Genomic DNA, 50,836 nt, shown 5'->3' with positions numbered 1-50,836 from the left:
AGGGGTCCTTCAGGGCGCTGAGCGCTGTGAAGGCCCCCTTCACGGCGTTCGGGCAGGCGCGGGAAGGCTCGGCGCGGCGGCGGCTGTCGCGTCCGGCAAGCTCCGGAAGCTACCGCGGCAGCAGAGAGACGCGCCACGCGTCGCGGGCAGCACGCGGCGGAGTGCCGGGCCGCCAAACAGGATGCGCCCAGACCCGTCGCCCCTCCCCAGCACCCCGAGCACCTCGAGCAACGCAGGCAGCACTCCTTGTGGAGAGACCGGCGAGCACGGAGACCAGCGCCGCCAGCTCCACCTCGTCCGGCACACCTCGTACCACGCGCAGCACGGGAGAATCCACTGTGGACTCCCTGGCGAGGTCACCCGTCATCAGCCGCACCCCACAGACTCCGAACAGACTCAGATCGGCAGATTGCCGTGCTTGCGCGACGGCGCCGCCTTGCGCTTGTCCCGCACCATCGCCAGCCCGCGGGCCAGCGCCGCGCGGGTGTCCGCCGGGTCGATGATGTCGTCCACCAGGCCGCGTTCGGCCGCGTACTGGGCGTTCATGAACTCCTCGGTGTACTCCGCGACGAGCTTGCCCCGCAACGCGTCCGGGTCCTTCGCGGCCGCGAGGTCGCGGCGGAACAGCACGTTCACCGCGCCCTCCGCGCCCATGACGGCGATCTGGTTCGTCGGCCACGCCAGGGAAAGGTCGCAGCCGATCGAGCGCGAGTCCATCACGATGTACGCCCCGCCGTAGGCCTTGCGCAGGATCACCTGGATCCGCGGCACCGTCGCCTCGCAGTAGGCGTGCAGCAGCTGCGCGCCCTGGCGGATGATGCCGGAGCGTTCCTGCTCGACACCGGGCAGGAAGCCGGGCACGTCGACCAGCGTCACCAGCGGGATGCCGAAGGCGTCACAGAACCGCACGAAGCGCGCGGCCTTCTGCGAGGCGGGACCGTCCAGGACACCGGCGAACACCATCGGCTGATTCCCGACGAGCCCGACCACCGCGCCGTCGACGCGGGCCAGGGCGCACAGCACGTTGCGGGCCCAGCCCTCGTGCAGTTCGAAGAACTCGCCGTCGTCGGCGAGCTCGGCGAACACCTCGCGCATGTCGTAGGGCCGGTTCGGTTCCACCGGGACGATCTCGGCGAGCCGGGGACGCCGGTCGCGATGCGCGCCACGCGCCCCGGCGTCCGGCGCCGGGTCGAGATAGTTCCCCGGCAGCAAGGAAATCAGATAGCGGACGTCCTCGAGGCAGCTCTCCTCGTCGTCGTGCACGACGGTCGCCACGCCGGAGTACGTGCCGTGCACGTCCGCACCGCCGAGCTCTTCGTGGCTGACGCGGTGCCCGCTGACGGCTTCGACCACGTCGGGGCCCGTCAGGTACATCCGCGCGGTGTCGCGGACCATGAACGTGAAGTCCGCCAGCGCCGGCGAATACGCGGCGCCACCCGCGCACGGACCGAGCACGACGCTGATCTGCGGCACGACGCCGGAAGCCTCGACCTGACGGCGGAAGATGCCACCGTAACCGTTGAGCGACAACACGCCTTCCTGGATCCGCGCGCCGCCGCTGTCGTTGAGCCCGATGACCGGCGATCCCGTGCTGATCGCCAGATCCATCACCTTCTGGATCTTCGCGGCGTGTGCCTCGCCGAGCGAACCGCCGAACACGGTGAAGTCCTGGGCGTACACGAACACGCGGCGGCCGTCGATCGTGCCGGAGCCCGCGATCACGCCGTCGGTGTAGGGCCGGTTCTCCGCCAGCCCCAGCCCGCTCGCCTGGTGCCGCCGGTACAGCTCGATCTCGGTGAACGAATCGGCGTCGAGCAGCAGCTCGATCCGTTCCCGCGCGGTGAGCTTGCCGAGCGAGTGCTGCCGCCGGACCCCCTCGAACCGGCCTTCGACGATGTGCGCGCGAAGTTCGTCCCGCCGCGCTCGCACCATCGGCATGTCCGGAGCGGGCGGGTGCACCGGTTCGGCACCCCGCGCCAGCGGGATGACGTGGGCGTCCCCGCCGCCGGGACGCGGCAGCCTGCGGTGACCGCGGCGGGAGCCGGAGCCGCCGGCCACCACGACGTCGTCGCCGGTGGCCCTGGCTCCCGCTTCACCGCCCGTGCTCACGCGATCGCCTCGCTTCGCTCATGCCGCGTCCCGGACTCGCTCGTCTCCGCCGGACCGGGCCCGGTTGTCGCGTTCGATTTCGGCCAGGATGTCGCTCCACCGGATACCGCGGCCGAGCCGGGGCATCGGGACGAGCACAGCCGTCTGCTCCGGCGCGGCCACCCCCGTGTCCCTGGCCTCGTTCGTCGTCATGACAACACCTCTTCCGTTCCTGTCGAACCGGCGGTCACCGGTCCGTCCGCTTTCCGTCCCGCCGCCGCGCCCGCCTGCCGGTCGGTCAGCAGCCCCCGCCGGTGCAACCAGGCGACCGTGTCCCGCACGGTCCGGGACAACGGGCGGGCCACGACGCCACCGGTGACGGCCGGATCGCCGTCCACCGGCACCGCGACGGCGCAGACGTGGATGGCGCCGTACTCGGCCGGGATGGTCCACGGCCACACCCGTTGCGCGAGGTCGGCGAATCTCCCCACCGGAACCATCGCACGCGGCGGCAGGAACAGCGCGGGTAGCGCCCGACCCGTGACCTCACGCAGCACGCTGAGATAACGCGGCGTCGGAACCCAGTGTCCCGGCCCGAAAACCCGTGCACCGGCGACCGGCCCGGTGAGCAGGTTCGCGTGCAGCACGGCGGTGTCGCGGACGTCCCCGATCGGCAGGCCGCCCAACGGCCAGAACGGCATGAGGCCGCGCAGAACGTTGCGCAGCCGGGCATTCTGGTCGCCGACGTACGGATCGTCCGGCCCGATCAGCGCGGACGGGTAGCTGATGACGACCGGTGCGCCGTCAGCCGCGTGCCTCCGCGCGACGCGGTCGGCCGCCGCCTTGGTCGCGAGGTACGTCTCACGTGGCGCGGCGACCGGTGACTCCGGACCGATCGTCGCGGCCACCGACGGGTACAACGCCCCGACCGTCGAGACGTGCACGATCCGTCCGGCACCGGCGGCACGAGCGGCTTCGAGCACGACCTCGGTGCCGCGTTCGTTGGTACGCCTCATTTCCGCGCGACGCCTGCTGTCGAAGGAATACACGGACGCGGCGTGCAACACCGCGTCGGCGCCGCGCACCAGCCGCGCCACCGCGCTCTCGTCGAGCACGTCACCCGCGACCACGTCGACGCGACCGGAGTCGACGCCGAACGGCTCCAGCGCGGGCCGCAGCCGGTCCGGGTCACGCGCGAGCACGCGGACCCGGTGTCCCCGCCGCAGCAGCTCGGCGACCGAGTGGGCACCCAGGAAACCGGTGCCGCCGGTGACGCTGATGTCCATCGTCCGCTCCCGGTTCAGGCCGTGGCCCGGACGCGGCCGTCGACGCGGTGGTAGCCGCCGTTGTAGAAGACCAGCGCTTCGGCACTCGTGCTGCGGCTCGAGGCGAGCACTCTGCCGACGAAGATCGAGTGATCGCCCCCTTCGTGGATCTCGGCCAGTTCGCATTCCACCCAGGCCAGCGCGCCGGTCAGCAGGGGCGCGCCGGTCCGCGGCCCCGGCGCCCAGTCGACCGGCTCGAACTGCGCCATGCCCGCGGGACGCCGCCAGTCGGCGAAGTACCTGGCCAGCTCGCGTTGTTCGCCGCCGAGCACCGAAACGCCGTACGAGCCGGCGGCCACGATCGCCTGATGCATCCGCGCGGCGCGCGCGACACAGCACAGCACCATCGGCGGTTCCAGGGAGACCGACGTGAACGCGTTGGCGGTCATCCCGTGGCCGCGCTCCCCGCCCGCGGTGAGCACCGTGATGCCGGTGGCGAACCGCCCCATCACCTCGCGCAGCCCGGCCTGCTCGGACAACCGCCGCCGCGGCTGGGCCGGCACCAGCCGGTTCAGCGCGGGACGGTCGAAGTCGTCGCCGGAGTCGATCACGTCACTCCCCCTTGCCGTCGTTAGGACCGCCCAGCCCCCGAACGGACCCGGTGGCGTACGGGGCGAGCGCCGCACGCAGCTGTTCGGGAACCCGCGAGGGCACGGTGTTCGTGTTGGGCCCGCGCATGCACGCGATCCGCTGCCGTCCCCGCGCCACCAGCCGCTCGCCCTCGTCGGTCAGGTGCACGTAGTCGAAGGTGAACTGGATCTGCGTCTGGGTCAGCTCCTCCAGGCGCAGCCGGATGGACAGCTCGTCGAACGCGGTGATCTCGGCGAAGAACTCGCATTCGACCTTGAGCGTGAACAGCTTCAGGTCGTGGCGGACCTCTTCGAGTACCGCCGGCGCCTTCTCCTTCAGGAACATCTCGCGGCAGCGGCCCTGCCAGCGGACGTAGTTGACGTAGTAGACGTTGCCCACCAGGTTGGTCTCCTCGAAACCGACCGTGTGGCGGATCTCGTAGTAGTCGGCCATTGCCCGTTCACTCCTCACCCTGGAGGACCGCGAAGACCACGGGGTCCGTCCGGTCGTTGATCGTGGTGGCCCAGGTGGCGATGCGGAACTGCCCGGACGCCAGCAGCGCCCAGCCGTCGGCCTCGACCCGGCGCACGGTCAGTGCCTGGGTCATGTCGCCGGTCTTGCGCACGCATTCCAGCGCGCTCCAGACCCGGGTGTTCGCCACTGTGGCCGGCTCGCCCGCGTCGGCCGCGAGCAGCTGCCCGACGGCGAGCAGTTCCTCGCCGAGCAGGCCGGCCCAGTCCTCTTCGGTCCGTTCGACAGCGGTCTCGATGTCGCAGGCGACCTGCCCGCTCCCGGCGACCACCAGGGTGAGCCGGGACGTGTGCGACGCGGTCACCTCGGCGCCGTCGGTTTCCGGCTTCCCGTCGGGGCGATAGCGCATCTCGACCGGCCGGTCGAACGCGCGGCCCGCGGCCAGCGCGGTCTGCGCCCGCCGCTGCGCGATCGTGGCGACCTCGGTGTCCACCGGGTCCGGTTCGAGCACCACCGACCGGCTGCCGCCGAGCATCCGCTCGGCCGCACGCTCCACATAGGACCCGAGCATCGAGGGGACCCACGGCCCCGCACCGTCCCGTTTGCGGACCGCCCGCAGCTTCAGCCCTTCCCAGCGTTCGACGAGCGTCCCGTCGGGATTGCGGACGTCGAGATCGTAGACGTAGCTGTCGCCGTCCTGCTCGCGTTCGCGGGCGTCGAGCAGGACGTATTCGAGGTCCTGTGCGCCCGGCTCGGCCAGGTAGAGCTTCTCGATTCCCTGCGGCAGCAACGTCGCGTCGGGGATGCAGCACTGGATCGCGTGCATCATCGCGTCCCTCGTGCCGGGATCGGCCAGGAGTCGTTGCTGCGGAAGGAAAGGCGCGAACCACGAGACGTCCGAACCGGTGGCGATCTCCGCCACCGCGTGCCGCGCGCTCGCCCGCCGGTAGCCCAGCACCCGCTGGAATCGCTTGCCCTGGAACAGGACCGAGCCGTACAGCTCGGTCACCGGGTCCACCGGGACCGGTGGCAGCGCGACGTCGCGCGGGGAGCGCTCGCCGAGCTCGGCCGGGCGGCAGAACCGCAGCCGGGCCCGGAAGTGGTCGGCGCTGAACCCGGTCTCGCCGCTGCGCAGCACGACGTCGACCGTCTCGGCGTCGACCGCGAGCGCGGCCAGCCGGATCGTGGTGGTCCCGGCCGGCGACACGATGATCGGGCGCAGGAACTCGACGTCCTCCAGCACCGGCGTGACCTGGCTGCCGCGCAGGGTCGCGGAGGCGACCTGGGTCATCGCCTCCATGCCCAGCACGGCCGGGAACAGCAGGTCCCCGTCGAGCAGGTGGTCGGCCAGATAAGGGTCGCTGCCCGCGGACAGGTCCGCCTCGGTGATCAGCTCGATGCCCGGGTAGTGCACGACGGCGCGGTCGACGAACCGGGTGAGCGGCAGTTCCTCGCTCTCCACCGGCAGCGTCGGCAGCCCCGCGGTGCGTCCGCAGACCACCAGCACCGACGGCGCGCCGGGATCACCGAGCACCTGGCGCAGGATCGCGATGCCCTCCTCGGTCGGGATCGGCGTGATGCCGTCGCGCATGAGGGCGCTGACCACGCCGAGCTTCTCGCCCATGCCGGTGCCGGACCAGACCGACCACTCCAGCGCGATCGCCCGCGCCTTCGGGTGCGTCTGTCCGAATCGGACGGTCAACTCGGTCATCCAGTCGTTCGCGGTGGCGTAGTGCGCCTCACCGCGGAGACCGGCGCGGCCAATGATGCTGCCGAAGGTGACGAGCAGCTTGACGCGGTCCTGATCCACCGCGTCGAGTACCGCCTGCAGGCCACCGATCTTCGGCGCGAGCGTCGTGCGGAAGCTCTCCTCGGTCAGGCTGAACAACGCGGCGGGCTCGTTGCGTCCCGCGCCGTGCAGGACCGCGGTGACCGGGCCCAGGTCCGCCTGCACGGCGGCGACCGCGGCGGCCACCTGCTCGGCCGAGGTGACGTCGGCGCGTTCGTACCGGTAGGTGATGCCCGCCGAGGCCATCCGCTGCAGGTTCTCCGCCAGTTCGGTGTCGTCGGCGGGGTCGCTGCGGCCCAGCAGAGCCAGCTTCGCGCCGGAGTCCTTGGCCAGTGCCAGCGCGCTTTCGGCGGTGATGCCCTTGCCACCGCCGGTGACGAGCAGGACGTCGGTCGCGTCGAGCGGCTCCGGGATCGGGCCGACCGGTGCGGGCGGCAGGGCGCCGAGCTTCGGCACCGTGCGCGTCCACCGCTCGTCGTACCGGGCCTCGGTGAAGTCGTCGGTCGCGGCGACCTCCAGCAGTACGGTCTGTACGGCCTCTTCGATACCGGCCGGGTCGGCCGGCGACGGCTCGGCGAGATCGACGATCGTGGTGCGGGCCGACGGGTCTTCGAGCCGCAGGGTCTTCGCCAGCCCGGACGCGCCGAGTCCGTGCTGCACCACGACGAACCTCGTGCCGTTCGGCGCGGCCATGACCGCGCGGCCCGCGTCGAGGAACAGGCCGACGTTCGACGCGTCGCAGTCCCCCGGCAGGCACAGCAGGACACCGTCGCCGAGACCGGCACCGGCCAGCGCCGCGCGCAGCGGCTCGGCCAGCGAGTGCCCCGGGGTCGAGAAGACCTGCCATTCGGCGGCCGCGAACCCGGGCGTGAGATCGGGATTCGGCCGCAGCGCGGGCACGTAGTCGACCGAGAAGGGCCGGACCCACGGGCCGACGCCGGGAACTTCGGCCGCGCTGTTGGCGTCTTCGAGCTTGGCGGTCTGCGCCAGCTCGTCGATCATCTCGGCGAGGTCGCCGAGGCACACCGTCGCGAAGTTCGGCATGCCCTCCAGCGCGGGACGGCCCAGTGCCCGGGTGACGTCGTTGACCAGCTGCCCCACGGTGATCGAGGACAGGTGCAGGTCGTCGAGCGGGTGGGTGTCCGCGGTGACGGTCTCCAGCGGCAGTTCGACGCGCTCGGCGGCCAGCTTCCGCAGCAGGTCGAGGGTCGTGCTCCCGCTGCTCTCGGCCCCGGCGCCCTCGGCCGCCGCGGCCTGCTGCTCGCGCTCGGCGGCCAGTTCGCGGGCCAGCTCGGCGTCGATCGCCGGAGCCGCCTCGCACGGGCTGGCCAGGAAGCTGAACTCGCCGTCGATCGGCAACGGCCGCACGACGCGGCCGGTGAACAACGCACCGGTGTCGATCGTGACGCCCAGCGCGTGGGCCGCCGCGGCGACCCGCAGGACCGCGCCCAGCGTCGGGCTGTCGGTGTCGACCGAAAGGACGGGCTTGCCGGGGGCGATCTCCTCGAGCAGTCCGGAAAGGACACGGCCGGGGCCTGCCTCGATCACCAGGTCGCTGCGTTCGGCCACCTTCGCGGCGGCTTCACGGAAACGCACCGGCAGCACGATCTGGTCACGCAGCAGTTCGCGCAGGTTCTCGGCGGCGTGGAGCACGTCACCGGTCACCGTGGAGACCACGGGCCGGTCGAGCCGCGCGAAGTCGAATCCGGCGAGCTGCTCGGTCATCGCCTCGGCGGCGGGGGCGACCGAAGGCGAATGGAACGCGTGCGAGACGTTGATCCGGGTGGCCGTCACGCCTTCGGCGCGGGCACGGTCGCACACCCGCTCCACCGCGGCGGCGGGGCCGGAAATCACCGTCTGGCCCGGCGCGTTGTACCCGGCGATGACGACATCCTCGCCCTGGCTGAGCTTTTCGGCGCGGCTCGGGCTCGCGGCGAGCCCGGCCATCGCGCCGTCGCCCGCGCTCGCCGTGGCCATCACCTTGCCGCGGATCTTGGCCAGCCGCAGCACCTCGTGCTCGTCGAGCGCGCCACCCCAGTGCAGGGCGGTCAGCTCGCCGAGGCTGTGCCCGGCCGCGGTGTCGGCCTCGATGCCGAGGTGCCGCAGGACGCGCAACGCCGCCAGCGACCCGGTGACGATCCGCGGCTGGGCGATCTCGGTGGCGGCCTGGTCGCCCGCGACGTTCAGGCCCGCGGCGCGGTAGATCTCCTCCACGCCCGCGAAGCGGCGGCGCAGGGCCCCGACCGTGCCCTTGCCCGATCCCTGCCCGGGGAAGAGGAAACCGATTCTCGGCACCCCGGTCCGCGAACCGGCGAAAATCCCTTCGGTGACGGCGAAAACCTCACCGTCCTCTTCGGACACCAGCTCCGCCAGCCGGAGCAGCTTGCGTTCCGCGTCCTCCGGGGTGGTCGCGACGATCGCGGCGCGGACGGGCTTGCCGGTCAGCTCGGCCGACAGGGTGCCCGCGAGGTCGGTCAGCTCGGCCAGCGACAGCTTCGGCACGAAGTCGAGCAGTTCGGTGATCCGCGCACGCAACGCGTCGAAGTCGGCGGCGTCGAGCAGCAGCAGCTCGGCGTCCTGCCGTCCGGAAACCAGCGCGCGGGTCCGCTCGTCGAGCACGCGCCGCCGCGCCGCGCCCGGCGCCTCGGTGACCGCGATGTGCGAGTTGATCCCGCCGAAGCCCATCGCCGAGACGCCGGCGCGCACGGGCTGCTCCGGGGGCCACAGCCCGGCCTCACCGGGGACGTACATCCGCGCGGAGTCGCCCAGCAGCGACTCGTGCGGTGCGAACTGCCCGGTGCCGGGCGGGATCACCTGGTGGTACACCGCGAGGGTCGCCTTGATCAGCCCGGCGACCCCGGCCGCGGCCTTGGTGTGCCCGATGTTGCCCTTGATCGTGCCCAGCGCGGCGGGCGCGGCGAGCGGGTCCGCGTCCCGGCGGGCGGTGGACAGCGCCTCGATCTCGGTGGCGTCGCCCAGCGCGGTGCCGGTGCCGTGGCCCTCGAAGTACGACACGGTCTCCACGCCGTACCCGGCGCGCTCGTAGGCACGGCTGATCGCCAGCCGGTGCCCGGCCGCCTCCGGCCGGGTGATGCCGCCCTTGCCGTCGGAGGAGACACCCCAGCCGCTGATCGAGGCGTAGATGCGCTTGCCCTGTGCGACGGCGTCGCTCTCGCGCATCAGGACGAGCATGCCGGATCCCTCGCCGGGCCAGAACCCGTTGGAATCGGCGTCGTAGACCTTCATCTCGGTCTTGGCCAGCGCGCCGGTCTTGGCGAAACCGATGACCTCGAACGGGTCGATCGAGAGGTCGACACCGCCGGCGATGGCGACGTCGAGATCGCCCTGCACGAGCCCGTTCGCGGCGTTCACGACCGCCAGCAGCGAGGACGAACACGCACCGTCCACTGTGTACCCGCCGCCCGCGAAGTCGAAGTGGTTGCAGACCCGGCCGGCGATCGTGTTCGCCAGCCCGCCGGCGAGGCTGTCCTCGTTGATCTCCGGGAACGGCGACTTGTACTGCACTTCGAGGTCACGCAGGAACGTCACGGTCTCGTCGTCGTCCCAGCCGCGTTCGGCGAGCGCGGCGGCGACGGTGCGGCGCACGTAGGGCCAGCGCAGCCGCATGATGTTCGCGCGGGAGAACTCGCCGGTGAGGCTGTTGCCGATGACAACGCCGGTGGTCTGCTTCGGCATGCCCTCGCCGTCGGCGAACCCGGCGTCGGCCAGTGCCCGCGCCGCGACGTCGAGGGCCAGCCAGTGCGTGGTGTCGGTGGCGCGGAAAGTGCTGCCCGCGACCTTGTACCGGACCCGGTCGAACTCGAAGTCGCGCAGCACGGCGGCCTTCTGCGCGTAGAACCGGTCCGGGGCCTTGGGGTCGGGTGAGTAGTAGTCCTCGCGGTTCATCCGCTCGTCGGGCAGGCGCCGGAACGCCCGGCGCCCGGCCAGCACGTTCTCCCAGAGCTCCGCCAGAGACCGCGCGTCCGGATACCGCAGTCCGATCCCGACAATCGCAATCCGCTCAACGCTCATGCCCACCGCACTCCCATTAGCTCTCAGGCCGTTCGTCGGGCCACCCGGCCCTGTCGCACCGGGAGGAACTGTCCCGCTGTCGTGCCTGCCGAGACGGCACCGGCCCCGGTCCCGGTCCGCTTCGCGCAGTCCGATCAAGCATGAATCCGAGCCCCCCTTCCCGTCTTCTCCCTGTGTGCCGGGCGAATTCGTCCGCACGGCCGCGTAATCGGCGCCACGTCAGGGCATCACCCGGCGGGCCGCGCCGTGCCGCAGACGGGACCCCAGCTCGGCGGCGGCGGTGAAACTCGCCCACGCCGTCAGTTCGATCAGGGCCCGATCCTCGAGGCCGGAATCGCGCACGTCGTCTGCGCCCACTTGGTAGGCGGCCTTCGCCACGAGCAGGGCGAGCCGGGCCGCCGGACGTTCGTCCCCGGGCAGCTCGGCGAGCACGGGTTCCAGCCAGGCGCGGCTCAGGCCGGGTGGCCGTCCGTCCCAGGCGGCCACCTCGCGCGTCACCAGCCGCCGGACATCCGGCGGGATCCAGTCCGCCGCCACGGTGATCGTTTCCCCCGCCCTGGCGAAGGCGTCGGCGGTGACACTGTTTTCGTCCATCCATAGTGGACTATTCGCTGTGGGCTCCGGCAGCAGTTCGAGCGCTGCGCCCGGCTTTGGGGGCGTCCCAGGTTTGAGGAACCGGCCGAGGACGTCCCGGACTTTCGGCCGCGCCGAGGCGGGCACCGCGGGCGGCAGCGGCGACGGGCCGAGGAAGACGTTCACCATCCGGTTGAGGTAGTGGAAGACGACGGCGACCGCGGTCAGCTCCGCCGCCGTCGCCGAGGAGACGCCGTCGGGGAGCGGCCCGTCGCCACGGACCCAGCGCGCAAGCTCCCGGGTGTCGGTGTCCTCGATCGCGGCGTACTCGCCACTCTCGATCAAAGCGGCCTCGACGGAAGACCCCAGGGAGCCCAGCGTCATCCCGTGCACCTCGACGCAGTACGGGCACGCGTTCCCCTCGGACACCGACGTCGCGACGACCTCCTTGTGCGCCCGGCTCGCCGCCCCACCCGCGATCAGCGACTCCCGCAGCATCGCCCACGCGGCGGCGAGCACCGGCGGCGCGGCCGCGTGCAGCGCGACCGGCGGCGCGAGCATCCCGAAGTCCTGCTCGATCTGCCGGTACACCCGCCCGACGAGCCCCTTCGCCCGCCGAGCCCGCACCACCTCGACGTACCGCACCTCCCGCACCGCCCGCCGCAACGCGACCCGCACCACTCCCGGCGTCATCCGGTCACCTCCCGCTACCGGCGAACTCACGTGATCAGAAAGCGCACTCACGTGATCAGACGGAGATCTCGTCCAATCACGCGAGATCTCCGTTCAATCACGCGAGATGCGTCTCTGATCACGCGAGATCGCGGTTTCGTACCTCAGTTGCCTGCGACGAGGCTGAGTTTGCTGACGGCGCGGCGGCCGGTGGTGGAGCCGTCGGGGGCCGGGGCGCCGTAGGTGACGTCGACGCCGCGTTCCCGGGCGGCGCGGACGATGCCGGGCACGGCGCGTTCGGCGAGCGCGGCGATGGTCATCGCCGGGTTGACCGTCAGCGCGCCGGGCACCGACGCGCTGTCGGTGACGAAGATGCCCGGGTGGTTGCGCAGCTCGTGGTTCGGGTGCAACGCGGAGGTGTCCGGGTCGTCGCCGATGCGGCACGAGGCCAGCGGGTGCACGGTGTAGGCGCCGACGACGTCGTTGGTCCACGGCGCGACCTTCGCCAGGCCGTCCTTTTCCATGATCTCCTTGCACTCCGCGTCCGCGAGCGCCCAGCCGCGGCGGGTGTTCTCGGTCGGGTCGTAGCGCAGCGCGCCCCGGCCGAGCATCTGCTGCGAGATGCGGTACGCGTTGCCGGTGGGCGGTGGAGTGCCGAACACGCCCTCGTTGTCGTCCTCGGTCATCAGGAAGATCGTCAGCCAGGACGCCCACTGCTTGAGCATTTCCTTCTTCTGCACCCCGAACCACCGAGGCCCGTCTTTATCGGACACAGTCCCGTCCGGTACCTGCGCGAGGATCGTGCCCAGCCCCGGCGGGAAGTACAACTGCTCCAGTGAGTACCGCTCGTACTCGGGGAGTGACCCGTCGAGCTTGTCCCAGTTCGCCACGGTCGGGCCCTTGCCGATGTGGTTGGCCGCGTACGCCAGACCGTCCTCACGGGACAGTCCGAGCACCTCGCGCACCTTGTCCTCATTGAGGATCGCGGTGTTGAGCCGCTCGCCGTTGCCGGAAAAGTACCGGCCCACCGCGTGCGGCATGGTGCCCAGCGTGGCCTCCGAGCGCTGGAGGATCACCGGGGTCGCGCCCGCGCCGGCGGCGATGATGACGATCTTCGCGTCGATCGCGCCCGAGCCGGTGTGCACCCGGTAGTCCTCGTCGTCGACGACGGTGAAGTGCACCCGGTAGTCGCCGTCCTCGGTACGCTCCAGCTTCTGCACCTCGTGCAGCGGCCGGATCTTCGCGCCGTGCGCGAGCGCCGCGGGCAGGTAGTTCGTCAGCAGCGAGCGTTTGGCGTCGAATTTGCAGCCCGCCATCATGAAGTTGCAGTTGACGCAGCGGTCGTTGTCGACGGCGACCGGCGCCGGGTTCGCGGTGCGCCCGGAATGGTGACACGCCGCCGCCCACAGCCCGCCGGCGTAGGACACGTCGTTCCAGTCCTGTGTGGACACCGGGAGCGACTCGGAAACCCGGTCGTACCACGGCTCCAGCGCGTCGCGGGAAAGCGCGTGCGGCCACATCCGGCGGCCGATGCTGCCGTGCCGTTCGAATACGAATCGCGGCGCGCGCGGCATCGCGGCGAAGTAGACCACGCTGCCGCCGCCGACGCAGTTGCCGCCGAGCACGCTCATCCCGTCGCCGACGACGAAGTCGAACGCGCGGGTGTAGGACGAGCCGAGCAGGTAGTCGTGCTCGAACTCGTCGGTGGCCAGCCACGGGCCCCGCTCCAGTACGGTGACCTTCGCCCCGCCCGCCGCGAGGTGGTAGGCGGGGATCGAGCCGCCGAAACCGCTGCCGACGATGACGACGTCAGTCTTCTCGATCGCGCTCACGCTGGGCTCCCTGAAGGCGTCGTGTCGGGGTGGACTTCGGCCAGCTTCCGGCCGTAGGAGAACTTCGGGAACCGCCAGAACCCGTCGGCGTCCGGCTCGCGGTAGCCCATCGCCAGCAGGCCGGGATGCCCGGCGCGGATCGCCTCGGCGGTGTGCAGGTGCGCGGCGCTGTCGTAGGCCATGTTGCAGAACAACGCGAGACTCACCCAGCCGTCCTTCTCCGGATGTCCCGGCGCGGTCAGCTGACGCACCAGCGCGGTCCGGTGTTCGAAGGGCAGGGCCACGAACGGCGGCACGTCGTCGTCGAGCACCAGGCCGTGCTCACCCGCGTACGTCTTGGCGTGGTCGTTGAGCGACTGGGCCAGGTAGGGCAGCCCGGCGGTCACGCCGGTCGCGTCGGTGTGCAGCAGTTCGAGCGCGCCCGCCTCGACCGCGCCGGGACCCGCCGAGGCCCCGGCGACGGCGCGGTCGTCCTCGGACCGCTTCTCCCCCGGCACGATCGTGTCGGCGTAGGCCTCCAGAGTCAGGATCTTGACGCGTTCCTCGTCGGTGGCTGGGGACACCGGCCTACCTCCTCGTCGAAACCGGGCAGCGCCGACGGCACTGTCCCTAGTGGATTCACGCGGCCAGCGACCGCGTCTGGGTGGTCCTGGGGTGCACGGTCATCGGCAGCCCGCCCCGCACCCGCAGCGAGAGCATCGCTTCCGGGACGACCTCGTAGCCGGGCAGCTTGCGCAGCCGCAGTGCGCGGGAAACCATGGCGAGCACGAACACCGCCTCCAGCACGCCGAGACTGTTGCCGATGCAGAACCGCGGCCCCGCGCCGAACGGGATGTAGGCGTACCGCGGCCTGCCCGCCGGGTTGTCCGGGTCGAACCGTTCGGGATCGAACCGTTCCGGATCGGCCCAGTAGCCCGGATGCCGGTGCAGGGTGTAGGGCACCACGACGACGTCGGAGCCGGCAGGGACGTGATAGCCGCCGATCTCGTCGTCGGCCTGCGCGACGCGCGGCAACAGCCAGACCGGCGGGTACAACCGCATGACCTCCTCGACGACCATCGCGGTGTAGCGCAGCTTCCGAAGGTCTTCGTGCGCCGGCAACCGGTCGCCGAGCACCTCGACGGCCTCGGCGTGCAACCGCTCGCCGACCTCGGGGTGCTCGTCGATCAGGTGGAACGCCCACCCCAGCGTGCTCGCCGTCGTCTCGTGCCCGGCCAGCAGCAGGGTGATCAGCTCGTCCCGCATCCGTTCACGGGCGCCCTCGACGTCGTCACCGGCCGAGGCGATGAGGCGGGACAGTACGTCCTCGCCGCCCTCGACCGGATTAGCCAGGCGCTGTTCGACCAGTTCGTCGGCGATCCGGCGCAGATCGTCGCGCGCGGCGCGGAACCGCAGCTGTTTGGGCAGCGGCGCCCATTCCGGCACCATGCTCAGCGTGACGGCCTCGAACATCGCCTGGTCCTGCACGGCCTCGAAGGAGTGCCCGAGCGTCTCGAAACCGCCGAGTTCCGCGTCGAGCAGCGTCTTGCCGAGCACGCCCAGCGTCAGGCCGGTCATCTCGTGCAGGACCTCGACCGGGCCGTCCTGGGCCGCGAGCCGTTCGACTAGACCGTCCACTTCGGACGCCACGAGGCCCGCCTGGCGCGCGATCCGCTTGGGCTGGAACACCGGCTGGATCGTCCGGCGCTGCGCGCGCCAGGTCTCGCCGTCACTGGTGAGCAGCCCGTCCCCGAGTGCGCGCCGGGCTTCCTGCAGGCCGATTCCCTTGTGGTAATTGGCACTGTTGTCCGCGAGGACGTGCTTGGCCAGCTCCGGATGGTTCACCAGGTACATCGCCTTCGGCCCGATCGCGATGCGGACGACGTCGCCGTAGCCCGCCGCCGAGTCGGACATGAGCGCGAGCCGGTCGGTGAACAACTGCTTGAGCAGCTTGACCGTCCGCCGCCGCGGCGGCCCGGGCGGCGCGGGCCGCGCCGTCCGGGCCGGGTGCTGGTGACTGCTCATGCCGCGATGGCCCCGGATCCGGCGCCGGGCTTCGTGTCGCTGTCCGAACTCGGCAGCTGAGCCAGCTTCGCCTGCTCGGCCTCGAACTTCAGCCGTGCCTTGTTCGAGAAGTGCAGGCCCCACAGGAACAACCCGCGGATCAGGCACACCGACGCGGTGGCGAGGAACAGGCCATAGGCGACGTGCACGGTCATGAAGAAGCCGTACGCCAGCGCCACCCCGGAGCCGAACAGGATCTGCGAAGACGGCTTCGACGGTGTCGTGCCCGGGTCGGTGACCATGTAGTTCGTGTAGAGCACGAACGCCACGCCGGTCATCATGCCCAGCGCGCCGGGGATCGCGGTGTCGAAGACGAGGCCACGCACGACGGCCTGCAGCGCGAAGGTGATCAACCACGCGCCGATCAGCCACATCCGCTCGGTCAGCATCGCGTTGAGCACCGTGCCCGACACGATGATGATGCCCACGATCAGCCAGCCGATCCAGGTGTCGACCTTCTCGGTGAAGTGGTACGGCGGGGCGATGCTCGCCCACGGGAACACCAGCAGGATCACCGTGATGCCGAAGTTCGACGGGTTCATGTAGTGCCGCAGCCTGCCCCGCACCGGCGCCTGCAGGACCCACTTCGCCCCGACGGCCACGACCACGCCGAACACCATGACCAGCCACTGGTCGTTGACGTAGGTCAGCATGTTCAGCGCGAGCCCGGTGATGTGCGCGGGCAGCAGGAACTCGGCGAGCCCCTTGAACCCGTTGCCCTTGAACCGGACCGGCCGCTTCTGCGCGTTGGCGCCGATGATCTCGAGGCCGATCTCCGTGGCGTACGCGGTCGCCAGCGCGATGAACGGGTACAGCCACGGCTGCTCGAAGCCGAGCAGCGTGTAGCCGACGATGTTGAACACGGTGATCGAGATGGCGAACCGCCGCAGCGCGGTCACGACCTTGTTGGTGTGCCTCGGCGCCGCCGGGGCCGTTGTCTGGGCCATGACCGTCACATTCCTTCCTGGATGGCCTGGGTACCGAGCTGGAACATGTGGCAGCCGGGCTCCAGCTTGAGATCCTGCTGCCGGAGCTGGCCGGTGCGGTCCCGCCACTGCAGGTGCACGTTCAGCGGGCCGGACACGTTCTCGCCGAGTCCGATGTGGACCTGGTGGCTGCGCCTGCCGGAGTGGCCGCTGCCGCCGTCCACGCGGTCGATGTACTTCTTGCCGTCGGCCGTGGTCACGGTGACCTCGGCGCCGATCGCCGGGCTGCCCGGCGCGGTCAGCGGGCCCGCCGACTTCGCTGCGTCGGTGGTCAGTTCCAGCTCCAGGAACTTCCCGGGCTTCGGGCTGACGTTGTGGTAGTACACCGGCGCTTCCCATTGCCGGGCGACGGCGAAGTCGAGCAAACCGGTCCCGTCCGGGTCACCGACCGCGATACCGCGCGTGGGCACCGGGACGGCGAGCCCCAGCTTCGGCGCGAGGTCGACATAGCGACCACCGGGGCTCTTGGCGAAGAAGTGCAGCGTCTGGTCACCGCCGATGTCGTCCCCGGCGCGGACGTTCGGCCACCAGAACGGGTTCGACAGCAGCCCGTCGTGCGCCGTGGCCAGTTCCTGCAGCTGCGGCCACCGGTTGACCTGGCCCTTGACGAACCCGGTCGCCTGCGTGATCACCGCGTCGCCGCTGTTGTTGTAGTCGGCGATCTTGACGTCCCAGCCCCAGCCGGACCACGCGGTGCCCGCCTCGGCGCTGCGGTCGGTCCACGGCGCCTCGCCCTTGGCCAGTTTCGCCCGCAGGTCCGCGGTGTCCTTGGCGGTGTTCATGAACTGGAAGTTGCTCTCCTCGATGCCCCACGAGGTGGTGATGTTGGAGACGTACAGGTCGTACAGGCCGTTGTGGTCCAGGTCGGCGAAATCGACGCCCATGCCCTTGAAGGAGTCGTTGCCGAGCACCTTGGACTTCGGGTCGGCGATCCCGCGGACCCCGGTGACCTCGGCGAACTCGACGTGTCCCGGCTTGGACTTGTTGTACAGCAGGCGATCGTGGCCGAAGTCGTTGCCGATGTAGAGCTCGGGCAGCCCGTCACCGTCCACATCGGTCGCGCTCGCCGCGAGCGACCAGCCCATCTGCAGCGACTCCGGGATGGCCTTGGGCTCGTGGGCGAAGGCCGCCGCCGGCTTCGCACCCGCGGACGCGCCGGTGAAGCGGAAGATGTGCTTCCCGCCGCTGTTGGGCGCGTGCGACATCGACTGGTTCATCTGCACGCCGCCCTCGGCGTTCGGATCGAGCACGGCGCTGTCGGGGAAGTAGTTCCCGATGAAGATGTCCTGGTGCCCGTCCCCGTCGAAGTCCCCGACGGTGGCCGCGTTGGTGTTCCACTGAGGACCGTTGTAGGTGCCGTCCTTGGCGCGGTTTTCGCCCGGCAGCAGCTCGACCGGTTCGTACGCGCTCGCGTCGAACTTCGCGGCGTCCGCCTTGGCCAGGAACAGGACCGGGGTGCGGCCCCAGTAGTAGACCAGCAGATCGGTGCGGCCGTCCTCGTTGAAGTCGCCCGCGACACAGCCCATCGGGGCGATGTCCGGGTTCGTCGGCAGCGGGGCCTCGTCCAGCGCGAACGGCGCGTACCGGGGACCCGACGTCGGCACCGGCGTCACGACCACCTGGTCGCTGCGCGGGTCGACGAGGCACAGGTCCTTAGGTTTGCCCGTGCCCGACAGATCCGCCATCGCGATCCCGGCACCGACCGAGGAGACCCAGGCCCGGATGTGCTCGTAGGTCTTGTTCACCGGCCGGATCGACTGCTGCTTCTTCGCCGCGGGCAGCGCGATCGACATCGGCTGGAAGGCGTACTTCGACGCCATCGTGTCCTGCTCCGAGGCGGAGACGCTGGGCAGCCGGGCGACCATGAACAATCCCAGCACCAGCACCAACGCCACGATGCCCGCCAGCTGCCTGCGCAGCCAGCCCAAGGTCGCGGTCATTCCTCCACACCTCCGTGTGCCAACACTCCGTCGGCGATCTCCTGCCGCCAGGTCTCGAAAGCAGGCAGGTCGCCGTCGACCACCACGGCCGGGCGGACCTCCTGGGTGATCGCTGCCGCGCGGGTGGCGGGCAGCCCGCAGATCGCCCCGGTGGCGATCTCCGTTTCGGGGTTGAGCAGACCGGCCCGGACACGGGCCTCGGCGGCGAACGCGCTGCCCTGTGCGAGCCTGCCGCGGTGCTCGCCCGCGAACTCGGCCAGCTTCCGCAGTTCTTCCGCCTCGACCCCGCACGCGTACGTCGAGGCCAGGCCGACGCCCGCGTACAGATCGCCGTGCCGCTCCGGCGCGAATCCGGCGATCGTGTCGGTCACGAGGTCGACGTCGGTGCCGCAGATGAACCACAGCGCCCGCCCGATGCCCTGGTCGATGGCCCGCAGCGCGTACGCGCTCCGTTCCTTGTCCGGCCAGGGGAATCCCTGCTCCTGGTACTGCTGCCGCACGTACTTCTCGGTCTTGAAGTAGGCCTGGTGGAAGCCGTAGCCGTCGAGGACGAGCCAGCGCAGCAACGGATCGAAGTCCGACGGCGACGGCCACCGGAACCGGGGCAGCCGCGCCATCGCCCAGCCGACACCGACATAGATGATGTAGTTGTGCTTGTCACCGGGTCCGTCGAGAAAGCCCGTGATGTGCGAACGGCCGCCGCCGGGCAGCCCGTCGAGCATCGCGTACCCCATTCCCGCACCCTCGTAAGCGAAGCCCCGGAACTGCACGGGAATGCGCTCCAGCCATTCTTCGGCCTGCCGATACGACCGTGCCTCCACCGCGTGCGCGTACCCGAGGAGGAACTTCTCACCCACCGTCTCCAGTAATTCCTGAGCGGCTAGGCTCTTCTTGTGGAAACCACGTTTGTCCAGTGAGGTCTCCGAGACGTCCGGAGTCAGGATACGGCGCCTGAGCGCGCGCCAACCATTGCCCAACGCACTCTCCCCCTTGCGGGTAGAATAGTCTTCCGTGCATTTCTTTCACTCAGGCTCACATATTTCGTGAAGGCCGGTCTACTTCACCGTTGCCCCCGCGGTTCTCCTGCCTTGCCCGGCCGCGCCGCGGCGCCGGGTTCAGCCCGCCCGGCGCTGGTCGCCCGCCGAGAAGTCCGCCCGGATCCGGTCCCGCCACACCTCGTACGGCGGTTCGGGCGCGTCGAAGTCCGGCGCCACCTCGGTGCGGTCGGCCAGCGCGCGGGCCGCTTCCACGGTGAGACCGGCGAGTATCCCGGCGGCGGTCATCGTGTGCCTTGGCACGAAAGAGGAGAACGTCCTCGCCTTCACCGCGAACACGACACCGAGCGCCAGTTCGTCGTGATGCGGCCCAGACGCCTGGCGCAGTTCGGCGAGCCCGGCCCGGTCGCAGCCGCCCGCGAACGTCGCGGCCAGCCCGATCCCGCTCCACAGATCCGGGCGCCGCCGCTCGGGAAAACGCCCCGCCGCCTCGGCCACCGCGCGCGGATCACCACCGTGGATGAACCAGAGCGCGCGGCCGACCCCTTGGTCGAAGGCACGCGAGAAGTAGCCGGGGTGGCCGGCCCACGGATACGGTTCCGGCTCGAGTTGCTCGTCCACCCAGCGGCGGGTGTCGAAATAGGCGCGGTCGAAACCGTAGCCGTCCACGGCGAGCCAGCTCATCGTCGGGTGATAGGGAACGCCGGACAGTTCAGGGAGGATGTTCTTCCACAGCGGCCTCGGCAGCCTCGCCATCGCGAAGCCGATCCCGATGTAGGTCAGGAAGATGTGCGGTTTTCCCGGCCCTTCGAGCAGTTCACGGGTTCTGTTCCGGCCGCCGCCCGGCATCGCGTCGAGAATGGTGTACCCCATGGTCGCGCCCTCGTAGGCGAATCCGCGTTGTTCCGGTTCCACCAGCTCCAGCCGCCGCTCCAGTTCCCACAGCGACGCGCCTTCGATGGCCCATTCGAACCCGCACACCACCGCCTGCGGAACGGCCTCGAGCTTCACGGTGGCCGCGGACGGCGTCACCGGGAAACCACGCTCGGCGAAGCCCACCGAAGCCAGCGACGGCGCGAGCATCTTCTTGCGCAACAGACCGAACAGCGTCGACATGATTCGTCCTTTGTGGATAGTAGTACTCAGGCGACGGCACGCAGGTACGGCCGCCGGGGCAGCCCCACCCGGCCGGGCAGCGGAGCCGGCTTCTCGGCGAGCGTGACGGCGAAGGGCGGTTCGATGGGCCGCGGCTCGCGCATGGTGAAGGTGGCACGAACCCGTCCGTGGCAGCCGACCGTCACCCGGCTGGCCAGAGTGCCGACCGAGAAGGTCGTGCCCGGTGTCCCCGGTGCGTGCGCGGCGACGGCCAGCACGGTCCATTCCCCCTCCGGCACGCCGGGGATCGTCACCTCGCCGGATCCGGCGCCCGCCATTCCGCCGAACGCGACTGGGCTGCTCTGCGGGATGTCGTCGGCGAAGACGCCGACCAGGACGTCGGCGGGAGCCGATCCCCTCGGCATCTCGATCCTGGCGGTGATCACCCCGGTACCCATGCGCAGCGACGAGCAGTTGTACCCGGTGTCGCGCAGGGTGTGCAGCGACGGCAGGCGCTGGAAGTGCGGCGCGACGGCGACGAGCACCTCGCCCACCTCGGGGTCGCGGTACTGCGTCGGCGTCATCCCGACCGCCTGGGTGAAACGGCTCGTGAACGTCCCGACACTGCTGTAGCCGACGCTGCACACGATGTCCGACACCGTCAGCGACGTCGTCAGCAGAAGTCGTTTGGCCTCGAACAGCCTGACCGCGGTCAGGAACCTCCCTGGCGTCACCCCGGTGGCCCGCGCGAACACCCGCGAGAAGTGGAACGGGCTGACGAACACCTCCGAAGCCAGGTCCGTCAACGTGATCGGTTCGAAGTACCGCGCCTGCATCGACGAGATCGCCTGCAGCACGGGAGGCGGCACCGGGTACGGCGAAGCCGAAGACGCGACACGGCATTCCGGTTCATCGGACATCGTCTCGTTCGTCAAGGACGCGACCGCTCGTAGCACCATGAGACCAACCCCGCATTTCTCTCCTGCTCTTTTTCCTGGTGTTCAGCCAAGACGCCGCCGATCGCGATGCTGTCGACAAGCGATCGAGGACGGATCGGCCGCACAATTCCACCGTGTGATCCGCACCGGGCCGGAAGGAAGAACACACGGGTCCCCCGTGCGGAACGCAGGTCGCCGGCGGGTATTACACAGCCTCTGGAAAGCGCTTTCTCCGGCTCGGTCGGCCCCCGAGGGGCGAAGAGTGACCGCGGCACCGCTTTCGGTGACAACGGCGGCTGTCCGGCCGCCTTTCGGCTTATCGGCCAGGCATACGCCGTCCGCGAACGCGGTCTCCGCGGGCCGCGGGAGCACCGGAACCGGCAGGATCCGGCATCGCCGGAGAAACCCGTGAAACGCATACGGAAGCATGCGGAACACACGCCGCCGCTAGTGGTCCGTTCACTGGATCGAGCGATGAGGCTCTGTCACATTCGATGTCAGGACCCCGTTTTCCGACGTTCGTCGCGAGGTCCGCACTGGGGATGAAGACTATCGAGTGGAGGCGCGCTGATGTACTCCGAGAGCGGCTTGTCGGACCGGTTCGCCGGTGCCCACGCTCCGGGCGCGGCCGACCCTTCCGGCGGCGACGTCCGCTTCACGTTACTGGGGCCGCTCGAAGTGCTCCGAGACGGCGTCGACCACGCGCCGACCACGCCGAAGATCCTCCAGCTCCTCGCCCTGCTCGTGCTGCGGCCCGGGAAAATGGTCCACAGCGATTCGATCATCGCCGAGCTGTGGGCCAACCAGCCCCCGCGCAGCGTCCGGACCACGCTGCACACCTACGTCTACCATCTGCGCCGGTGCATCGAGCAGAACCACCTGGCCGCCAACGCGGAAACCATGCTCGTCACGAAACCGCCGGGCTACGTCTTCCGCATCGACCCCGCGCAGGTGGACGTCCACACCTTCACCCGGCTCCAGCAGCAGGGCAGGGCACTGCAGTCCCAGCACCGCCACGCCGAGGCGGCCATGACCTACCGGGCCGCGCTCGACCTGTGGTCGGGCCCGCCGCTCGCCAACGTCCACTGTGGACCGGTGCTGTCCGGGTACACCGTGGACCTGCTCGAGCAGCAGCGCGGCACCCTGCATCTGCGCTTCGAAGCGGAGATCAACAGCGGCAGGCATCTGGAGCTGATCGGTGAACTCCGGTCGCTCGCCGCGGAGAACCCGCTCGACGAGGCACTGCACGGGCAGCTGATGCGGGCGCTCGGCCGCAGCGGCCGCCGGTCCGACGCGATGACCGTCTACCGCGACCTGCGCGCGCGGCTGACCGGCGAACTGGGCGTGGAACCCTGCGACGAACTACAGGTGCTGCACCACGACCTGTTGTCCGAAGGCGAACAAGCGGTGTAGCGCCGGACGACGGAGATCACCGGAAATCGTTGAGCCCCATCGAGATCATGTGAGGACCGAGGTATGACAACTCGCACGTACGGACAGTTCTGCGGCCTCGCCCGCGCGCTGGAGATCATCGGGGAGCGCTGGGCGCTGCTCGTCGTCCGGGACCTGATGCTCGGCCCGAAGCGGTTCACCGACCTCCAGCACACGCTGCCGAAGATCCCCACCAGCCTCCTTTCCGCGCGCCTCAACGAACTCGAACAGTCCGGCGTCCTCCGGCGGCGGGTGCTCCCCCAGCTCGACGCCGGCGTCGTCTACGAACTCACCGAATACGGCAGCGAACTCGACCAGATCATCCTCGAGCTCGGGCTCTGGGGTGCCCGCTCCCTCGGCCACCCCGGGCCGGAGCAGGTGTTCACCCTCGACTCCGCCATCCTCTCCCTGTACACCACGTTCAATCCCGAGGCGGCCGCCGGAGTCCACATCACCTTCGAGGTCCGGCACCCCGACGACATGATCGTCCACGCCATCGTCGACGACGGGACGGTCAAGGCGGGCGAAGGCTCCCACCCCGGCGCCGACCTCGTCATCACGCCGCAGGGGCCGGTCTTCATCGACGTCCTCACCGGCCAGCTGCGCGCCACCGACGCCCTGCAGTGCGGAGCGGTCCACATCGACGGCGAGCCCCAGCACTTCGAGCTGTTCACCCGGCTCTTCCACATCCCCGCTCCGCCGGACCTGCCCGAAGGCCTCAGCGTCCGCTGAGCCGCCCCCGAGCGAGCGGGGCGCGTCCGGGCCTCCCCTCTCCCGGCGCGTCCTGCTCGCGACCCCGCCCGGCCGTGCCCCGGCGCGGCTATTCGAACCGGGAGGCGTCGCCCGCCCCGTGGCGGACGACTTCGGCCTCCCCCGAGGAGAAGTCGATCACCGTGGTCGGTTCGACCCCGCAGTCGCCGGAGTCCAGCACGGCGTCGAGGACGTGGTCGAGCAGCTCCTTGATCTCCCAGCCCTGGGTCAGCGGTTCACCGGCCTCGGGCAGCAGGAGCGTGCTCGACAGCAGCGGTTCACCCAGCTCGGCGAGCAGGGCCTGGGTGACGCCGTGGTCGGGGATGCGCACCCCGACCGTCTTCTTCTTCTCGTGCATGAGCCGCCGCGGCACCTCCTTGGTGGCGGGCAGGATGAACGTGTACCGGCCGGGCGTGGCCGCCTTGACGGCGCGGAACACCGTGTTGTCCACGTGCACGAACTGGCCCAGCTGCGCGAAATCCTGGCACACCAGGGTGAAGTGGTGACGATGGTCCAGCTTTCTGATCGCCCTGATCCGGTCGATCCCGTCCCGGTTGCCCAGCTGGCAGCCGAGCGCGAAGCAGGAATCGGTCGGGTACGCGATCAGCCCGTCTGCACGCAGGATGTCCACGACCTGCCCGAGCGCGCGACGCTGCGGGTTCTCGGGATGGATGTCGAAGTACTTCGCCATGTCGGAAGTTTAGGCCGCGAAACCTTCGGAGGCCCGGCGGCACGCACGTCTTCCAGCGTGCGCTCTTCGCCGCCGGGCCCGTGCGCCGGCACGAGCACCGGGGGCACAATCGCGGAGAATCCGGTTTCCGGTGTCCCGGTGAGACATCGCCGGTGCGGGAGGGATACACGATGACAGTGCCGGAACTCGTCAGACCCGGGACCGCGCGGCCGGTCCCGATGACGGCCTATCTCTTCGAAGGGGACAACGGTCTGGTCACGCTTCGTGAAATGTTCCTGGACCGCCAATGGCTCCTCGTCCACCACACCATCCCCGACCGGATCACGCGCACGGCCTCCTCGGAGGAGGTGGAGGGCATGCTGTCCGGCCCGCTCCGCGCGGACTGCCGGCTCGCCATGGTTTCCCGTGCGCGCTACCGGAAGCTCGCGCAGTACCGGCGGAACCTCGGCTGGGATCTGCCGTGTTATTCGGTCATCGGCCACGACTTCGGCGCGGACTTCCCCGCCACGTCCGGGGTGTCGGCGGGAACGTGGGACGACGAGATCCCCGGTGTCAGCATCTTCCGGCGCGCCGGGGACGGGATCGTCCACATCGGCTCGATCGGGGTACCCGGTCTGGTCTTCCTCATGCGCGCGCTGGACGTCCTGGATCCCGCGCCGGCGGGCCCGTGCGGCTAGCACCCGGCGGCCGCCGTCGTAGGCCGTTCCGCCCACCGTGCGTCGGAACGGCGTAATCCTGCTCCCCGACCCGGCCGTGAAATCCTTTCGCGGCAACGACATGGACTCGACTGAGCTGGGCAAGGCACCGGCTGAGTTAGGATCGCCCCTGCACAAAAGCCTTTGACAAGGCGCGGCCGTCGAGATACCGGAGGAGATCCGTGTGACGCCTCCGGTACCCGGGAGAGAAGCAGGCCACCTGGCCGTGACCGCGGAGCCGCCCGGCACCGCGGGCGTCGACCAGCGGCCGAAACGCGCTTGGCTGCTCGCCCGCGTCGTCGTCACGGTCGTCTTCTTCGGTCACGTCGCGGTCGGCCTGACGACTGTCCTCACGGCACACCTCGGGTTCGTCCGCACCGCGTACGCCGTACTGGCGCTGGCCGGGCTGCTGGCGATCCAGTTGCTGTACTTCAGCAGGTCCACCATCAGGCTCGGATCGCGGCTGAGCGTGCTCGTGCTGCTCGGCCAGGCCGCCCTCGCCTATCTCCCGCTCCTCACCTTCGGACAGCTGTGGACCGGCCTGCCCGCGTTCGTGGCAGGCAGTGCCCTGCTGGTGTTCCCGCCCCGCTTCGCCTGGCCGGTCTTCGGGGCCGTCATGGCCTCGGCGGTCGCCATCCAGGCGTCGCTGACCGGCGACCTCGTCGACATCCTCTACACGCTCTTCGGCATGTGCACCTTCGCGCTCGACGTCTACCTGACGAGCAAGCTCGCCCGGATGGTCACCGAGCTGCACGACGCGAGGTCCGAGCTGGCCCGGCGCGCGGTCGCCGAGCAGCGGCTGCGGTTCGCCAGGGACCTGCACGACCTGCTCGGGCTGAGCCTGTCCGCGATCGCGCTGAAGGGCGAGCTGGTCCGCCGCCTGATCTCCCGGTCCGGCGAGCAGGCCCAGCGCGCGCTGACCGAGATCACCGATCTCGCGCAGAAGACCCTTTCGGACGTACGCTCGGTCGCGCGCGGGTACCGCGAGGTCTCCCTGGCCAACGAATTCCGGACCGCGGAATCCCTGCTGAACGCGTCCGACATCGCCGTGCAGGTGCATCTGGACCACGACGCGCTGCCCGTCCAGACCAGGTCCGCACTGGCCAAGGCGCTGCGCGCGGGCGTGACCGACGTGCTGCGCCGGAACGGGGTCGAGCACTGCGAGATCTCGGTGTCCCAGCGCCAAAACCGGCTTTCGCTCGTCGTCACCGACGACGGACGCCATGACGAAGACGCCATCGACCAGGACGAGCTCGCCGCGCTCCGCGAAGAGGTCTCCGCGCTCGGCGGCACCATGTCGGCCGGTCTCGACGAACGCGGCAGCAACCGGCTGAGTGTCGAGCTGCCGCTGCCCGCGGACGGCGTCCCCGGCCCGAACGCGAACGGGCCGGGCGAGAGCCGTCCGCCCGCCGACGCGCGTCTCGTCCGGAACCTGCTCATCGCGACCTTCACCACCTTCACCATCGGGGTGGAGCTGCGGCTGCTGTACCTGACGCGCGAGTGGTGGCAGATCGCGCTCACCGCCGGTTATCTGCTCGCGCTGCTCGCCCTGCAGCTGTCGTACTTCAGCCGTCCGGCGACCCGCCTGCGGTCGCCGCAGACCTACGGCCTGCTGTTCGTCCAGGCCTGCCTGATCTACCTGCCCCTCATCCCGCTCCAGCAGCACTGGGTGAGCATTCCCGGGATGCTCGCGGGCAACGCGCTGCTCGTCCTCCCGCCCATCGGCGGCTGGACCGTCTTCGCGCTGACGGTCGGGAGCGTCGTCTGGATCAACATCGCGCAGGGCGTACAGGCGACCTACGTCGTCTTCGCCGCGACCTCGGCGGTGTTGTCCAGCATGATCGTGTTCGGGCTGATCTGGCTCCTGCGGCTGGCCACCGAGCTGGACAACACCCGCAGGCGGCTCGCGCAGGTCGCCATCGCGGAGGAACGGCTGCGGTTCGCCAGGGACCTGCACGACCTGCTCGGGATGACGCTGTCCGCCATCACCCTGAAGAGCCAGCTCGCCTGCCGGGTCCTGCAGCTGGACCGGGACAAGGCGAGCGACGAGGTGGACGAGATCCTCGGCCTCACCAGGCAGGCGCTTTCGGACGTCCGTTCGGTCGCCAGCGGCTACCGGGAGCTGTCGCTGGAAAGCGAGTCGCGCACCGCACAGTCCATTCTGGTCGCCGCGGATGTCCGGGTGCGGCTGGAGATGGAGCATCAGGACCTTCCCGCGCCCGTCCGGACCGTGCTCGCCGTCGTGCTGCGCGAAGGCGTCACGAACGTGCTCAGGCACAGCGAGGTCGAACACTGCGAGATCGCGGTGCGGCGCGTGGAGAACAGGGTGAGCCTGGAGATCGTCAACGACGGCGTCCGGTCCGGTAACGGGTCCGCCGCGCCCAGGGCCGACGGACGTGCCGAAGCGGCGAGCAGCGGGATCGAGAACATGTCGGAGCGGGTGACCGCGCTCGGTGGCAGGCTGACCGCGGGGATCGAGCCGGACGGCCGGTTCCGGCTGCACGCCGTCGTCCCGGCGTGAGACCCGGCTACAGCCAGCCCGCCTCCTTCGCGATCCTGATCGCGTCGACCCGGTTGCGCGCGTTGAGCTTCGCCACGACGGTGGTGAGGTAGTTCCGCACGGTTCCGGCCGAGAGATACAGCTGCGCGGCGACCTCGACCGTTTCGTAGCCCTCGGCGGCCAGCCGCAGCACGTCGATCTCCCGGCCGGTCAGCGGACAGTCCACTGTGTCCCACGCGGCCAGCGCGAGATCACCGTCCACCATGCGCCGTCCGGCGACGACGCCGCGGATGGCGTTGGCGAGCTTGTCCGGCGGGGCGTCCTTGAGCAGGAAGCCGCTGACCTTCGCGGCCAGCGCCCGGCGCAGCGTGCCGGGCCTGCCCAGGCTGGTGAGGATCAGGGTCCGGCACCCTGGCAGCTGCTCGTGCAGTTCCCCCGCCGCGGTCAGCCCGTCCTTTCCCGGCAGGTCGATGTCGATCACCGCCACCTGGACGCCGGCGGACCGCGCGACGGGCAGGATCTCGTTTCCCGAGGCGACTTCCGCGACGACGTCGATGTCGGGTTCGAGCCGGAGCAATGCGACCAGCGCCCCGCGGACAATGTGCATGTCCTCGGCAACCATTACCTTGATCACCCGGCCCCCATTCGCCACGCCCCCGAGTGTCAGTTAAACACTTCGCAGGTGACTATCGTTGAGCCATTCGGGTAACGCGACCACGGGGAGCCGGAAAAACGGGCGGACCACCGGCCCGAAAGGGCTGTGAGGATATCCGCTCGCATTCGTCCGATCACCACACGTGACTCGTGCACTGTTCGAGAACCCGGGCGCGCAGACCCGCAATTCCGCCTTTCGAAAAAATGGAAAACCGGTCGCCGGGTGCGCCTTGCCGCGCCACCGGCGACCGGCCTGACACGGTGCCGGCCGGGCCCTGACCTCCCTGGTGATCGCCGCCGGAGGTCAGGCTGCCTCGAGAACCGGCGAGGTACATGCCGATGTGGGGGCGAGTGCGAGATCGCCATTCGCCCACTGGTCGAAGCGGGCGATCTCGAGTTCGGCCGAGCGATCGCAATTCTGCACATCCACACCGAGGTCGGCGAGGAGGGAAATGACGTCGCTGGAAATTGACTTGATCATTCTCTGCTCCCAGTGGTGAATCACAACGTTTCACGTATTCCAAATAGTCCCCTCGCGCCCACCCGGATTCCAGTGCCCACATCACCGTGCAGCCGTGCTTTGTTCATGCTCCGGGCAGCGCACGCGGCACTAGCCCGATGGAGCTACGAGAACGAGGATTTCGCGGCAATTCTCCCTGTGATCGTCACCCGGCGTAGCCGCACACTCCGGATACGCCGAACTTCTCGCCGCGGCCGATCCGACAGACCGCCACGGGATCCACCTGCGACGATTACCGAACGTGACCACGTCCGAAAGTCACGAAAATGGGTATGCGAAACGCATGTCCGCGCCGTGGGCAACACATATCCACTCATTGCACGGAGCACTTAAGAAGTAGACGCGAACCCTTCTAGAGTCGTAGCAGAAACAATTCTCAGCCGATCGGCCTTTTCGCTGGGCGGCACGATCGGGGGAATCGGCGACAAGGAGGAGGGCGGCCAGCATGGATGAGATCGTCCGGCGCGCCGTGGCACGCGCCATCGTGACCATGCAGGACAACCTGGGCGAACGGCTCACCATCGACGACATGGCCCGGTCGGCCATGTTCAGCAAGTTCCACTTCTCGAGGGTGTTCAACCAGGTCACCGGGCTTTCCCCGGGCCGGTTCCTCTCGGCGCTGAGGCTGGCCGAAGCGAAGCGGCTCCTGGTGTCCACCACGACGTCGGTGACCGACATCAGCCATCAGGTCGGGTACAACAGCGTCGGCACGTTCAGCGCGCGGTTCAGCAGCAGCGTGGGTGTTCCGCCGTCGTCCTACCGGCAGCTGCGGGGACGGACCCCGCGCGTGCCCGAACAGCGGGAGTGCGCCCGGTCCGGGGCGGCCGTGCGCGGCCAGCTCCGCTGCCCGCCCGCCACGGACATCGGCATGGTGTTCCTCGGCCTGTTCCCCGGCCGCATCACCGAAGGGACACCCGCGCGGCACACGTTCCTGACCGGGGCCGGCCCCTACGTCCTGCAGGACGTGCCGGTCGGCCGCTGGTACGTGCTGGCGCACGCGTGGGGCGCCTGCCGGCTCGAGGACGGGGGACCGCGCCCCTACATCGGTGTCGCCGGGCCGGTCACCATCCTCGAAGGTGTCGCGGCGAGCCTCGCCGACGTCCGGCTGCGGCCCCGTCGCGGGTTCGACCCGCCCACCCTGCTGGCACTCCCGGACCTGCGCCGCGTGGTCCAGCAGCCGATCGCGGTCTGAACGGCGGATTCCCGATGGGCCGGGCGGGGGAACCGGCGACGGGGGACCGCAGAAATCGTTTGCGCTCGAACAACCTGACCGCGGCCGGGAATCCCGCCGATGGGGCGGCGAAGACGGCACCGCTCGCAGCCTCATTTTCCCGGCCTCGAATTCCCCCGGCGATATTGCCCCGGTCGCCGGGCAAGATGCGTACGGATCGCCGCTTGACCGGGTTCCGCGGCAATCACGGCAGGGCGGCCGAATATCGCTGTCGGGTCAGGACAATGGCGTACGATGTGTACGGGGAACAGGAAACGGACTGGGGTGAGGACCATCGTGATCAGGGTGTTGCTCGCCGAGGACATGCACATGGTCCGCGGCGCGCTGGTCGCGCTGCTCAACCTCGAGTCCGACATCGAGGTGGTCGCCGAGGTCGCCTCCGGTGAGGAAATCCTGCCGACGGCGAAGGCCGTGCAGCCCGACGTCGCGGTGATCGACATCGACCTGCCCGGCAAGGACGGGCTCACCGCGGCGATGGAGATCCACGCGAGCCTGCCCGGCTGCCACACCCTGATCCTGACCTCGCTCGGCAGGTCCGGCACCGTGCGCCGGGCGCTGGACGCCAAGGTCAACGGCTTCCTGCTCAAGGACGCGCCGTCGGACAAGCTCGCCAACGCGGTGCGCTCGGTGGCGGTGGGCCGCCGGGTCATCGACAGCGAGCTCGCGCTGACCGCGTGGGAGACCGACGAATGCCCGCTGACCCCGCGCGAGGTCGAGATCCTGCGCCTGACCGCGCGTGGCCGCACGGTCGCCGACATCGCCGCCGAGCTGTACCTCTCGCCCGGCACCGTCCGGAACTACCTGGCCGCGGTGGTCACCAAGCTCAACGCCCGCAACCGGGTGCACGCGATCCGGATCGCCACCGAGGCCGACTGGCTCTGAGCGACCGGCTCATCCGAGGTGGCTCCGCACCTCGAAGGCGCTGAGCGGCACCCTGGCGAACAACCGGTGCGAACCGTCCGGCCGTACGTCCGCGGTGAGCTCGCCGCCGAGCGCGCCGACCCGGTGCCGCAGGTTCCGCAGCCCGCACCCGGCTCCCGCGCACGGCGTCTCCGGCTCCTCGGGGACGCCGTCGTTGACCAGCTCCAGCCAGGCCGCGGTGCCCGAAGCCCGCAGGGTGAGCCGGCACCGGCTCGCCTTGCTGTGCCGGATCACGTTGGTGACGCCCTCCCGCAGCACGGTGGCCAGCGTGGTGGCTACCGGCGGGGACAGCTCGACGGGACCGCGGTCCACGAACACCTCGACCCCGGCGGCCCGCAGGACGCCGATCGCGGCCAGGCATTCGTCGTCGAGGGAGAGGTCGCGGTAGCCCGCCGCGACCGAGCGGACGTCGGCCAGCGCCTTCCGGGACATGTCCAGGAGCTCCGCCAGCTCCTCCATCGCCCGCTGCGGCTGGTCGACGATGAGCCGGTGGGTCAGCTCGCCCTTCAGCGTGATCGCCGAAAGGCTGAGCCCGAGCAGGTCGTGCGCGTCCCGCGAGAACCGCATGCGCTCCTCGGCGACCGCGCGCCGGGTCAGCTCCGAACGGGTCTCGGACCGTTCGGCGGCCAGCCGGGCCGACCAGGTCAGCCCGAACACGACCAGCGCGATGACGGCGGTGGCCAGCGCCGCGGCCGGTCCCGTCGGCGCCGCCGTCCCCGCCTGCCCCGTGAAGCCGGTCAGCGCCCCCACGCCCCCGGCCACCGCGAGTACTCCCGGTATCGCGAGGATCGGCTTGGCCACCAGCAGCAGCCCGCCCGCGAAGAAGCCCGAAAGCACGCTCCACGCGACGCCGAGCTGCAGGATCGGGAGGAAGCCCAGCACGGCCTGCGCGGCGAGCGCGGGGACACCGTGGCGCCTGCCGCCCGGCCGTCCCAGGCAGGTCAGCTGCACCGCGACCAGCCCCGCCAGGTAACCGAGCCCCAGGACCTTGGCGAACCAGGACGCGGCCTGCGCGAGGGCCGGGAGCGCGGCGAGGACCGCGATCCCGGCACAGACCGCCCCGTGCACCGCGACGATCACGAGCGGCTCCGGGCCCTCGGAAATCCGGTCCAGACCACTCGGGAACGCTCGCGGCTCCACCGCGCCGCCGGATACTCCGTTCGCCGCTGCCTGCCGCTTCCGTCTGCCTCTCGTCCTGAGCTCTTTCGCCATTGGTGCCACGGTCGCCCCTCCGCGTCCAACTTCCCCAGTGGCGACAAAGGTAACAGGAAAAACGATTACCAGCCGAAAGGAACAATCGCGCGAGCACTTCGCCCGCGTGCTACCGGCGGCGGCGTAAAACGATCATCCGGTCACCAAGGGAAATCGAGAACGCACTCACCGACACTCACTTCGGCGGGCCATTCCAGTTTCAGTGCCCGGTCCACCCGGTCGCTGGCATCGACCGGGACGGCGTGCGCGGCCAGCCCCATTCCCTTGGCGGTGAGGTAGAGGACCTGTTGCAGCGCCCCGACGTGGACCAGCGTCGTGGTGTACGCGGCGCCGCCGAGCACCCAGGCTATGCGGGACATCCGGGTGGCGATGGTGAGCAGCAGGGACGGCCTGCGGTTGCTGCCGCCCGCGACCATCGCCATGTCCAGCATCGCGCCGAGATCGGCGGCGTCGTCATTGATCAACGTCAGCGTGTGCCAAAGTGGATCATAATGGTAGACGCCCTTCGCCAGGCCGGAACAGCGATTCACGCTCACGTACAGCTCGAGCTCGTAAAGGCACGCGACACTGAAATACGGCCGTTGGGACGCCTCGTGGCTCGGCCCGGAGGGCAGGTGCGCGGGCCCGACCGAGCGGACCCTGGCGGCGCGGTAGAGGAACTCGCCCACCTGTCTCGCGTCCAGCTCACGTTCGGTGAACGCCGGGCAGACGTGGTCGTCCTCCAGCAGCGCGGTGAGCGTCCGCCCCGGCGCGTCCGCGGAGATTTCGGGGCGGTACAACGGAAAAGTCGGCCCCGCGGTGACCGGCTTGACCACCGGCGGCGGCGTCCCGTCGCGCGCGGCGCCGAAGTCCGGCGGGCCCGCGCTCTGCCAGGTGCGGCTGCGGATGTGGAACAGCAGATCGTCGGGTGCCCAGAAGCTCAGCTCCGGATCGTCGTCCTCGGCGAACCGGCCCCGCTCGTCACCGGCCAGCACGACCCCCGCGGCCACCAGGAACGCCACGACGTCCGCGACGACCGCCCACGACAGCCCGGTGACCGCGACGACCTGCGCGATCGACGTCGGCGTCGCGAGTGAGGAGGCGATGACGATCGCGGGGTGCCGTACCAGCAGGACCTGGTAGCGGGCGCAGGGCGAAACCACCAGCAACCCGTCTTCGGCGGGCCGCATCGACACGAACCGGGACAGCTTGAGCGGCTGCTCGCCGGGCACCGGGCGGACCGCGAAACTCGGCGCGAGCGTCACCGGGATCGCCGAGAGCAGGGGCGCCCCGCCGTCGGTGAGCCCGAGGGTGTGCACCACCGAACCGCCCAGCCGGTCGAGCACCTTGCGCAGCGCGACGGCCCAGTACTCGGTGGCGGGCTCCGAGTAGTGGACGGCCGCCGCCACGTTGGTCAGCGAGATCGGCCCGAGCGCCATGCGCCGCAGTGATTCGCGGATCAGCTCGTCGGTCTCGGGGAACTCGAATTCACCCCAGCGGGTGACCACGACGACCGAGCCGTCCTCGCCGAGTTCGACCAAGGCGTCCTCGGTGAGCGACCACAGCTGGATCGTCTCGCCCGGCCCGCCCCTGCCTTGCGGTGTCACCCTGAACTCCCGTACTACGTGTCGCCGGTCTTCCCGGAGCCGTCCTCCCTAGAGGAACAGCGGGAACGGATTGAGCCGCTCGTAAGGCGTCGGCGCGGCCAGCCTGCCGAGCCGCACCGGGGCGTCGAACAGCCTGCCGGGCGCGAAGCGGGCCCAGAACGGCCGCAGTCCCGGCACGATCACCTTGACGACCGGCAGCTCGACGTCGGGGCGGGTCTGATCGAGGACGAGCATCTCCAGGTCACGGGCCGACAGGAGGCGGGCGAGCGCGACCACGTCGTCCCGCACGTCCTTCCGGTGCACGAACTCGAAGTCGCCCTGCGTCCTGGCCGGTACGCCCGCGGCGGGCCGCAGGTACGGCTGGTTGGCCACGGTCGCGTAGCGCATCCAGCGGTCCGCGTCGACGTCGCCGAACGCCGCGCCCTCGCCGGCGAGCGCGGGGAGCAGCTGGTTCAGCTCGGTCACCGCGCGGCGCAGCGCGATCCGCGGGTCGAGGTGCGCGCCGAGGCCCATCATGATCTGTTCCTGCGGCCCGTCGGTCCGGCGGGACAGCGCGACCATCACCGGCACGCCCAGATCCGAGGTCACGTCCAGCGCCCACAGCTCGCGGCCGAGGTCGGTGTAGTGCCCGGCCATCTCCGCGATCAGCGGATCACCGAACGCGCCGAGGTCGACGCCCGGCACCGGCGTGCGGTTGTACCACCACAACGCCACGGCGTCGCGCTCGATCAGCTCCAGAGTCCCTTGCAGGATCGCGTCCTCGAGGCTGCTGCCCGCCGCGCAGCCGTTCGAATCCGCGCGCACGCCCCGGATCCCGCACTCCTGCGGGGCGCCGTAGTAGAGGTAGCCGGTCGGGAGCAGCCTGCGGCGCCCGGACAGCGACCACACCGGTGTCCAGTCGATCTCCTCGTCCTCGTCGAACCGCTCGCAGACGTTCTGGAACGGCGCGTGCTCGGCGTTCCACCTCGCGCGGTCCCGGTACTGCCGCTCGTCGAAGAGCATGCAGCTGTTCGGATGCACCGCTTCGCCGCCGAGCGCGCGCAGCGATCCGCGCACCCGCAGCTCGTCACCCTGGTAGTTGCCGGAAAACCGTTCCACCGCCTCGCAGAGCGCGCCGACCTCGGCGTCCATCGGGGTCGCGCCCTTACCGCCGTTCTCCCCGCGCAGCCCCGCCTGCAGCCCGGCCATCCCGGTGACCGCGCGGGCGCAGTTCAGCCCGGAACGGTAGGCGTTGACGAACGGCGGCGCGTTCCGGTCGCGCTGGATCTCCTTGATGATCCCGGTGACCGGGCTGACCAGATGGCGATAGCGGTCGAGCACCTGGACCGGGGTGAGCGTGCGGTGCCCGCCGCCCGAGGAAGTCACCTTGACGGCGGGGCGCAGCCGCACCGGATGCGCCGTGCGCGCCGCCACGAGCCCCGGGTCCCCGCATTCCGGGCACTGCGGCCTGCGGCGCAGCTCGTGCAGCCTGCCGTGCAGATCGAGCGTGTCGAGCACCCAGACGCACCGCTGCCCCGGATAGCGGTACCCGGCAAGCCATTTGCTCGTTTCGAGCGCGATGAGATGCGCCGCGGCGGCGGTCAGCGGCGGCACCGCGGACACCGGGCGCCGAGCCGGGCCCACGCGGCCGAGCACCGCCTGGACACAGGCCTCGGCGTGCCGGTGACCCCACAGCCTGCTCTCCAGGCAGTGCCAGCAGGCCGAGTCGCCGGGCTGCAGGAACGGGCCGATCCACACCTGCGCCCCGACCGGGCGCGCGAGCAACCACGGCTGCCCGGTCCGGCGGTGCTCGGCGTCGATGCCGGCCAGCCGGGGGTCGAGGTAGTCCTCGCACAGCACGACGGAAAGGTCGGTGGACAGACCACGGTCGCCACGGACCGGTCCGAGCGCGGCCTCGGCAAGCGCCCGCTCGACCTGTGCCGTGTCGACCTCGTCGCCCACGGCGATCAGCCGGACGCTGGCGGGCTTTTCCCGCGCGGCGACCGCGGCGGCGTCGATCCCCGCCGCGTCCCAATAGGCCAGCGTGCGCTCGTCGGCGGCCTGCTCCTCCGGTGTCCGCAGGCTGACCAGCCCGGCCTCGACGAGCCGCGCCAGTAACCCGGTCACCTGCTCGGGCACCATCCCGTCGGGCCGGGCGCGAAGCAGATCCTCCAGGCCGTGGGTCCCGTCCAGCAGAGCGGCCAGCGACGCGATGTGCGCGCCGCGCATGGCGATCACGCCCTGTTCGGAGAACAGGTAGGCACCGTTGCCCTCGCTGATCTCCGCCCGCAGATGCCGTTTGAACGCCAGCGTCGGGCTGACTGCCCCGGCGGTCATCGCGCACCGGGCCGGGATCGCTCGGGTACCGACACTGACTCACGCATGAGCACTCCCTGCCGTGGTGGGACGTACCGGGTTGCAGCAGATCCTCCTGTCGACGGCGGGTGGGCGGCCAGTGCCTGCCACACCGGCCTGATATGCGAAACGCATGTGCCACCGGGGAGGAACCCACGCCCCAGGGGTGGCGAGGGCACTGGTTTCGAGGCGGTGTCTCGGTCACTCTCGACCGAGAGGACGTTCGCCCGCCGCGCCTTCGGCACCGGGCGCACTGTGGGCACCACCGAGCAAGTAAGGACCGGCGTATGACCACGCGCACTTACGGACAGTTCTGCGGCCTCGCCCGCGCGCTCGATCTCGTCGGGGAGCGCTGGGCGCTGCTCGTGATCCGCGACCTCGTACTCGGCCCGAAGCGGTTCACCGATCTCCAGCGGACTCTGCCGAAGATCCCGATGAGCCTCCTTTCGGCGCGGCTCAACGAACTCGAGCAGTCCGGCGTCATCCGCCGCCGGGTCCTGCCGCAGCTGGACGCCGGCGTGGTGTACGAGCTCACCGAGTACGGCAGCGAGCTCGACCAGATCGTCCTCGACCTCGGACTGTGGGGCGCCCGTTCCCTCGGGCATCCCGCGCCCGGCGAGATCCTCACCCTCGACTCCGCCATTCTTTCGCTCTACACCACCTTCCGCGCCGACAACGCCGGCGGCGTCCACATCGCCTACGAGATCCGGCACCAGAACGGCGTGGTCGTCCACGCGCTGATCGACAACGGCACCCTCAAGGCAGGCGAAGGCTCGCACCCGGGCGCCGACCTGGTCGTCGCGCCGACCGGCCCCGGCTTCATCGACCTCCTGTCCGGACGGCTCACCGCCGCGGACGCGATCCGGTCCGGGAAGGTGCGGATCGAGGGCGAGGCCGGGCACCTCGAACTGTTCACGAAGCTGTTCCACATCCCGGCGCCGCCCACGCCGTCCGAGGGCATCGGCTGACCCGCACGGCGCGGATTGTCCCCGGAAAACCGCGGACAATCCGCCGAACGGCGCAACCGGCCGTCCATTATCGGCAATCCGGAGTAACCGTCCAAGCAGGACGAACGACTATCGTCGGAACGATCGTGTTCGTGACCGCCTTAAGGGGCCTGCCATGTCGACGTCCGGAATCGCGCGGCCGACCGGTTTTCTGGGAAGCCTGAACAGCAAATACCACCATCTGGCCCTCGCGGCGTTCATGGTCGTCGTGCTCGCGCACTGGGCCGAGCACCTCGCGCAGGCGTTCCAGATCTACGCGCTGGGGTGGAAAACTCCCGACGCGCGCGGCGTTCTCGGTATTCCCTTTCCATGGCTGATCAGTTCGGAATGGCTGCACTACGGCTACGCGATCGTCATGCTGATCGCGTTGTTCCTGCTGCGGAAGGGTTTCGCGGGGCGTTCCCGGCAATGGTGGAACCTGGCGCTGGGAATCCAGTTCTGGCATCACATCGAACATCTGCTCCTGCTGCTGCAGGCGCAGACGGGCTGGCGTTTTGCAGGCCAGAAAGTGCCGTCCAGCATCATTCAGCTGTTCATCCCCAGGGTGGAGCTGCATTTGTTCTACAACACGATCGTCACCATCCCGATGATCGTCGCGGTGATCCTGCACCGGCGGGCGTCGGCCGCCGAACGCGCGCGGACCGGCTGCTCCTGCGGGGTGCCCCGGTCCACGGCTCCCGCGCTGTCCGGGTCGTGAGGACGCGAACCGCGCGGCGTGGTCTCGCGCTGCTGCTGTTCCTGGCGGGCTGGCTCGGGCTGGGCGTGCTCGCCGCCGCACCCGCGTCGGCACACGTCGAGATCATCTCCAGCACCCCCCGCGACGGCACGCGGCTCGGCGCGTCCCCGGCCCAGGTGTCGGTGGTGCTCTCGGAGAACGTCGGCATCCAGCCCGGCTCGATCCACGTCGTGGACCAGCGGGGCAACCGGGTCGACGACGGGCCGGTGTTCCAGCCCGGCGCCGTCGCCGAGGAACTCGCCGTCCGGCTGAAGCCGAACCTGCCCGAGGCGAGCTATCTGGTCGAATACGCGTTCGTCTCGGCGGACTCGCATCCCGTGCGGGGCACGTTCGCCTTCGTCGTCGGAGCGGGGCCGCTCGTCACCTCCGCCGGGGCGGTGTCGGCGGCGACGGGCACCGACACGCTGGTGGACGTGCTGTTCACCGTGTTCCGATGGGTTTCGTTCGCCGGGGTCGTGCTGCTCGGCGGGCTGCTGTTCGTGCTGACGTGCCGTCCCGCCGGGCGGACCGACCCGCGGGTACGGCAGGTGCTGCGCTGCGGCTGGATGCTCACGGCGGTCACCGCGGTGGCCGGGTTCCTCCTGCAGGGCCCGTACGTGGCCGGGCGCGGGGTGTCGGCGGTGTTCGACCCGGAGATGCTCGCCTCGACGCTGCGGGTGGCATACGGGAAGCTGCTCCTGCTGCGGCTGGCCGCCGCCGGGGCACTGGCGTGGCTGGTCCCCCGGCTGGTGGTGCCGCGCGGCGCGCTGCCCGAACGGCTGCGGTCGCGGTACGAGAACCTCGCGATCGTGGCCGGGTTCGTGGTGCTGCTGACCTTTTCCGCCTCGGGCCACGCGGTGACGGATCCGATCATGTTCTTCTCGATCACCGCCGACCTGGCGCATTTCGGCGCGATCGCGGTGTGGGCGGGCGGGCTCGTCCAGCTGGCGCTGTGCCTGCGCCGTCCCGCCGACGGCGAGGACGCCGGCGCCGTGGTGGCCCGGTTCTCCCGCACCGCCGCGACGTCGGTCGTGGTGGTCGTGCTCAGCGGGGCGTACCTGGGTGTCCGGACGGTGCCGTCGCTGTCCGCGCTGTGGTCGACGACCTACGGGGTGATCCTGCTGCTCAAGCTGGCCGGGTTCGCCGGGCTGCTCGCGCTGGCCAGCGTCGCGCGGCGGGCGATCCTGCACGGGGTGGCCGGGCAGGGCGGCGGCGGAACCGGGGTCCGGACGGTCCAGCTGCGGCGCCTGCGCCTCGCGGTCGGCGCTGAGGTGGTGCTCGCGACGGCGGTGCTGGGCCTGGCGGCGATGCTCTCGTCGATGTCCCCTGCCGGCTGAGTCACGCCGCCGGACGCCGGTGGCTCATCTCGACGGGAGCCATCGGCGGGCGGAACGGGCCCCACGCGAACGCGGGCAGCCAGGGCCCGGGGTCCGCGGACCAGGTCAGCGCGCTGATCTGGTCCAGCGACCGCCGGCCGGCGAGGCTGCGGTAGAGCACGTCGGGCCGCGCGGTGAGGGTGGCCCCGGCCGGTCCCGCGCCGGCGAGCCAGGCGCCGCCGCCCGGGGTGCGGATGCGCAGCGCGGGCAGCCCGCGCTCCACGATCGACCCGGAGAACCCGCGGACGAGGACCTCGAAGCTGGCCACCCAGGCCACGTGCTCGACGGGGAAATCGAGGCCCAGCGCGTAGCGCAGGTCGAGTTCGTGGGTGAAGGCGTCGGTCACCAGGACGTCGCCGCGCTGCCCGCCCGCCGACTCGAGCAGCGGTTCGATCCCGGCGCCGAGGGTGTCCCACCGGTCGAGGAGCTCGCCGAGCCGGAGCTTTCCCCTGGCGGGCGGCACGGCGGCCCCGAAGCGGGCCAGCACGCGTTCGGCGATCTCGACCAGGTGCGCGAGCAGGTCACGGACTGTCCACTCCGGACAGGCGGGCACAGGATGCGCGGCGGCGCCGGGATATTCCTCGAGCAGTCGCCGGATATTGCGCCGCACCTCGGCATAGCCGACATAGTCCTCGGCCACCACGGCGTCCTGCTCACTGATCGTCACACCCGGCCTCCTCGCGAGTTCGGTGACGCTCAGTATGTGCAGGACCTCGTGCCCGTGGTTCTCACGCCGTGCGCACCCGTGGCCCCGGGGTGCCCGCACGGCGAAATCGGAGAAGGTGCAAGGTGACCCGGGGACGGTGATCAACGCGTAGGGACGGAGGCGATCGTCAGTGCACGCCCTGTGGTCCACCGGTGACCAGTGGGCCCTGCTGCCGCCGGTGCTGCTCGCCCTGGTGCTCAGCACCGCGATCGGCATGGAGCGCGAGGCCGGGGCCAAGAGCGCGGGCCTGCGGACACATACCCTGGTCGGGGTCGGTTCCGCGGTGTTCATGCTGGTCTCGAAGTACGGTTTCGCCGATCTGCTGAGCACCGAGCACGTCGCGCTCGACCCGTCGCGGATCGCGGCGCAGATCGTGTCCGGGATCGGGTTCGTCGGCGGCGGGCTGATCTTCGTGCGCCGGGACGCGGTGCGCGGGCTGACCACCGCGGCCACCGTGTGGGTGGCGGCGGCGGTCGGGATGGCCTCGGGTGCCGGGCTGCCGGTGCTCGCGGTGGCCACCACGATCGGGCTATTCGTGATCACGCGAGGTTTCCCGCCGCTGGCGAAATTCGTCGCGCGGCGTCGCAAGGAGCCGCCGATCGTGCGGCTGAGCTACAACGACGGGCACGGCGTGCTCCGCAACGTCCTGGAAACGTGCACCGGGCGCGGCTGGATCGTCGTGCGGGTCGCGGTCGACCGGGAAACGGTTTCCGAGGAAGGACAACGGGTCGCGGTGGTCACGCTGTTGCTGGACGGCCGCGGTGATCTTGCCGACCTCACCGCCGAACTCGCGGAGCTGCCCGGGGTGCGCAGCACCGCCACGGGCGCGGAGGATCCGGTCGAGGAATAACCGGCACGGGCGCGATCGCCCGGGATACGGCACACTGGTGGCAGCCGAAACCCCGGTACCGCAACGAAAACACGCGGCCGAGGAGAAACCATCCAAATGGGAGGTGAGCATGATCCCCGGTGGTGGCGAGGAGAAAGCCCGCTCAGCGACCGGCTTCGACCTGGCGTGGCGCGGTTTCCATCGTGGCCAGGTCCGGGAATTCGTCGAGCTGGCCGAAACCGAGCTACGCCGGAGGACGGCCGAACGCGACGAGGCGCGGCGCCAGGCGGCCCGGCTGGCCGAGGAGAACCGCGAACTGCGCGCGCGGATCGACCGGATCAGCCGCACCCCGATCGCGCCGGACGCGTTGCAGGAGCGTTCGCGGCGGATGATCGAGCTCACCCGCGAAGAGGCCGCGGAAATCACCACGCGGGCGCGGGAAAAGGCCGAGCAGACGCGGCGGGACGCCGAGTTGGAGGCCGTTGAACTCACCCGGCGGGAGCGCAAACTGGTCGCCGACGCCGAAGAGGCCTCGCGCCAGGCCGAGCAACGCCGCCGCGAGCTGGACGAGGAGGCCGCCGCGCGGCGCGCGCGTCTCGAAGAGGATTTCACGCGGGCGATGGCGCTACGGCGCGCCGAGGCGATGCGAGAGCTGGCCGAACGCGACGCGGCCGCGAAAGCCGAAGCCGAACGGCGGGTGCGCGAGGCCGGGGCCCGCGCGCAGAAGATCGTCACCGAGGCCGAGGCCAAGGTGGCCGCGCTGGAAGACGTCCGTGCCCGGCTCGCCGCGAGCCTCGCCGGCTGCCGTGACCTGCTGTCGAAGGCCAATGCCGCGCTCGATCCCGAGCCCGGCGCGGAGAAACCCGCGGTGCCGGTCCAGCGGATCAAACCGGTCGCCGCGCTCACCGACGTCGCGGGTGGCGGCTGATTCCGGCTTGTCCCCGGGCCGCTGTCCCCGGATCATCGGTGGATCTCGGCGAAAGTGGGGGCTTCGTGCGGCTGAATTCGGTAACGGCCGGTGTGGCGCTGGCCGGTGCGCTGTGCGCGAGCACGCTCACCGCCTGCGGAAGCGGCCAGGGGCTGACGATCACCCTGTACGTCAACCCGCAGAACAACCTCCAGCACGTGGTGGACGCCTGCTCGGCGGCGTCGGGCGGGCGGTACCGGATCGAGTACCACAAGCTGCCCCGCGGCGCGGACGGCCAGCGTGAACAGCTTGTACGCAGGCTCGCGGCCGGCGACACCTCGCTGGACGTGCTGGGCCTCGACGTCACGTGGGTGCCGGAATTCGCCGAGGCGGGCTGGGCCGAGCCGTGGACCGGCGCCGCCGAGGCCGAGGCGACCCGCGACGTCCTGCCCGGCCCGTTGTCGACCGCGCGCTGGAACGGCAGGCTCTACGCGGCCACGAAACACACCAACGTCCAGCTGCTCTGGTACGACGACCGGATCACCGCCACACCGCCGAAGACGTTCGACGAGATGATCGCGCAGGCCGGGCGGCTGAAGGCCGAGGGGAAACCGTCGTCGATCCTGTTCACCGGCGCCCAGTACGAGGGCCTCGTCGTCTTCTACAACACGCTCGTGGCCTCACAACGCGGTCACATCCTGTCCGACGACGGCCGGTCCGTGGTGCTGGACGACGGCGCGGTCCGTGCGCTGGAGCTGCTGAAGAAGCTGACGACATCCGGGGTCACCGACGCGTCGCTGGCGAGTCAGAAGGAGGACGAGATCCGGCAGGCCTTCCAGCGCGGGCAGGGCGCGTTCGAGCTGAACTGGCCGTACATCCTCGCCTCCTACGCCAAGGAGAAGCCGCGCGACGTCGGGCATCTGCGCTGGGCGCGGTTTCCCGAGGTGCTGCCGGGGACGCCGAGCCGGGTCACGATCGGCGGATTCAACTTCGCCGTCAGCAGCTACTCGAAGCACAAGCCCGAGGCGTTCGAGGCCGCGTTGTGCCTGCGTAGTCCCCAGAACCAGAAGTACCAGGCGATCGAGGACGGTCTCGCTCCCACCACCCGATCGGTGTACGACGACGCGACACCGCTCGATCCGGCACAACCGCGGTCGACGATCGCCGCGCGGTTCCCGATGAAGGCCGACATCCTGGCCGAACTCTCCGACGCCGCCGTCCGCCCGCTCACACCGGCGTACCAGAGCTTGTCGACGGTGATCTCGAAGGTGCTTTCGCCGCCGTCGGACATCGACCCGCCCGCTGCGGCCGCCGAGCTGCGCGAACGGCTCACGAACGCGCTGAACTCGAAGGAGATCATCCCGTGACCCGCGTCCGATATCGTGGGTCAGATACTCCGGGTGGGTATACTGGGGGCAAGGAACGACAACGAAGGGGCCGGGTGGCATGGCGGGGTACAGCGGCGAACGGGAGGCCTACCTCAAGCGCCTGCGCCGGATCGAGGGCCAGATCCGCGGCCTGCAGCGGATGGTCGAGCAGGACAAGTACTGCATCGACATCCTGACGCAGGTGTCCGCGGCGACGAAGGCCCTGCAGTCGTTCTCCCTCGAACTGCTCGACGAGCACCTCGCCACGTGTGTGGTGCAGGCCGCCGCGGCCGGGGGCGAGGAGGCCGACCTCAAGGTCCGCGAGGCCTCCGACGCCATCGCCCGGCTGGTGCGTTCCTGAGCCGCCTCAGGTGATCACCCCGCCTCGGGCGGGGCCGGGCTCAGGTCCGCGGACAGCCAGTGCTCCGGGCGCAGGAAGACGGCCACGTGCTCGCCGAGCTGGGTCAGCTCGTACTCCACGTAGCCCTCGACCTGGTCCGGCGGCAGGTAGCGGGCGGCCATCTCGGTGGTCCGCTCGCGGCCGCCCGGCTCGATCCTGGTGACCGGCCCTTCCACCGAGACGTAGCGCACCGTCGGCTCCGTCCGCTGGACCATCAGGCTGAAGCGCCCCGCGGCCTTGATCGCCTTGGTTTTCCGCGAGTCCACCCCGGTGTTGATCCACAGTTCGCCGCCCGGCGTGTACTGATACCAGATCGGGACCGTCAGCGGCGCGCGCCCCGGTGCCTCCACCACCGCGAGCGCACCGACGTGCGGTTCGGCCAGGAACTGCTCTCGTTCTTCCACGGATAACGCCATGTCCCGACCGTAGCGGCGACCACCGACAATTCCGGGACGGTCAGTTCGCGACCGCGCGGAAGCCGCGCAGCCGCAGGCTGTTGGTCACCACGAACACCGAGGAGAACGCCATCGCCGCGCCCGCGAGCATGGGGTTGAGCAGGCCCAGCGCGGCCAGCGGCAGCGCCGCGACGTTGTAGGCGAAGGCCCAGAACAAGTTGCCCTTGATCGTGGCGAGCGTGCGCCGGGACAGCCGGATCGCGTCCACCGCGGACCGCAGGTCACCGCGCACGAGCGTCAGGTCGCCCGCCTCGATCGCCGCGTCGGTGCCGGTGCCCATGGCCAGCCCGAGGTCGGCCTGCGCGAGCGCGGCCGCGTCGTTGACGCCGTCGCCGACCATCGCGACCACCCGGCCCTCGCGCTGCAGCCGCCCGACGACCTCGACCTTGTCCTCCGGCATGACCTCGGCGATGACGTGCTCGATGTTCGCCTCGGCCGCGATCGCCTTGGCCGCACCCTCGTTGTCGCCGGTCAGCAGCACCGGCCGCAGCCCGAGCGCACGCAGTTCGGCGACCGCCTGCGCCGAGGTCGGCTTGATCGTGTCGGCCACGACGAGCACCGCGCGGGCCTCGCCGTCCCAGGCCACGAACACCGCGGTCGCGCCGCGCTGCTCGGCCGCGATCCTGGCGTCGTCGAGCTCGTCGCCGATCTCGACGCTCCACTGACGCAGCAGCGCCGCGCGTCCGGCGATCAGGGCCTTGCCCTCGACGATCCCGGTGACGCCCAGCCCCTCGGTGTTCCGGAACTCCTCGACGGCGGGCAGCGCGCCCACGCGCTCCGCGGCGCCATCGGCGATGGCCTTCCCGATCGGGTGCTCCGAGAAGTGCTCGACCGCGCCCGCGAGCCGCAGGACCTCGTCCTCGCTCGTGCCGCCGGTGACGTGGACCTCGAGCAGGCTCATCCGGCCGGTGGTGACGGTGCCGGTCTTGTCGAGCACGATCGTGTCGACGCGCCGGGTCGATTCGAGCACCTCCGGGCCCTTGATGAGGATGCCGAGCTGTGCGCCGCGACCCGTCCCGACCAGCAACGCCGTCGGCGTGGCGAGCCCGAGCGCACACGGACAGGCGATGATGAGCACCGCGACCGCGGCGGTGAACGCCGTGTCGGCCTCGGCACCGGTGGCGAGCCAGGCGACGAGCGTGCCGAGGGCGAGCAGGATCACCACGGGGACGAACACCGCGGACACGCGGTCGGCCAGCCGCTGCACCGCGGCTTTACCGTTCTGCGCCTGCTCGACCAGCCGCGCCAGCTGCGCGAGCCGGGTGTCGTCGCCGACCCGGCTCGCACGGACCACCAGCCTCCCGCCCGCGTTGACGGTCGCGCCGGTGACGGTGTCGCCCGGACCGACCTCGACCGGCACGGACTCGCCGGTGAGCATGCTCGCGTCGACGGCGGAACCGCCCTCGGTGACCACGCCGTCGGTGGCGATCTTCTCGCCGGGCCGCACGACGAACAGGTCGCCGACGCCGAGTTCGCCGATCGGCACCCGCCGCTCACGGCCGTCACGCAGGAGGACGACGTCCTTCGCGCCGAGTTCGAGCAGGGCACGCAGCGCGGCGCCGGAGCGGCGCTTGGACCGGGCTTCGAAGTAGCGGCCGGCGAGGATGAACGTCGTGACCCCGGAGGCGACCTCGAGGTAGATATCGGCGCCGCCGGCCCCGGGCTCGCCGAACAGTGCGAAGCCGTGGGTCATGCCCGGCATCCCGGCCATGCCGAAGAAGAGGGCGTACAGCGACCAGAGGGTGGCCGCGGCGACACCGAGCGAGATCAGGGTGTCCATCGTGGCGGCGCCGTGGCGCAGATTCGTCCACGCGGCGCGGTGGAACGGCCACGCACCCCAGGTGACGACCGGTGCGGCCAGGGTCAGCGAAAGCCACTGCCAGTTGGTGAACTGCAACGCGGGGACCATGGCCAGCAGGATCACCGGGGCGGAAAGCGCCGCGGACCCGATGAGCCTTTCCCGCAGCGGGCGCGTCTCGTCTTCGGGCGCGGCGGCCTCGGCCTCCGGCTTCTCGGGCTGAGGCGCCTTCGCGGTGTACCCGGTGGCCTCGACGACACCGATCAGCTCGTCGACCGATACAGACTCGGGGTATTCGACATGGGCCTTCTCGGTCGCGTAATTGACCGAGGCGGACACCCCGTCCATCTTGTTGAGCTTGCGCTCGACCCTGGCCGCACACGAAGCGCAGGTCATCCCGCCGATCGTGAGCTCGACCCGGTGCGGCGCGGCCGTGGCGGTCATGGGACCAGCCGGTAGCCGGCCTCGGTCACCGCGGCCTCGACCTCGTCCCTGGTCAGCGGCGCCTCGCTGGTGACCTTCACCCGCCCGGTGGCGACGTCCACGTCGACCGAAGCGACGCCGGCGAGCTCGCCGACCTCTTCACGCACGGAGCCGGCACAGTGCGCGCAGGTCATACCCTCGACGGTGTAGGTGGCTTCGGTCATCGGACTCGGCTCCTCGGCACTCGGCGCTGGTTCCGCGGTGGTGATCACCGCCTACCGCCTTTATACCCCTCGGGGGTACGGGTTTGCCACCCCGCCCCCGCGCGGGACCTGGCTCCGGGCAAGGCAGACTTCCCGGTATGCGGAAGATCTACGCGATCGGGATCGGCGCCGGCGACCCGGAGCACCTCACGGTCCAGGCGATCGACCGGCTGAACCGCGTCGACGTGTTCTTCGTGCTGGAGAAGGGTGACGAGAAGGCCGATCTGGTCCGCCTGCGCCAGGAGATCCTGGACCGGTTCGTGACCGAGCCCGGATATCGCGTGGTGCGCGCCGCGGATCCGCCTCGCGACCGTGACCCCGAGGACTACCTGGCGGCCGTGGCGGACTGGCATCGGCGGCGGACCGACGTCTACGAGCGGATGATCCGCGACGAGCTGGCCGAAGGGCAGCACGGCGCGTTCCTGGTGTGGGGCGACCCGTCGCTGTACGACAGCACCATCACCCTGATCGAGGCCGTGCTGGCCCGCGGGACCGTGGCGTTCGAGTACGAGGTCGTGCCCGGGGTGAGCAGCGTGTCCGCGCTGGTGGCCCGGCATCGGACGACGATGAACCAGATCGGGACCGCGGTGCAGCTCACCACGGGCCGCCGCCTGGCTTCGGGCTGGCCCGAGGGCGTCGACGACGTCTTCGTGATGCTCGACGCGCAGACGACGTTCGACAGGTTCACCGACGCCGGGCTGGAGATCTTCTGGGGCGCGTACGTCGGCACGCCGGACGAGATCCTGATCTCCGGCCCGCTCGACGCCGCGCTGTCCGCCCGGATCCGCGGAACCCGCGCCGAGGCCCGCGCCCGGCACGGCTGGATCATGGACGTCTACCTGCTCCGCCGACGCCCCGCGTAGCCGCTAGCCGATCCCGACGGTCTGTCGTTCGGGTTCGATCACGGCCACGACGCGCTCCTGCTCGCGGGAGTACGGCGCACCGATGTACTTCGTGGACAACTGGTCGACGATCTCCCACCCCGCGTCGCCCTCGATCCATTCGACGACCCGCCCACGGATGACGACGGGCGTGAACGGGTTGTCGGCGGGCGCGATGGACAGCGCCACCCGGGGATCGCGGCGCAGATTCCGTGCTTTGCGCGAGCCGGGCCCGGTGATGATGACGATGCGTTCGCCCTGGGTACCGACCCAGACGGGAACCGTATGGGGCGAGCCGTCCGGCAGGACGGTGGCGAGGTGCGCGAGCGAGGTGCCCTCGAGTGCGTTGCGCACGTCGGGTTCAAGCATGGGTCTGCTCCTTCAGCGGTGGTTTGGTCGTGTCGAATTTCGGGACGAAGCCGGTGGCGAGGATCATCGGAGTACCTCGTAGTGAAGATGGGTCACGCCGGGCGCCGGGACGGCTTCCAGCAGGCGGAGGCGTACGTGCTCCGGGAGTTCCCGGAAGAAGCTGTGCCCGGCGCCCAGCAGGACGGGTACCTGGTGGAGGACGAGTTCGTCGACGAGTCCCGCCTTGAGTGCCTCGGTGACCAGGCCGCCGCCCATCAGGGCGACGTCCTTGCCGTCGGGCGTCACGGCGCGGGCCGCGGAAATGGCGTCCTCGACGCCGGTGGTGACGAGGGTCTGCGACGCGCTGATCTCGGGCAGGGGCCGGTGGCTGACGACGAAGAACGGCGCCGTCGGATGCGGGCCGCCCCCGCCGAAATGGCTGGAATGCTCGTAGGTGGTGCGTCCCGCGATCACCGCTCCCACTCGCGCGGCGAAGGTGTCGAAGACCCGGGCGCTCGGCTCGCTGAGCTTGAACCCGTCGAGCACCCGGCTCGGTGTGTCCCCATTGAAATACCAGTCGAACAGCATCGGCGCGTCACCGAGACCGCGGCCGAATTCCTTTTCGCCGTCGGGAGTGCGACCACTGATGAAGCCGTCGACCGAGACGGCGAGTGCGCTGAAGACCTTGCTCATCTTTTGTCCTTCGCTGGTGATCAAATGGCTTGCGGGAAGTCGAAGAACCGGCGCGGGTCGTAGGCATTCTTGATCGCTGCCAGCCGAGGGTAGTTGCCCGCGTGGTACGCCGCGGCCCCATCGCCGAGATCGGGGTCCGGGAAGTTGGGGTAGACCCGCCCCGAGCCCTCGGCATGGGCAGTCGCCCAGGAACGGCAGGCCCACGGGTCGGCCGCGTCGGCGATGTGCTCGAGCAGGAAGCGCTCGCCGCGGTGGGCGAACGCGGTGGCGTCCTCGGCGAGCCGGTTGTAGGCCCCGCCCATCGCGGTGAAAGCGAGTTCCCGCCTGCCCACGGTCCTCGGCTCGTCGAGCTGGGTCAGGAGCGAGGCGAGAGTGCTGCCGGACAACGCGTGGGAGAAGAACTCGGACCGGATCCGCAGGGCGCGTTCGGGCAGTTCCCGCGGGTCCAGATCGGCGAAGGTGTCTTTCAGGCGGGAGTAGGGCAGATCGGCGCGCAGGTCGATGTCCGCCGCCTGATCGGTGAACCCTCGCAGCAGTTCCCGGGTCGTTTCCTCCCCGAGGGTGGACGCCCCGAAAAGGACGGCCTGGACCGGAGTGCCGGGCTCGGACACCAGGGTGAGGTTGACGGTGAGCTCGTCCGGGGCGTCGGGGGCCCAGGCTTGCCAGGCGGCGGCCAGCTCGTCGAGGGCGATGCCCGACCAGCGCGCCTCGATGCGGGTGGTCGTCGGCTCGGGGACGGTGTCGAACCGCAGTGCCGTGACCACCCCGAACTGGCCGCCACCCGCGCCCCGCAGCGCCCAGAACAAGTCCGGTTCGCGATCATGGTCGCACTCCACGACACTGCCGTCCGCGAGCACGACCTGTGCGCCGACGAGTCGATCGCAGGTCAGCCCGTACTTCCGCCCGAGAAGCCCGATCCCGCCGCCGAGGGTGAGACCGGCGATGCCGACGCTCGCGCCGCATCCGGCCGGCAGGGTCCGGCCGTAGATGTGCAGCGCCGAGTACACCTCTCCCAGGCGAGCACCGGCGTGGATCGTGGCGAGTCCGTCATCAGCGACGGAGACGCCGTCGAGACTGGACAAGTCGAGCACGATCCCGTCCGTCGACGATCGGCCCGCGAAACAGTGCCCGCCACCGCGCGGAACGACGCGGTCGCCGGTGGCCGCCGCGTAGGTGATGGTGGCGACGACGTCCGACACCGAACGGCACCGGACCACCAGCCGGGGACGCGTCTCCCGGTAGGCGGCGTTGACCGGACGGCGGATCGCTTCGTAGCCCGGCGAACCGGGGTGGAACGACTCGCCGTCTAGTGCGGCGCGGAACTCGGTCAGGTCGGGCACGAGGACGAACTCTATGAGCGACGTGACAACGATTCTTGAACAAATCGCGCATGGTCAGATTCGGAGCGGCGGCCTGCTCCGGGTGATCAGGAAGGGCTGGTAGGACGCCGCGTGCTCATGGCCGCAGGCGCACCGGTCGATGTCGCCGCCGAGGAGCTGCCGAGGGGTGAGGCCGGTCAGGCGGAGACATTCCCGGCTGAGATGTGCCTGGTCGGCATATCCCACGTCGACCGCCAGGCCCGCCATGCCGTCCGCACCGCGCCGCCCCGTCGCCACGGCGCCGGCCTGGGCCAGTGCGAGGAACCCCTGGAAGCGCAACGTCCGCTGAAGGACCTTGGGACTCACGCCTACCGCGTGCAGGCAGCGGCGGCGCAGTTGGCTGGTGGAGAGCGCCAGATGGGTGGCCAGGCTGTCGAGGTCGACGGGGTGCCACGGCATCAGCGCCCGCACGGCTTCGCCGACCAGCGGATCCACGCGGACCGCACGGCGAAACTCCTGGACGAGGTGGGCTTGCAAGACCATGAGCGCGCGCTCGGGCGCCCCGGACGAGGCCATCTCCTCGACGAGACGGTCCGCTGTGCTTCCCCACAACTCCGCCAGGTCGACGCGCTGATCCACCAGGTCGTCGAGCACGGCCGGCAGGGACGGCGCGGTCCCCGGCTGGAACCGCACACCGACGATGGTGGTCCGCGGCGGAATGACCTCGATCGCCGGACCGGTCAGCGGACCGACCAGCCGAGGACGTCCACCGAGCGGAAAATGGATCTCGACCCCGCCCGTGGGCAGGTGTCGCTGCACGTACGCGGCCGCGCCGGTGCGCTGGATCCAGACTGTCCGCACCACGCCCGCCAGTTCCGGCGCCGGCGCACGCTCGACGTACGACTCCATCACGGTCACCCTCGCACCGAACCGTCCGAACGGGACTGACGTCAAGACCTGGTGGGACACGGCTTGGGGCACTTGCCCGCCGCCGGTGTCGTGAACGCTCCGTTCAGGACGGTGAATGTCGCGTACGCGTCGTTGGCGACACTGGGTTTGGTGGTGTGTGGTGAGGGGCTGTGTCCCGAACGCTCCGTTCAGGACGGTGATCGTCGCGAACGCATCGTTCGTGACACTGGGTTCGGTGGCGTGAGGTGGGGGGTATGTCGCGAACGCTCCGTTCGAGACGATGATCGTCTGGTGCGCGTCGTTCGCGGCATCGGTCCGCTGGCGTGCGAGGTGAGGGGCCTGTCCCGAACGCTCCGGTCGGCAAGTCCGGGCTCTCCCGCGGCCAGGCGGTGGCAGGTCCGTGAGGGCCCCGGCCCCTCTCTAGGAGGCCTTTCCGCGGCTGGCTCTCGGTGAGTGATTCGAGGTCCGCGCAGTGGTCGACGGGAGTGTTCACGGCATGGCAAATAGCGGTAGGGCCCCGGGAGACCCCCGTGATGGTTATCCACGCGCACCACCCCAACGACACA

44 protein-coding genes are annotated in these 50,836 nt (G+C 70.5%); 14 read left to right on the top strand and 30 right to left on the bottom strand.

All coding sequences use genetic code 11. The features are described 5' to 3' along the window. Window positions 1–109: 109 nt before the first annotated feature. The 16 genes from ACFWX1_RS30055 to ACFWX1_RS29980 all read right to left on the bottom strand — a co-directional run bounded on the left by ACFWX1_RS30055 (window position 110) and on the right by ACFWX1_RS29980 (window position 21,370). Window positions 110–367: an acyl-CoA carboxylase subunit epsilon gene (locus ACFWX1_RS30055; RefSeq protein WP_378392992.1), complete on the bottom strand. Its 258-nt coding sequence runs from the start codon at window positions 365–367 to the stop codon at window positions 110–112. A 29-nt stretch (window positions 368–396) separates the two neighbouring features. Continuing rightward, window positions 397–1,932 (bottom strand): acyl-CoA carboxylase subunit beta, encoded by a 1,536-nt coding sequence (locus tag ACFWX1_RS30050; protein WP_378393024.1) that lies wholly within the window; start codon window positions 1,930–1,932, stop codon window positions 397–399. A 195-nt stretch (window positions 1,933–2,127) separates the two neighbouring features. Continuing rightward, window positions 2,128–2,301, bottom strand: a complete 174-nt coding sequence (locus ACFWX1_RS30045) for a DUF6222 family protein (RefSeq protein ID WP_378329980.1) — start codon at window positions 2,299–2,301, stop codon at window positions 2,128–2,130. Next, a complete protein-coding gene (locus ACFWX1_RS30040) occupies window positions 2,298–3,374 on the bottom strand; it encodes an SDR family NAD(P)-dependent oxidoreductase (RefSeq protein ID WP_378392990.1) in 1,077 nt (358 codons plus the stop codon). The genes ACFWX1_RS30045 and ACFWX1_RS30040 overlap by 4 nt, the downstream gene beginning before the upstream one ends. 14 nt (window positions 3,375–3,388) lie before the next feature. Then, window positions 3,389–3,964 (bottom strand): flavin reductase family protein, encoded by a 576-nt coding sequence (locus ACFWX1_RS30035; protein ID WP_378392988.1) that lies wholly within the window; start codon window positions 3,962–3,964, stop codon window positions 3,389–3,391. 1 nt (window position 3,965) lies between these two features. After that, a complete protein-coding gene (locus tag ACFWX1_RS30030; RefSeq protein WP_378392986.1) occupies window positions 3,966–4,436 on the bottom strand; it encodes an acyl-CoA thioesterase in 471 nt (156 codons plus the stop codon). A 7-nt stretch (window positions 4,437–4,443) separates the two neighbouring features. Continuing rightward, window positions 4,444–10,275, bottom strand: a complete 5,832-nt coding sequence (locus tag ACFWX1_RS30025) for an SDR family NAD(P)-dependent oxidoreductase (RefSeq protein ID WP_378392984.1) — start codon at window positions 10,273–10,275, stop codon at window positions 4,444–4,446. Between the two features lie 219 nt (window positions 10,276–10,494). Then, window positions 10,495–11,541, bottom strand: coding sequence for a carboxymuconolactone decarboxylase family protein (locus ACFWX1_RS30020; RefSeq protein WP_378392981.1), 1,047 nt, complete (start codon window positions 11,539–11,541; stop codon window positions 10,495–10,497). Between the two features lie 143 nt (window positions 11,542–11,684). Further along, on the bottom strand, window positions 11,685–13,352 hold the full coding sequence (locus tag ACFWX1_RS30015) for an FAD-dependent oxidoreductase (RefSeq protein WP_378392978.1): 1,668 nt from the start codon (window positions 13,350–13,352) through the stop codon (window positions 11,685–11,687). Further along, window positions 13,349–13,915: a DUF5987 family protein gene (locus tag ACFWX1_RS30010; RefSeq protein WP_378392976.1), complete on the bottom strand. Its 567-nt coding sequence runs from the start codon at window positions 13,913–13,915 to the stop codon at window positions 13,349–13,351. Before ACFWX1_RS30010 ends, ACFWX1_RS30015 begins: the two co-directional genes overlap by 4 nt. Before the next feature lie 55 nt (window positions 13,916–13,970). Beyond that, entirely contained in the window at window positions 13,971–15,356 is a 1,386-nt protein-coding gene (locus ACFWX1_RS30005) for a cytochrome P450 (RefSeq protein ID WP_378392974.1), read from the bottom strand. After that, a complete protein-coding gene (locus tag ACFWX1_RS30000; RefSeq protein ID WP_378392972.1) occupies window positions 15,353–16,342 on the bottom strand; it encodes an enediyne biosynthesis protein in 990 nt (329 codons plus the stop codon). The genes ACFWX1_RS30005 and ACFWX1_RS30000 overlap by 4 nt, the downstream gene beginning before the upstream one ends. 5 nt (window positions 16,343–16,347) lie before the next feature. Then, window positions 16,348–18,321, bottom strand: coding sequence for a CRTAC1 family protein (locus tag ACFWX1_RS29995; protein ID WP_378392970.1), 1,974 nt, complete (start codon window positions 18,319–18,321; stop codon window positions 16,348–16,350). Then, window positions 18,318–19,298: a DUF1702 family protein gene (locus ACFWX1_RS29990; RefSeq protein WP_378392968.1), complete on the bottom strand. Its 981-nt coding sequence runs from the start codon at window positions 19,296–19,298 to the stop codon at window positions 18,318–18,320. Before ACFWX1_RS29990 ends, ACFWX1_RS29995 begins: the two co-directional genes overlap by 4 nt. Before the next feature lie 138 nt (window positions 19,299–19,436). Further along, complete coding sequence (locus ACFWX1_RS29985) at window positions 19,437–20,432, bottom strand: DUF1702 family protein (protein ID WP_378392966.1); 996 nt, start codon at window positions 20,430–20,432, stop codon at window positions 19,437–19,439. 26 nt (window positions 20,433–20,458) lie between these two features. Beyond that, window positions 20,459–21,370 (bottom strand): helix-turn-helix transcriptional regulator, encoded by a 912-nt coding sequence (locus tag ACFWX1_RS29980; protein ID WP_378392964.1) that lies wholly within the window; start codon window positions 21,368–21,370, stop codon window positions 20,459–20,461. A gap of 549 nt (window positions 21,371–21,919) precedes the next feature. Between ACFWX1_RS29980 and ACFWX1_RS29975 the strand changes: the two genes are divergently transcribed. Both ACFWX1_RS29975 and ACFWX1_RS29970 read left to right on the top strand, forming a co-directional pair. After that, window positions 21,920–22,762, top strand: a complete 843-nt coding sequence (locus ACFWX1_RS29975; protein WP_378392962.1) for a BTAD domain-containing putative transcriptional regulator — start codon at window positions 21,920–21,922, stop codon at window positions 22,760–22,762. Window positions 22,763–22,825: 63 nt separating this feature from the next. After that, on the top strand, window positions 22,826–23,512 hold the full coding sequence (locus ACFWX1_RS29970; protein ID WP_378392960.1) for a winged helix-turn-helix transcriptional regulator: 687 nt from the start codon (window positions 22,826–22,828) through the stop codon (window positions 23,510–23,512). 88 nt (window positions 23,513–23,600) lie between these two features. Here the strand turns inward: ACFWX1_RS29970 and ACFWX1_RS29965 are convergent, their stop codons facing one another. Then, the gene (locus tag ACFWX1_RS29965) at window positions 23,601–24,221 is read right to left on the bottom strand and encodes an L-threonylcarbamoyladenylate synthase (protein WP_378329995.1); all 621 of its coding nucleotides are present in this window, start codon (window positions 24,219–24,221) and stop codon (window positions 23,601–23,603) included. A gap of 170 nt (window positions 24,222–24,391) precedes the next feature. Here ACFWX1_RS29965 and ACFWX1_RS29960 point away from each other — a divergent pair, with 170 nt between their 5' ends. Then, a complete protein-coding gene (locus ACFWX1_RS29960; RefSeq protein WP_378392958.1) occupies window positions 24,392–24,898 on the top strand; it encodes a DUF899 family protein in 507 nt (168 codons plus the stop codon). A gap of 244 nt (window positions 24,899–25,142) precedes the next feature. Then, window positions 25,143–27,437, top strand: coding sequence for a sensor histidine kinase (locus ACFWX1_RS29955; RefSeq protein WP_378392956.1), 2,295 nt, complete (start codon window positions 25,143–25,145; stop codon window positions 27,435–27,437). Between the two features lie 7 nt (window positions 27,438–27,444). On the opposite strand, the gene ACFWX1_RS29950 is transcribed toward ACFWX1_RS29955, so the two are convergent. Together ACFWX1_RS29950 and ACFWX1_RS29945 are read right to left on the bottom strand one after the other, a co-directional pair. Further along, window positions 27,445–28,050 carry a DNA-binding response regulator gene (locus ACFWX1_RS29950; RefSeq protein ID WP_378392954.1) on the bottom strand — a complete coding sequence of 202 codons (606 nt, stop codon included), beginning with the start codon at window positions 28,048–28,050 and terminating at the stop codon, window positions 27,445–27,447. Between the two features lie 324 nt (window positions 28,051–28,374). Next, window positions 28,375–28,551, bottom strand: coding sequence for a hypothetical protein (locus ACFWX1_RS29945; RefSeq protein WP_378392952.1), 177 nt, complete (start codon window positions 28,549–28,551; stop codon window positions 28,375–28,377). A gap of 484 nt (window positions 28,552–29,035) precedes the next feature. Here ACFWX1_RS29945 and ACFWX1_RS29940 point away from each other — a divergent pair, with 484 nt between their 5' ends. Together ACFWX1_RS29940 and ACFWX1_RS29935 are read left to right on the top strand one after the other, a co-directional pair. After that, window positions 29,036–29,782 (top strand): helix-turn-helix domain-containing protein, encoded by a 747-nt coding sequence (locus ACFWX1_RS29940; protein ID WP_378392951.1) that lies wholly within the window; start codon window positions 29,036–29,038, stop codon window positions 29,780–29,782. A gap of 315 nt (window positions 29,783–30,097) precedes the next feature. After that, on the top strand, window positions 30,098–30,703 hold the full coding sequence (locus tag ACFWX1_RS29935) for a DNA-binding response regulator (RefSeq protein WP_378392949.1): 606 nt from the start codon (window positions 30,098–30,100) through the stop codon (window positions 30,701–30,703). A 9-nt stretch (window positions 30,704–30,712) separates the two neighbouring features. Here the strand turns inward: ACFWX1_RS29935 and ACFWX1_RS29930 are convergent, their stop codons facing one another. The 3 genes from ACFWX1_RS29930 to ACFWX1_RS29920 all read right to left on the bottom strand — a co-directional run bounded on the left by ACFWX1_RS29930 (window position 30,713) and on the right by ACFWX1_RS29920 (window position 35,856). Beyond that, window positions 30,713–31,954 carry a sensor histidine kinase gene (locus ACFWX1_RS29930; RefSeq protein ID WP_378392947.1) on the bottom strand — a complete coding sequence of 414 codons (1,242 nt, stop codon included), beginning with the start codon at window positions 31,952–31,954 and terminating at the stop codon, window positions 30,713–30,715. Between the two features lie 140 nt (window positions 31,955–32,094). After that, the gene (locus ACFWX1_RS29925; protein ID WP_378392945.1) at window positions 32,095–33,540 is read right to left on the bottom strand and encodes a SagB/ThcOx family dehydrogenase; all 1,446 of its coding nucleotides are present in this window, start codon (window positions 33,538–33,540) and stop codon (window positions 32,095–32,097) included. 48 nt (window positions 33,541–33,588) lie between these two features. Beyond that, window positions 33,589–35,856 (bottom strand): TOMM precursor leader peptide-binding protein, encoded by a 2,268-nt coding sequence (locus ACFWX1_RS29920; RefSeq protein ID WP_378392943.1) that lies wholly within the window; start codon window positions 35,854–35,856, stop codon window positions 33,589–33,591. 305 nt (window positions 35,857–36,161) lie between these two features. Between ACFWX1_RS29920 and ACFWX1_RS29915 the strand changes: the two genes are divergently transcribed. The 3 genes from ACFWX1_RS29915 (at window position 36,162) to ACFWX1_RS29905 (ending at window position 38,933) form a co-directional block, all read left to right on the top strand. After that, window positions 36,162–36,842 carry a winged helix-turn-helix transcriptional regulator gene (locus ACFWX1_RS29915; protein ID WP_378392941.1) on the top strand — a complete coding sequence of 227 codons (681 nt, stop codon included), beginning with the start codon at window positions 36,162–36,164 and terminating at the stop codon, window positions 36,840–36,842. 154 nt (window positions 36,843–36,996) lie between these two features. Next, window positions 36,997–37,578, top strand: coding sequence for a hypothetical protein (locus ACFWX1_RS29910; protein ID WP_378392939.1), 582 nt, complete (start codon window positions 36,997–36,999; stop codon window positions 37,576–37,578). Beyond that, on the top strand, window positions 37,575–38,933 hold the full coding sequence (locus ACFWX1_RS29905) for a copper resistance CopC/CopD family protein (protein ID WP_378392937.1): 1,359 nt from the start codon (window positions 37,575–37,577) through the stop codon (window positions 38,931–38,933). The genes ACFWX1_RS29910 and ACFWX1_RS29905 overlap by 4 nt, the downstream gene beginning before the upstream one ends. Window position 38,934: 1 nt before the next feature. On the opposite strand, the gene ACFWX1_RS29900 is transcribed toward ACFWX1_RS29905, so the two are convergent. Further along, window positions 38,935–39,639, bottom strand: coding sequence for a maleylpyruvate isomerase family mycothiol-dependent enzyme (locus ACFWX1_RS29900; RefSeq protein ID WP_378392935.1), 705 nt, complete (start codon window positions 39,637–39,639; stop codon window positions 38,935–38,937). Between the two features lie 169 nt (window positions 39,640–39,808). Between ACFWX1_RS29900 and ACFWX1_RS29895 the strand changes: the two genes are divergently transcribed. From ACFWX1_RS29895 to ACFWX1_RS29880, 4 genes are all read left to right on the top strand, one after another. After that, window positions 39,809–40,528 carry an MgtC/SapB family protein gene (locus ACFWX1_RS29895; RefSeq protein WP_378392933.1) on the top strand — a complete coding sequence of 240 codons (720 nt, stop codon included), beginning with the start codon at window positions 39,809–39,811 and terminating at the stop codon, window positions 40,526–40,528. Between the two features lie 109 nt (window positions 40,529–40,637). Further along, a complete protein-coding gene (locus ACFWX1_RS29890; protein ID WP_378393022.1) occupies window positions 40,638–41,435 on the top strand; it encodes a hypothetical protein in 798 nt (265 codons plus the stop codon). A gap of 65 nt (window positions 41,436–41,500) precedes the next feature. Then, window positions 41,501–42,781, top strand: a complete 1,281-nt coding sequence (locus tag ACFWX1_RS29885) for an ABC transporter substrate-binding protein (RefSeq protein WP_378392931.1) — start codon at window positions 41,501–41,503, stop codon at window positions 42,779–42,781. Between the two features lie 79 nt (window positions 42,782–42,860). Beyond that, a complete protein-coding gene (locus ACFWX1_RS29880) occupies window positions 42,861–43,142 on the top strand; it encodes a metal-sensitive transcriptional regulator (RefSeq protein WP_326420055.1) in 282 nt (93 codons plus the stop codon). A gap of 14 nt (window positions 43,143–43,156) precedes the next feature. Here the strand turns inward: ACFWX1_RS29880 and ACFWX1_RS29875 are convergent, their stop codons facing one another. The 3 genes from ACFWX1_RS29875 to ACFWX1_RS29865 are packed head-to-tail and all read right to left on the bottom strand — an operon-like array spanning window position 43,157 to window position 46,081. Continuing rightward, window positions 43,157–43,597, bottom strand: coding sequence for a pyridoxamine 5'-phosphate oxidase family protein (locus tag ACFWX1_RS29875; RefSeq protein WP_378392929.1), 441 nt, complete (start codon window positions 43,595–43,597; stop codon window positions 43,157–43,159). A gap of 40 nt (window positions 43,598–43,637) precedes the next feature. After that, entirely contained in the window at window positions 43,638–45,878 is a 2,241-nt protein-coding gene (locus ACFWX1_RS29870) for a heavy metal translocating P-type ATPase (RefSeq protein ID WP_378392927.1), read from the bottom strand. Continuing rightward, on the bottom strand, window positions 45,875–46,081 hold the full coding sequence (locus ACFWX1_RS29865) for a heavy-metal-associated domain-containing protein (RefSeq protein ID WP_378392925.1): 207 nt from the start codon (window positions 46,079–46,081) through the stop codon (window positions 45,875–45,877). Before ACFWX1_RS29865 ends, ACFWX1_RS29870 begins: the two co-directional genes overlap by 4 nt. A 137-nt stretch (window positions 46,082–46,218) precedes the next feature. Between ACFWX1_RS29865 and cobF the strand changes: the two genes are divergently transcribed. Further along, window positions 46,219–46,983, top strand: a complete 765-nt coding sequence (gene cobF, locus ACFWX1_RS29860; protein ID WP_378392923.1) for a precorrin-6A synthase (deacetylating) — start codon at window positions 46,219–46,221, stop codon at window positions 46,981–46,983. A gap of 3 nt (window positions 46,984–46,986) precedes the next feature. On the opposite strand, the gene ACFWX1_RS29855 is transcribed toward cobF, so the two are convergent. From ACFWX1_RS29855 to ACFWX1_RS29840, 4 genes are all read right to left on the bottom strand, one after another. After that, window positions 46,987–47,370, bottom strand: coding sequence for a PPOX class F420-dependent oxidoreductase (locus ACFWX1_RS29855; RefSeq protein WP_378392921.1), 384 nt, complete (start codon window positions 47,368–47,370; stop codon window positions 46,987–46,989). Between the two features lie 63 nt (window positions 47,371–47,433). After that, window positions 47,434–48,042: a dihydrofolate reductase family protein gene (locus ACFWX1_RS29850; RefSeq protein ID WP_378392919.1), complete on the bottom strand. Its 609-nt coding sequence runs from the start codon at window positions 48,040–48,042 to the stop codon at window positions 47,434–47,436. A gap of 20 nt (window positions 48,043–48,062) precedes the next feature. Continuing rightward, window positions 48,063–49,382 carry an FAD-binding oxidoreductase gene (locus ACFWX1_RS29845; protein WP_378392917.1) on the bottom strand — a complete coding sequence of 440 codons (1,320 nt, stop codon included), beginning with the start codon at window positions 49,380–49,382 and terminating at the stop codon, window positions 48,063–48,065. Between the two features lie 54 nt (window positions 49,383–49,436). Beyond that, entirely contained in the window at window positions 49,437–50,270 is an 834-nt protein-coding gene (locus tag ACFWX1_RS29840; RefSeq protein ID WP_378393020.1) for a DUF6597 domain-containing transcriptional factor, read from the bottom strand. Window positions 50,271–50,836 lie beyond the last annotated feature (566 nt).

The organism is Amycolatopsis sp. NPDC059021 (genome assembly GCF_042739895.1).
In the GTDB taxonomy this organism is placed as follows: Bacteria; Actinomycetota; Actinomycetes; order Mycobacteriales; family Pseudonocardiaceae; genus Amycolatopsis.
Note: the sequence above shows the minus strand (reverse complement) of the source record. Positions and strands in the feature narration are given on the sequence as shown.

What these genes read in the sequence shown, in the direction of transcription:
- ACFWX1_RS30055 (WP_378392992.1), bottom strand. Translation starts at nt 367, where the DNA reads ATGACGGGTGACCTCGCCAGGGAGTCCACAGTGGATTCTCCCGTGCTG.
- ACFWX1_RS30050 (WP_378393024.1), bottom strand. Translation starts at nt 1,932, where the DNA reads ATGGTGCGAGCGCGGCGGGACGAACTTCGCGCGCACATCGTCGAAGGC.
- ACFWX1_RS30045 (WP_378329980.1), bottom strand. Translation starts at nt 2,301, where the DNA reads ATGACGACGAACGAGGCCAGGGACACGGGGGTGGCCGCGCCGGAGCAG.
- ACFWX1_RS30040 (WP_378392990.1), bottom strand. Translation starts at nt 3,374, where the DNA reads ATGGACATCAGCGTCACCGGCGGCACCGGTTTCCTGGGTGCCCACTCG.
- ACFWX1_RS30030 (WP_378392986.1), bottom strand. Translation starts at nt 4,436, where the DNA reads ATGGCCGACTACTACGAGATCCGCCACACGGTCGGTTTCGAGGAGACC.
- ACFWX1_RS30025 (WP_378392984.1), bottom strand. Translation starts at nt 10,275, where the DNA reads ATGAGCGTTGAGCGGATTGCGATTGTCGGGATCGGACTGCGGTATCCG.
- ACFWX1_RS30020 (WP_378392981.1), bottom strand. Translation starts at nt 11,541, where the DNA reads ATGACGCCGGGAGTGGTGCGGGTCGCGTTGCGGCGGGCGGTGCGGGAG.
- ACFWX1_RS30005 (WP_378392974.1), bottom strand. Translation starts at nt 15,356, where the DNA reads ATGAGCAGTCACCAGCACCCGGCCCGGACGGCGCGGCCCGCGCCGCCC.
- ACFWX1_RS30000 (WP_378392972.1), bottom strand. Translation starts at nt 16,342, where the DNA reads ATGGCCCAGACAACGGCCCCGGCGGCGCCGAGGCACACCAACAAGGTC.
- ACFWX1_RS29995 (WP_378392970.1), bottom strand. Translation starts at nt 18,321, where the DNA reads ATGACCGCGACCTTGGGCTGGCTGCGCAGGCAGCTGGCGGGCATCGTG.
- ACFWX1_RS29985 (WP_378392966.1), bottom strand. Translation starts at nt 20,432, where the DNA reads ATGTCGACGCTGTTCGGTCTGTTGCGCAAGAAGATGCTCGCGCCGTCG.
- ACFWX1_RS29980 (WP_378392964.1), bottom strand. Translation starts at nt 21,370, where the DNA reads ATGGTGCTACGAGCGGTCGCGTCCTTGACGAACGAGACGATGTCCGAT.
- ACFWX1_RS29975 (WP_378392962.1), top strand. Translation starts at nt 21,920, where the DNA reads ATGTACTCCGAGAGCGGCTTGTCGGACCGGTTCGCCGGTGCCCACGCT.
- ACFWX1_RS29970 (WP_378392960.1), top strand. Translation starts at nt 22,826, where the DNA reads ATGACAACTCGCACGTACGGACAGTTCTGCGGCCTCGCCCGCGCGCTG.
- ACFWX1_RS29965 (WP_378329995.1), bottom strand. Translation starts at nt 24,221, where the DNA reads ATGGCGAAGTACTTCGACATCCATCCCGAGAACCCGCAGCGTCGCGCG.
- ACFWX1_RS29960 (WP_378392958.1), top strand. Translation starts at nt 24,392, where the DNA reads ATGACAGTGCCGGAACTCGTCAGACCCGGGACCGCGCGGCCGGTCCCG.
- ACFWX1_RS29945 (WP_378392952.1), bottom strand. Translation starts at nt 28,551, where the DNA reads ATGATCAAGTCAATTTCCAGCGACGTCATTTCCCTCCTCGCCGACCTC.
- ACFWX1_RS29940 (WP_378392951.1), top strand. Translation starts at nt 29,036, where the DNA reads ATGGATGAGATCGTCCGGCGCGCCGTGGCACGCGCCATCGTGACCATG.
- ACFWX1_RS29930 (WP_378392947.1), bottom strand. Translation starts at nt 31,954, where the DNA reads ATGGCGAAAGAGCTCAGGACGAGAGGCAGACGGAAGCGGCAGGCAGCG.
- ACFWX1_RS29920 (WP_378392943.1), bottom strand. Translation starts at nt 35,856, where the DNA reads ATGACCGCCGGGGCAGTCAGCCCGACGCTGGCGTTCAAACGGCATCTG.
- ACFWX1_RS29915 (WP_378392941.1), top strand. Translation starts at nt 36,162, where the DNA reads ATGACCACGCGCACTTACGGACAGTTCTGCGGCCTCGCCCGCGCGCTC.
- ACFWX1_RS29910 (WP_378392939.1), top strand. Translation starts at nt 36,997, where the DNA reads ATGTCGACGTCCGGAATCGCGCGGCCGACCGGTTTTCTGGGAAGCCTG.
- ACFWX1_RS29890 (WP_378393022.1), top strand. Translation starts at nt 40,638, where the DNA reads ATGATCCCCGGTGGTGGCGAGGAGAAAGCCCGCTCAGCGACCGGCTTC.
- ACFWX1_RS29880 (WP_326420055.1), top strand. Translation starts at nt 42,861, where the DNA reads ATGGCGGGGTACAGCGGCGAACGGGAGGCCTACCTCAAGCGCCTGCGC.
- ACFWX1_RS29875 (WP_378392929.1), bottom strand. Translation starts at nt 43,597, where the DNA reads ATGGCGTTATCCGTGGAAGAACGAGAGCAGTTCCTGGCCGAACCGCAC.
- ACFWX1_RS29870 (WP_378392927.1), bottom strand. Translation starts at nt 45,878, where the DNA reads ATGACCGCCACGGCCGCGCCGCACCGGGTCGAGCTCACGATCGGCGGG.
- ACFWX1_RS29865 (WP_378392925.1), bottom strand. Translation starts at nt 46,081, where the DNA reads ATGACCGAAGCCACCTACACCGTCGAGGGTATGACCTGCGCGCACTGT.
- cobF (WP_378392923.1), top strand. Translation starts at nt 46,219, where the DNA reads ATGCGGAAGATCTACGCGATCGGGATCGGCGCCGGCGACCCGGAGCAC.
- ACFWX1_RS29855 (WP_378392921.1), bottom strand. Translation starts at nt 47,370, where the DNA reads ATGCTTGAACCCGACGTGCGCAACGCACTCGAGGGCACCTCGCTCGCG.
- ACFWX1_RS29850 (WP_378392919.1), bottom strand. Translation starts at nt 48,042, where the DNA reads ATGAGCAAGGTCTTCAGCGCACTCGCCGTCTCGGTCGACGGCTTCATC.
- ACFWX1_RS29840 (WP_378393020.1), bottom strand. Translation starts at nt 50,270, where the DNA reads ATGGAGTCGTACGTCGAGCGTGCGCCGGCGCCGGAACTGGCGGGCGTG.